Here is a 57249-nt window from a genome sequence, read left to right as displayed (position 1 = left end):
CTCGGTCTTCGTGTCGGATTCCTCGAAATACGGGGTGATCGCGGCAATCAACATCCTGCCGATGGAGGTCTTCGACACGGTCGTGACCGACCGGCTGATCGATCCCGGCGTGGCCGAGGCCATCCGGAACATGGGTTTGGACGTCATCCTCGCCGACGCGCCGCAGGCCGTGCCGCGGATGGACGCTCCTGTGAACAAGGGAAAAGTGACATGAAGATCGTCGTGACCGGCGGCGCCGGCTTCCTCGGCAGCCGCCTGATCTCGAAACTGCTGGAGCAGGGCTTCGGCGAAGGCCGGGCGGTGACTTCCATCGTCTCGCTCGACCGCGTGGCCTGCCCGGTGGCCGATGCCCGCGTCTCCAGCGTCGCGGGCTCGATCGACGACGCCGCCGACGTGGCCGAGGCGCTGTCGCAGGGGCCGGACGTGATCTACCACCTCGCCGCCGTGCTTTCCGGCCAGTCCGAGGCGGAGTTCGACACCGGGCTGCACATCAACGTGGACGCGACGCGCCTGATCCTCGAGGAATGCCGCAAGCTGTCGACGCCGCCGCGCTTCATCTTCACCTCGTCGCTGGCGGTGTTCGGCGGCGAGATGCCCGAGGTGGTCCCGGAAACCATGGCGACCATGCCGCAATCCTCCTATGGCTGCGGCAAGGCGATCGGCGAGCTGCTGGTCAGCGAATACAGCCGCAAGGGCTTCGTCGACGGCATCACCTGCCGTCTGCCGACCATTTCGGTGCGCCCGGGCAAGCCGAACTCGGCTGCGTCTTCCTTCGTCTCCGGCATCCTGCGCGAGCCGCTGAACGGCGAGGCGTCCGAATGCCCGGTGCCGCTCGACACGCGGCTGTGGATTTCCTCGCCGGACCTCGCCATCCAGAACCTCGTGCTGGCAGGCGGCATCGACGGCGCGGCTCTCGGCCTGAACCGCGTGCTGAACCTGCCGGGCATCACGGTGACGCCTGCGGAGATGCTCGACAGCCTCGAACGGCTGGGCGGCAGCGACGCCCGCGCCCGCGTCGCGCTGACCTCCGAGCAGCGGATCATCGACATCGTCTGCAGCTGGCCCGGCGCCTTCGACGTCAGCCGCCCGCTGGCGCTCGGCTTCGCCGCGGACAGCGATTTCGACGGCGTGCTGAAACAGTACATTGCGGAGCTGGCCCCGGCAGACGCCACCGCCTGATCCGCCTTCCCGACCTGCAGCCTCGCAGTCAGCCGCCCCGGCCGGGGGCGGGGGCTGGCCCTTTGGCTCTGCACAACCCGCGCGGGCGTTCCGCGCGGTCCCGGCCAGCGTAATCAGGGACGCCCGCACGGGCGCAAACGGAGGAACACTCATGGCAGAACCCGGAATGGAGTTCCAGCTGATCGCAGGTCTGGTCTTCGCCATCGTCCTGCTCATCTTCCTGGTGGTGAAGACCAAGGTCCACGCGGTCGTGGCGCTGATCATCGCCGCCTCGATCGCGGGCCTGATCGGCGGCATGCTGCCCGCCGACGTCATCAAGGCGATCACCACCGGCTTCGGCAGCACGCTGTCGACCATCGGCCTCGTCATCGGCTTCGGCGTGATGATGGGCCGCGTGCTGGAAATCTCCGGCGCGGCCGAGCAGATGGCCTACACGCTGATCCGCTGGGTCGGCAAGAAGCGCGAGGACTGGGCGATGGTCCTGACGGGCTATGTCGTGTCGATCCCGATCTTTTGCGACTCTGCCTTCGTCATCCTGACGCCGCTGATCAAGGCACTGGCGCGTTCTACCGGCCTGTCGCTGCTGACGCTGGGCATTTCGCTGGCGGGCGGCCTGATGCTGACCCACCATGCCGTGCCGCCGACCCCCGGCCCGCTGGGCGTTGCCGGCATCTATGACGTCGATATCGGCCTGATGATCTTCTGGGGCGTGATCTTCACCATCCCGGGCATGGCCGTGCTGGTCTTCTACGGCCGCTTCATGGGGCCGAAGCTGGAGAAGATGATCCTCGACGACACCGGCGAGGACATCGGCGCCGCCTACCGCGAATTCGAGCATGCCGCCGAGGAACGCCAGAAGGAGCTGCCCTCGCTGTTCCTGTCGATCCTGCCGCTGGTCCTGCCGATCGTGCTGATCTTCCTCAACACCCTGGCCACCTTCGCGGTCAAGATGTCGGGCGATCCCGAGATGGCGAATGCCTTCCTCGTCCAGTTCTTCTCCTTCATCGGCAACCCGGTCATCGCCGTGGGCCTGGGCCTGCTGGTCGCCGTCTACACGCTGATCCCGGACGTGCCGCGCAGCGACGCGATCTCCTACATGGAGCAGGGCGTCGAAAGCGCGGGCATCATCCTGCTGGTGACCGGTGCGGGCGGCGCGCTCGGCGCGGTGCTCAGGGCCTCGGGCGCGGGCGACGTGATCGGCGCCTCGGTGGCGGAACTGCCGATCCCGGCGATCCTGATCCCCTTCGTCATCTCCTCCCTGGTGCGGCTGATCCAGGGCTCGGGCACGGTGGCGATGATCACCGGCGCCTCGATCTCTGCGCCGATCCTGATGGCGATGCCCGACGTGAACATGGTCTTCGCGGCGCAGGCGGCGGCGATCGGTTCGATGGTCTTCGGCTATTTCAACGACAGCTACTTCTGGGTGATCAACCGCATGCTCGGCGTGAAGAACGCCAAGCACCAGATGCTGCTGTGGTCGGTGCCGACCACGCTGGCCTGGGCGTCGGCGCTGGTGATGCTGCTGATCTGCAACGCGCTCTTCGGCTGATCCAGCCGGAAACGGCGGACAGGAGCCGGGCCATCCCACGGATGGCCCGGCTTTTTCCTTGCGCGGGCCGGGTCGGCGTTTCGGCCCCGAGGCCCGTCGAGGGCGGCTGGCCCGCCGGCCATCGCGCCGACGCAGGAGAGTGCCGGGCTGCGACGCCGGCTATCTGTCCTGCCGGCCCGAGGAGCAGGAGCTGAGGCATGGAGGGCTTTGCCAGCCCGTTGGCGACCATGGCTGCGTCAGGAGATCAGCCGGGAAGGCGGGTTCCCGGCCGGTTGCAAGGCGTCGCTCAAGGCGTTCCATGGGCGGTTCCAGCGGATCGCGGCAGAGGGCCCGACATGTCGACGGGAACGGCGCACCTTCATGGTCGCGCGCGGACAGTGCGGTTTCGGCGGCAAGGCTGCGGCGGGCACCGCCCGGAGGCGGAGCCACGGAAACGGTCCTGGACTTGCGGCGGAGCGCTGCGCCGATTTGGTCGGGAACCCGGCGGGAAAAGGCTGCCGCCCATCGGGCGGGCCATGCCGACGCAGACGTCCCGGCAGGATGCGGGCCCCAGTGCTGCCGGGCACCGTTCAAGCCGACGAGCCAGGCCAAGCTGATCCGGGCGGTTGCGGGGCGCCGGAAACGCCAGCGGTCCCGCTCCGGCCGGAACGGGACCGCTTGTCCTGCTGGTGCAGGAGGATCAATAGGGCAGGCCGATATAGTTCTCGGCAAGTTCCCTGCGCGCGGTCTCGGACGAGGCCAGATGCTCCAGCGTGGAGCGCCGCATCGCGCCCGCGAACTCGTCCTCGCCGTCGAAGCGGTGCATCATCGTCGTCATCGACCAGGAGAAGCGCATCGCCTTCCAGATCCGCTTCAGCGCGACCTCGGAATAGGTGTCGATGCCGGTCATGTCGCCCTTGGTCAGCGCGTCCACCAGCGCCTCGTGCAGGTAGTGCACGTCGGAGGCAGCGAGGTTCAGCCCCTTGGCGCCGGTCGGCGGCACGATATGCGCGGCATCGCCGACGAGGAACAGGCGGCCCCAGCGCAGCGGCTCGCTGACGAAGCTCCGCAGCGGCGCGATGGATTTCTCGATCGACGGGCCGGTCTGCATCTTGGCGGCCGTTTCCGAGGGCAGGCGGCTCTTGAGTTCCTCCCAGAAGGCCTCGTCGCTCCAGTCCTCGACCTTGTCGGTCAGCGGCACCTGGATGTAGTAGCGCGAGAGCTTCGCGTTGCGCATCGACGCCAGCGCGAAGCCGCGCGGCGAATTGCAGTAGATCAGCTCGTCATTGCAGGGCGGGGTCTCGCTGAGGATGCCGAGCCAGCCGAAGGGATAGACACGCTCGAATTCGCGGCGCTTCTCCTCCGGGATGGTCTTTCGGCTGACGCCGTGGAAGCCGTCGCAGCCTGCCACGTAGGCGCAGGTGATCCGCTTGCGTTCGCCCTTCAGCGTGTATTCGACCGCGGCTTCCTCCTGGTCGAGATCGAGGATCTTCACGTCCTCCACCTCGTGGATGATCTGCGTGCCCATCGCGTCCTGCGCGGCATAGAGGTCGGCGGTGACCTCGGTCTGGCCATAGACCATGACCTGCTTGCCGGTCAGTTCCTTGAAGTCGATATGGACCATCAGGTCCTCGTCGGTCATGTAGCAGCCGTCATGCGGGAAGCCTTCGCTTTCCATCCGCAGGTTGACGCCCGCCTTGCGCAGCATTTCCACGGTGCCCCATTCGAGGATGCCCGCGCGGATGCGCGACAGCACGTGCTCGCGGGTCGAGCGTTCGAGAACGATCGTCGAAATGCCGGCCTTGTTCAGAAGCTGCGACAGCAGCAGGCCCGACGGCCCGCCTCCGATGATGGCGACTTGGGTATCCATGGTGGTCTCCTCCTGTTCGGATGTATGGATACGCCCGCGCAGGCGCCGCGGGAATGGACGGGCAGGGGGATCGCTGGTACGATCCGTGCATGACGGCGCAAAACCAGATACCTGAATTCGATCTTTTCGGGGAAACAGGCGGCTTTCCCGATGTCGTCCATTGCGAGGCGATCCGCGACCGTGCGCCCCGCTATGGCTGGTCGATTGCGCCGCACCGCCACGGCGGCATGGCGCAGGTCTTCCTGATCGAGGCGGGCGCGGCACGGGTCCTTCTGGACCGGGAGCACCGCAAGATGGCGGAAGGGCAGGCACTATTCGTGCCCGCGCAGGTGGTCCACGGCTTCGAATTCGTCGACGGCACGGCGGGACAGGTGCTGTCCTTCCCGCTGCCGGTGCTGAAGGCGGCGGCGCCGGGCCAGGGGGATCTGGCGCGGCAGCTGTCGCGGCCCTTCATCGTGGAGACCGAGCCGGAACTTTCCGGGCTGGTCGGCAGCTTCGTGCGCCGCTTCGGCGAAAGCGGCCTGTTCCGCGCGCCGATGCTGATCGCGCTGGCGCAGGCCGTGCTGGTGCGGATGGCGGAACTCGGCGGCGAGGGCGGCGCGCGCCCGGCCACGGCGGCGGAACGGCAGGTCGCCCGTTTCGAGGCGCTGATCGCGCGCCACATGTCCGAAGGCTGGAAGCTGGCCGACTATGCCTCCGCGCTGTCGGTCACGCCGGGACATCTCGGCCGGCTCTGCCGCGAGGCGGCGGGACGCGGGGCGGGGGCCCATCTGGATGCCGCGGTGATGACCGAGGCCTGCCGCCTCCTCGCCTTCACCCAGCTGCCGGTGGCCGATATCGGCTTCCGCCTCGGCTACCAGGACCCGCCCTATTTCTCGCGCCGCTTCCGCGCGGTAACGGGGGAGACGCCCACCGCCTACCGCGCGCGCTTCGTCTCCTGAGCCTCAGGCGGCCAGGGGCATCGGCACCGGGCGGCGCAGCACCGTTCCGGCGATCCGCCGCAGGTTATCGGCGTCCGGTCCCGCTGCGTCCGCGACCGCCGCGATCCGCGCCCAGACCGCCCGCCAGAACAGGTCGCCGGTCATCTGCGCGAAGTCATGTGCCAGCTCCGCCGGGGCGGGCGCGGCCACGACCTCGGCCCGCTTCGCCTGCCAGAGCGCTGCCAGCGCGGCGACCTCCGGCACGCCCGCGCCCAGATCCGCCACCAGCGCGGCGAAGGCCTCGGCCCCGGCCGGGGATTTCAGCCCGCGCGTGGCGGTGCTCAGGGCATGGATGCCGTTCGCGCCCTCGTAGATCGAGGTGATCCGCGCGTCGCGCCAGGTCTGGCTGACCCGGTATTCGGTCAGGTAGCCGTAGCCGCCCAGCACCTGGATGCCCAGATCGGCCGCGCGGATGCCCGCATCGGTGCAGAACATCTTGCAGACCGGGGTCAGGAAATCGACCAGCGGCCCTCTGTCCCCGCGCTCCATCGCCACGAAGGCGATCATCGCCATGGCCCGCGCGCCGAGCGCCAGCGCCCGCTGCTCGTCCAGCATCCGCCGCACGTCCGGGTGGTCCGACAGGGCCGCCGGGCTGCCGTCGGGCTTTCGACCCTGCATCCGCTCCGCCGCATAGGCATCGGCCACCTGGAAGGCGCGCGCCGCATGGGCGACGCCCTGCAGCGAGACGTCCAGACGCGCATGGTTCATCATGGTGAACATGGCCATCAGCCCGGCGCCTTCCTGGCCCACCAGTTCGGACCGCGCGCCGTCGAAGGCCATCTGGCAGGTCGGCGAGGCATGCAGCCCCAGCTTCTCCTCGATCCGCGTCACTGCGATGGCGTTGCGGCCCTCCGCGTCATCCGAGGGGCAGAGGAACAGCGACAGCCCCTTGATCCCGTCCTCCGGCGCGCCGGTCCGGGCCAGCACCAGGTGCAGGATGCCCTCCGACAGGTCCTGGTCGCCGCCGGAGATGAAGATCTTCTCGCCCTCGATCCGCCAGCTGTCGCCCTCGCGCCGCGCCTTGGTGCGGATGCGCGACAGGTCCGATCCGGCGCCGGGCTCGGTCAGGCACATCGTGCCCAGGAGCTCGCCCGCGGCCAGGCGCGGGATCCAGGCCTCCTGCTGTGCCGCCGAGCCATAGGCGAGCAGCGTCGAGATCGTGCCCGGCACGAGGTTGCAGATCATCTGCAGCGAATGGCACGCGCCCGAGAAGATCTCGGACACGCTCGCGGCAGTGAGGTGGTCGACCTCCATGCCGCCATGCGCCTCGGGCGCCGTCAGCCCCTGCCAGCCGCCCTCGACCAGCTGGGCATAGGCCTCGCGGAACCCGTCGGGCATCTTCACCCGCCCGTCCTCGAGCCGGCAGCCCTGGGCATCGCCCGGCTCGTCCAAGGGCGCGATCACGCCCTCGGCGAAGCTGGCGAAATGGGTGAGGATCCCCTCCGCCAGCTCCGCGTCCCAGCCGGGCAAGTCCGGCGCGCGGGCGACATGGCGCAGACAGAAGAGGATGTCGTCGACGGGGGCGGCGAAGGGGATCATGGTCTCACTCCTCGGTGCAGGCGAAGCTGCCGGCCCGGTCCGCCGCGCCGCCCTGGTAGCGGGCGACCTGCGGGGCGGGGCAGAGCAGGCGGGTGGCGCCGGGGGCAAGCCCCTCGGGCAGTTCGTCATTGGCCTCGCGGGCCACGGCTTCCACGGCCTCCGGCGCCGATCCTTCCTCGACCCAGGTTTCGAGCGCGGCGAAGAGGTCGAACCCCTCCGCTGCCGGTCCGCCGTCGCAATGGTTCATCCCCGGCACCGGGTAGAAGCGCGCGAACTCCGCCGCGCGGCCGCCATTGTTCGCGTCGAGCTTCACGTACCAGTCCGCGGTGTCGTTGACCGAGAAGACCGGGTCCGACACGCCGTGGAACAGGATCATCTTGGCGCCCGCATCGCGGAAGGCGGCCAGCTCGGGATCGTCCGATCCGGGCGGCGTCATCACCTGCATCGGGCTTTCCGGGAAGGCGTCCGACGTGGCAAAGATGCGGTCCGCCTCGCCGGCCAGGTCGAAGGACATCAGGAAGGACTCCAGCGCTTCGGGCGTGCCCTCGACCTCGGCCGGGGGCACGGTGAAGACCTGCGCCAGAGAGGCCGCGCCCATCGTCGCGATGATCGGCCGGTGGCCCCAGGGCGGGATCGGGCTTTCCAGCTTCCACATCCGCCAGTCCTTCGCCTCGATCCCGGCATCCCAGGACCACTGCGCATAGAGCGGCGTGCCGTCCGCGGCCCGCGGCCCGTCATGCACCGCCTTCAGCGCGGCGAGCTTTTCCGGGGCGAGGCAGGCGGTGCCGTCATCGCCGCAGGCCAGTGTGCCGGGATCGAAGGCGGCCTGGCAGGCGGCGGTGTCGGACACCAGTCCGTCCTCCAGCCCGTCAAGCCCGTCGCAGGCCCTGCGGACCGCGGCGCCGATTGTGGCCTGGTCCTCGACAGTCAGGGCGGTGGCGAGCGACCCGCTGACCGGCATGAATTGCTGCACGTCCCAGGCATGCTGCAGCGCCGCCTTGGGCAGGTTGAAGCCCGGCGCGCCGATCAGGAGTCCGTCGAAGGCGCCGGGCATCCTCGCGGCCGCGACCATCGCGTGCCGCCCGCCGTTGGAGCAGCCGATGCCGTAGGCATGGTCGATCCCGCGCCCGTAGAAGGCCTCGACTGCCTTGCGCGCCACCGGGTCGAGCAGCGCGACGGCCTTGTAGCCGTACATCTGCCGCGCCTCGAAGTCGAAGCCGAAGGCGGCCCCGCCTGCCAGCCCGAATGCGCCGAAGGCCTTGCCGTCATGGCCGGCATCCGACGACACGACCGCATAGCCATGGGCCAGCGGGCTGGTCTCGCCGGTGCCGGATTTCAGCGCGCCGGTGGCGGGCTTGACCGCCCCGTCATTGCCGCCGTTGAACTGGTGGACATAGTTGCCGTTCCAGTCCTCGGGCAGCGACAGCTCGAAATCCAGAGCATAGGCATGGCCGTCGGTGCCGGTGCGCTCCGCCATGGTGCCGCGGACCCGGCAGATGGCGACCGGGCTCTCCTCGCCGGGCGCGACAGGCTCGGCGGCGGTCACCCGCACGCCCTGGAGCCCCAGCGCTTCCGCGGTCAGCCCTCCGCAGTCCATGGCCATCGCCGAAACCGGCACGAGCGCGGTGGTCAGGCCCAGAATGATGCGCTTCATCGGATTATCCTCCCTCGTCATTTGCCCCCGCTCCGCTCCTCCGCGGCGGGGGAGGGTCCGGGAGGGGGGATCTGCCCCCTCCCGGACTTGTCCGTCAGATCACGCCGCCTGGCCGAGCAGGCGAATCGCGTTCTCCTTCAGGATCAGCGGCCGCACCTCGTCGCGGAATTCCGCCTTCTCGAAGGCTCCGAGCCAGCGCTCCGGCGCGATCATCGGCCAGTCGGAGCCGAACAGCATCTTCTCCTTCAGCAGCGTGTTCGCGTAGCGCACCAGGATCGGCGGGAAGTACTTCGGCGACCAGCCCGAGAGGTCGATATAGACGTTGGGCTTGTGGGTCGCGACCGACAGCGCCTCCTCCTGCCAGGGGAAGCTCGGATGTGCCAGGATGATCGGCATGTCCGGGAAATCCACCGCGACATCGTCGATGTACATCGGGTTCGAATACTTCAGCCGCATGCCGTTGCCGCCCCGCATCCCCGAGCCGACCCCGGTCTGCCCGGTATGGAACAGCGCCGGCTTGCCGCTCTCGGCGATCGCCTCGTAGAGCACGTAGGCATTGCGGTCGTTCGGATAGAAGCCCTGCATCGTGGGATGGAACTTGAAGCCCTGGATGCCGTGGTTCTCGACCAGATCCCGCGCCTCGCGCGCCCCGAGCTTGCCCTTGGCGGGATCGATCGAGGCGAAGGGGATGAGGATGTCGGAATGCTCGGCGCAGAGATCGGCGACCTCGTAGTTCGAGTAGCGGCGGTATCCGGTCTCGCGCTCGGCATCGACCGGGAAGATGACGGCGGCGATGTTCTGCTCTCGGTAATGGGCGGCGGTCTGCGGGATGGTCGGCGGATGCGCCCAGGGCGCGCCGAAGTATTTCGCCATGGTCGATTGCAGCTCGTCATAGCCGTCATCGTCATGGCAGCCGCAGGCTTCCTCGGCATGGGTGTGGAAGTCGATGGCGCGGATGGTGGAGAAATCGACCATGGTTCGTCCTCGTGGAATTTGGGCCTGCCCCGGGGGAGGACCGGGGCAGGGATGGGGATCAGACGCGGATGAGCGCCGGATCCTCATTGTCGTAGAGCCGTTCCAGCAGATCGGCGCGGCGCGTCATGATCTTGCGGATGTTGAGGCTGCCCTTGTCGGTCACCTCGCCGTCCTTCAGCGAGGGCGGCTCCGCCAGGATCAGGGCGCGGGTGATCTTCTTGGCGCTGCCGGTCGCCTTGCGCTCCATTTCGCGCATCACCGCCTCGATCTCCGCCTGCAGGTGTCCGTCGATCACTGCCCCTTCGGAGCTGTTGCCGTCATCGACGTGGTCGGCGCGCGGAAAGATGAAAAGCCCGATCTCGCCCCGGTCATGGCCGCAGATCACCACGTCCTGCACCAGCCCGCGCATCGCCTCCAGCGTGTCGAGCCGCAGCTTCCCGGCCTGCACCCAGGTGCCGGTGGTCAGCTTGAAATCCTCCGAGACGCGGCCGTCGAACACGAGCCCGCGGTCCGGGTCGGCGGCATCGACGAACTTCACCGCGTCGCCGGTCACCAGGAAGCCGTCCTCGTCGAAGGCCGCGGCGGTCTTCGTCGCGTCGTCCCAGTAGCCCTGCATGACGTTCGGGCCGCGGACGCGCAGCTCGCAGCGCATGTCCTCGTCGGGGCTGAGCTTGACCTCGGTGCCGGGCAGCGGCACGCCGATGATGCCGGACCGGCCGACATTCTCGTGCAGCATGATCGTGGCCGGCGCGGTTTCCGTCATCCCCCAGGAGGAGATCATCAGCGGCAGCCGCCCGCGGATCTCCATCGCCATTTCCTCCAGGCGGGTCCAGACCGGCTGCGGCAGCGAGGCGCCGGCATAGAAGATCAGGTCGAGATCGCCGAAGAAGGCCTCGCGCAGCGCGCGGTCCCCTTCCATCGCATGGACCAGCATCGAATAGCCGACCGGCACGTTGAAGCTCAGCGTGCCCGGATGCGAGCGGATGTTCTCCAGCGTGGTGCCGAAGCCGCGCTTGGTCGGCTTGCCGTGGTCGATCCGCATCGTGCCGCCATGGGCCAGCATCATGTTGGTGTTGTGCGAGCCGCCGAAGACGTGGTTCCAGGGCAGCCAGTCGGTGATCCGCGGCGGCCGGTCCTTCAGGAAGGGCAGGACCGAGGACATCTGCGCCTGGTTGGCGCACATCATCTTCTGCGTGGTCAGCACGCCCTTCGGATCCGAGCTGGAGCCCGAGGTGAACAGCACCTTGGCGACCGTGTCCGGCCCGACCTTCAGATGCGCCTCCTCCAGATCGGCGGAGGCACCGCCCGCCATCAGCTCTGCCAGCGGCGTCACCTTGCAGGGCGCGCCCGCGGTCTTCGCGGCGACGATCTCGACGCCCTCGAGCTGCGGCAGGGCCAGCGCCTTCGCATAGAGGCCGGCATCGTCGACGAAGGCCATGGCGGGGCGGATCTTGTCGAGCACGTAGACCAGCCGGCCATGCGCTTCCTCGATCAGCGAATACTGTTCGGCCAGCGGCACGGTCGGCACGCCGACATATTGCGCGGCGAAGCTCAGCAGCGCGTGGTCGACGCCGTTGCCCGACATGATGACGATCGGGGTATGCGGTCCCATCCCGCGGGCCAGAAGGCCGGAGGCGAGCGCGCGGACCATCTCCAGCACCTCGGCATAGCCGTGCTCGCGCCAGCCCTCTCCCGCCCGTTCGGCCAGGAAGACCCGGTCGGGCGTGTAGTTCGCCCAGCGGTGCAGCCAGACTCCGGTATGGGCGACCACCTCGTCCATCGGCACGCGGGTGGTCAGCACGATATCGTCCCCGCGATGCTCCATCGCGACGTCATGCGGGACCATGCTCAGTCCCGTAGCCATGTCCTTCATCATTTCCTCCCTCAGCCCTCGCGGTTGCTGTCGGTGATCCTCCGGAGCAGGTCTCCCAGCAGCGACTGCTCCTCTGCAGTCAGTGCCGAGAACAGCCGCGCCTCGTGGGCCCGGACAGCCTGTTCCGCCTCTTTCCATTTCTTGCGCCCCTGGATCGTGGCGCGCAGCGCGTAGGAGCGCCGGTCCCCCGGCACCCGCCCGCGCGAGATCAGCTCGGCCTCCTCGAGCTGGTCGACGATCACCACCACGCCCGAGCGGTCGATGCTCATCGCCTGGGACAGCTGGGTCTGGGTGATGTCGGGGTTCTCGGTGATGATGGCCAGCGCCGAGAAGGTCGCCGTGCGAAGCTCCAGCGGCTCCAGCGTCCGGTTCATGTCCTCGCGCACCAGAAGGTAGGCACGCTTCATGTTGTAGCCCGCGAACTGCCGGAGGTTCTCGTCCGCGGGGATGTCCGCGGCGCGGGGAAGGGGGGGCGGATCTGCCATGTCTCGCTCCTATCCTGCCACCAGGTCGACCAGCCAGAAGCTGAAGCCCGGCACCGCGACGAGAAGCGCAATGCGCACCGCCTCGGCCATGATGAAGGGTACGGTGCCGGCGAAGATCGCCTTCATCGGGATGTCCCGCGCCATCGACGAGATGACGAAGAGGTTCATCCCCACCGGCGGGGTGATCAGCCCGATCTCCACCACCACGAGGGTGATGATGCCGAACCACATTGCCTGCTGCTCGGGCAGCAGCCCGAAATCCAGCGCCATGACCGTCGGGAAGAACACCGGCACGGTCAAGAGGATCATCGACAGGCTGTCCATGACGCAGCCCATCACCAGGTAGAAGGCGATCATCGCCATCAGGATGACCATCGGCGCGATGTCGGCCGCCGAGAAATAGGCGGCGACCTCGGCGGGCATGCGGCTGAGCGCCAGCGCCACGTTGAAGATGTCCGCGCCGAAGACGATGGCGAAGATCATCGCGGTGGAGGCGGCGGTCTCGATCAGGCATTCCATCACGATCCGCGGCGTCAGCCCGCCCTTGAGGATGCCGAAGGCCAGCGTCAGCGTCACGCCGACCGAGGCGCCCTCGGCAGGGGTGAAGATGCCGCCGTAGATGCCGCCCAGCACGATCACGAAGATGGCGACGACATGCCAGATGTCCTTCAGCGCGCGCAGCCGCGTGGCCATGTCGGCCTTTTCATGGGTCGGGCCTTCCTCGGGGAAGAGCCGGACATAGATGGCGATGGCGGTGCAGAAGCCGATCACGGCCAGCGTGCCGGGGATGGTGGCGGCGAGGAACAGCTTGACGATGTTCTGCTCGGTCAGCAGCGCATAGATGATGAGGACGACCGACGGGGGGATCAGGATGCCCAGCGTGCCGCCCGCGGCCAGCGAGCCGGAAGAAAGCGCGCCGGAATAGCCGTGCTTCTTCATCTCTGGCAGCGCGACCTTGGCCATGGTCGAGGCGGTGGCCAGCGAGGAACCCGAGATCGAGCCGAACATCGCGCAGCCCATGACCGAGGCCATGGCGAGCCCGCCCTTCAGGTGGCCGATCCAGGCATTCGAGGCCGAGAAGATCGCGCCCGAGATGCCGGTGCGGGTGGCCAGGTGGCCCATCAGGATGAACAAGGGCACGATGGCGAGCTCGTAGGACATGAACTTGTCCACCCAGGCTGTGTTCATGTAGGCCATCAGCGCGTAGGGCGAGGCCAGGACCATGTAGCCTACCGCGCCCACGGCGCCCATCGCCAGCGCGATAGGCATCCTTAGGAAGATCAGCCCCAGCAGGACGACCACCATGATCAGGGCAATGGTGACGGGATCCATCAGCCGGACTCCAGGACGCGGAAAACCGAGGACAGGCGCGGCAGCGCCATGAGAAGCGCGACCAGCGAGGCCAGCGCGGTGCCGAAGACGGCCGGGACGTAGACCCACCAGACGGGAGCCTTCAGCAGCATGGTGCGGTCGCCGTAGTCATGCATTTCGCCGAGGCCGACGCTGAGACGCCAGCAGACCAGGCCCCAGCCGACGGCGAAGACCGCCATCCACAGTCCGTCCATCCGCCGCTGCAGCCGCGCGGGCAGCCAGGCAGTGAAGAGATCGACCATCACATGGCCCTGGGTCAGCTGGCACAAGGGCAGGAACAGCGAGGCGCAGGCGGCGCAGACCAGCTCCACCAGCTCGAAATCGCCGCGGATGCCGCCGATGCCCACCGAGCGCAGCACGACCGACAGGGTGACGAAGACCGCCGCCCCGAAGATCGCCACCCCGCCGAGCCCCGCCGAAAAGGTGCAGAGCGCGTGGAGGCCGCGGAACAGGGGGGAATGCCCCCCCTGCTCCAGCGGAGAGTGCAGGCTTTCTGCCATCGGATCAGGCCGCGTCCAGAAGTTCGTTGGCGCGCTTCAGCACGGCGGTGCCGTCGAGCCCGTCATCGTCGAGCTTCGACACCCAGGCGTCGTAGATCGGCTGGGCCATCTCCTGCCACTTGGCGATCTCCTCCGCCGGGATCTCGACGATCTCGTTGCCCTGTTCCTCGACCTTGGACTTGCCGAAGGCCTCGAACTTGTCGAACTGCGCGCCGATCCGCTGGCTGAGCTGCGGGCCGGAGGCGTCGTCCATCACCTTCTGCAGGTCGGGCGACATCCGGTCGTAGGTCCGCTCGCTCATCAGGAGCGCGAAGGTGTTGGTGTAGAGGCCGCGGGCGCCCGGGGCGGGGGCGGCGGAGAACTGGGTCAGCTCCTGCAGCTTGAAGGCCGGGACCACCTCGTAGGGCAGGCAGCAGCCGTCGATCAGCCCGTTCGACAGGCCCACGACCATTTCGGTGACCGGGAAGAACACGGTCTCGGCGCCCAGGCCCGACAGGAGGTCGCCGGTCGCCTGGTTCGGCGCGCGCAGGCGCATGCCCTGCATGTCGGCCTGGCTGGCGATCGCCTTGCCGCGGGTATGCAGCTTGCCGCCGTCATGGGTGTGGAAGGCGAGCGGCTTCATGCCCCTGTACTCGCCGCCGCCGAATTCCTGCATCAGCTGGTCCATCGCGATCGAGGTCTTCTCGGCATTGCGGACCATGAAGGGCAGGGACATGGTTTCCGCGACCGGGAAGCGGTCCGGCGTGTACACGGGAAGCGTCCAGGCGATGTCGCAGATGCCCTGGCGGACCTGGTCGGCGAGCTGCGGGGGCTTGCCGCCGAGCTGCATGGACGGGAACATCTGGATCTCGATCGCGCCGCCGGAGGCGTCGGAGATTTCCTGCGCCCAGGGCTCGAAGAACTGGCTCTGCATCGGCGCGACGCCGGGCAGGAAGTGGTGCAGCCTCAGCGTCACCTCGGCCGCCTGCGCGCGGCGCAGGAAGGCGGGTGTGGCAAGGGCGGCGCCCATCGCGGTCATCGCGGCACGGCGGGTCAGTCTGGTCATCATGGTTCCTCCCTGAAAATGACCGTCTTTTCCGTCTTTTGCCCTTCCGCCGCTCTCCCTCCGGCGGAAAGGCCTGGCAGGCCCTAGCGGAACACCGGGGCGCGCTTCTCGAGGAAGGCCTTCAGCCCTTCCTCGGCATCCGGGCTGGTCTGGCTGACCGCGGCGCAGAGGCTCTCCGCGAACAGGCCGTCCGACCGGCTCATGTCGTCGATCCGGCTGATCGCCTGGATCATCATGTAGTTCGACAGCGTGGCGTTCTTGGCGATCTTCGCCGCGAGCTTCCGCGCGAGCGGCAGCGCCTCGCCCTCGCCCACGATGTAATGGGCCAGCCCCAGCATGAAGCCGTCCTCGGGGCCGAACTTGCGCCCGGTCAGCATCATCTCGCACATCCGGTCGGCGCCGATGATGCGGCCGACATGGACCGTCGCGCCGCCGCCGACGAAGATGCCGCGCATCCCCTCGGGCAGCTGGAACACGGTGGAGGGCTCGGCGATGCGGACATGGGTTGCGCAGGCCATCTCCAGCCCGCCGCCGATCACCGCGCCGAACATCGCCGAGATCACCGGCAGGCCGGAATAGCGGATCGTCTCCATCACCCGGTGCCAGTTGCGGCTGTGGCGCATCGTGCCTTCGGCATCGCGCGAGACATGCTCGGAGAGGTCGAGCCCCGAGCAGTAGTGCCCTTCCGTCCCGGTCAGGATCGCCACGCGCACGCCTTCGGGCGGGGCGCGGAAGAACCCGTCGATCAGGTCCATCAGCTCGTCGCACATCGCGTTGCGCTTGGCGGGGCGGTTCATCGTCAGCGTGGCGACCGCGCCGTCGATTTCGACCTTCAGCATGTCATCGGCCATGGGGGTTTCCTTCTTCATTTCGGCGGCATCCTCGCTGCTCCGTCCAGGCGGATGACGGAGCCGTTCAGCATCTGGTTCTCGACGATCGACTGGACGAGATGGGCATATTCGTCCGGCAGGCCCATCCGCGCGGGGAAGGGCACGTTTTTCGTGATCTCGGCGCGCATCTCGTCGGTCAGTCCGGCGCTCATCGCGGTCTCGAAAAGCCCGGGCGCGATGGCCATGACGCGGATGCCGAAGCGGGCGAGTTCGCGCGCTGCCGGCAGTGTCATCGAGGCGACTCCGCCCTTGGAGGCGGAATAGGCGGCCTGGCCGATCTGGCCGTCCTCGAAGGCGACCGAGGCGGTGTTGACGATCACGCCGCGGGTGCCGTCGGCATCGAGCGGCTGGGCGGCCGCCATGGCGCGGGCGGCGATGTTCATGACGGCATAGGTGCCGATCAGGTTCACCTTGATTGTCTTTTCGAAGACGTCGAGGGTGAGGCTGCCGTCGCGCGGCAGGATCCGGCTGGCCGTGCCGATCCCGGCGCAGGATACGGCAATGCGGGGGGAGGACCACTTGGAGGACAGCTCGGCGAAGACCGCCTCGAGCGCGCCCGCGTCCGTCACGTCGGCGGCAAAGGCCAGCCCGCCGGTTTCCGCGGCAACGGCTTCCGCGGCCTCCCTGCTCCTGTCCAGAACGGCCACTTTCGCGCCGCATTCAGCAAGCCTCTTCGCGGTGGCCGCGCCGAGCCCGCTGCCGGCGCCTGTCACCAGCGCCACAGCTCCGTCGATCTGCATCGAGTCTCCTCCCTCTTGAACAAAACAATTCCCCATCATGATTGTTCTGTCAATCAACAAGTGGCGCCAAGAACAGAAATGGGCGGGCGGAGCCATGTGCGGGTTCCGGCCCGCGGCAGACGGGCGGGTGACGGAGGGGCATGCGACTCGACTTGTGCCCGCGTCCGCGGGATCAACCGCGAGGGGAAGGCAGCCTTGCGCTGAGCGGAAATCCGCCATGCGCCCATGGGATGGCTTTGCGGCCTTTCAATCCGGCGGCCCCGTCCTCACGGAAAATGTGATCCGGAAAATTCCGTCCGCGGCATCAAGCCAGCTTGGCCGACTTGTGCATTGTTAATCTTGGAAACTTTCAGCACCCTATGCCGGGATCATGCTGCAGTGCAGGATCCTTCCCGGGAAAGTGAATTTGCATCAACCGGATAGAATGTGTTTTGCGGTTGCAGCAAATGCGACGCCGTGACACCTACGGCCACCCGCGGGCCACGCGTATCGCCGCGCCCATTACCGGCTCGTCCTTCGGGACGTGCCTGTGTTTCCTTGCGAGAGGATCACCCAGCGATGACCTCTCGACCCAAAACCGAGAGGTACGTGTGAAAACTCTCCTGCAAACCGTCCTGCTGGCCGTCGCGGCCGCCACCCTGTCCGGGTGCAAGTACGACGTGTTGCTCCCGGCCGGTTGGGTCGGGGCGCAACAACGCGATCTGCTGGTGATCTCCACCCTGCTGATGCTCGTCGTCATCGTTCCCGTCATCTTCATGGCCGTCTACTTCCCCCTGAAGTACAGTGCCGACCGCGAGGACAAGTCGGATTACGAACCCGAATTCTCCCATTCCAACAAGCTCGAGGCCATCGTCTGGGGCGGCCCGATCGTCATCATCGTCATTCTGGGCTGGCTGACCTGGGAATACACCCACAAGCTCGACCCGTACCGCCCGCTCGACGTTGCCGCGGAGCCGGTCGAGGTCGAAGCCGTGTCGCTCGACTGGAAATGGCTTTTCATCTATCCGGAATACGGCGTCGCCTCGGTCAACGAGCTGGCCGTTCCGGAGGGCCGCCCGATCAACCTGCGCCTGACCTCCTCCACCGTGATGAACACCTTCTCGGTGCCGGCGCTCGGCGGCATGATCTATTCGATGACCGGCATGGAGACCAAGCTCCACCTGATCGCCGACGAGACCGGCACCTTCGCCGGGCGCTCGGCGCACTATTCGGGTCCGGGCTTCTCCTGGATGACCTTCGACACTCTGTCGATGGAGCAGGGCGACTTCGACGCCTGGGTCGGGAAGGTCCGCGCCGAAGGCGGCGACCTGAGCCGCCAGTCCTACCTGGAACTCGAGAAACCCACGATCGACGAGCCGGTGCATTACTATGCCTCCGTTGCCGACGGCCTGTTCGACCGCATCCGCGGCATGTGCGTCGAGGACGGCAAGGCCTGCATCGACCAGATGATGATGATCGACGAACAGGGCGGCGGCGGCCTCGACGGCATCGCTCTGGAACCGCTCTTCGAATACGACCACCAGCGCGCCATCGACGGCTTCGGCAACCTCATCTCCTCCGATGACCTGAGCGCGCGCAATATGTCGGACGTCGACGACGCTTACCTCCTGGCCATGCTGGTGTCCGATCCGGACGCGCTGTGCCGCACGACCCCGGAGCAAAACTAATGGCAACCGAAGCCCTTCACCAATCTCCCCCGGAAACCTGGACGCCGCTCTTCGGGCGGCTGACCTGGGACTGGATCCCCTATCACGAGCCGATCCTGGTCGGCACCTTCGCGGCGGTCGCGCTCGGCGGCCTCGCCGTCCTGATCCTGATGACCTACTTCCGTCTCTGGGGTCCGTTCTGGCGTGACTGGGTCACCACGATCGACCACAAGAAGATCGGCATCATGTACATGGCGCTCGGCTTCATCATGTTCGTGCGCGGCTTCGCCGACGCGATCATGATGCGCGCCCAGCAGGCCATGGCGGCCGGCGGCGCCGAAGGCTACCTGCCGCCGCACCATTTCGACCAGGTCTTCACGGCGCACGGCGTGATCATGATCTTCTTCGTGGCGATGGCCTTCATCACCGGGATCATGAACTACGTCATGCCGCTGCAGATCGGCGCGCGCGACGTGGCCTTCCCGTTCCTCAACAACTTCTCCTTCTGGATGACCGTTGCGGGCGCGATCCTCGTCAACCTGTCGCTCTTCGTCGGCGAATTCGCCCGCGTGGGCTGGCTGGCCTTCCCGCCATTGTCGGGGGCGAGCTTCTCGACCGGGCCGGGGATGGACTACTACCTGTGGTCGCTGCAGATCGCGGGCATCGGCACGACGTTGTCGGGCATCAACATGGTCGCCACGATCCTGAAGATGCGCGCGCCGGGCATGCGCCTGTTCGACATGCCGATCTTCGCCTGGACCACGCTCTGCACCAACTTCCTGATCGTCGCGGCCTTCCCGGTGCTGACCGCCACGCTCACCATGCTGACCCTCGACCGCTACATCGGCACGCATTTCTTCACCAATGACATGGGCGGGAATGCGATGATGTACGTCAACCTGATCTGGATCTGGGGCCACCCCGAGGTCTACATCCTGATCCTGCCGATCTTCGGCGTGTTCTCGGAAATCGTCGCGACCTTCTCGGGCAAGCCGATCTTCGGCTACAAGACCATGGTCTGGGCCACCGCCTGCATCATGGTGCTGAGCTTCGTCGTGTGGCTGCACCACTTCTTCACGATGGGTTCGGGCGCGAACGTGAATGCCTTCTTCGGCATCACCACGATGATCATCGCGGTGCCGACGGGGGTGAAGGTCTTCAACTGGATCTTCACGATGTACAAGGGCTCGGTCCGCCTGGAGACCCCGATGCTCTGGACCATCGGCTTCATCGTCACCTTCACCATCGGCGGCATGACCGGCGTCCTGCTGGCCGTTCCCCCGGTCGACTTCCAGCTGCACAACACGCTGTTCCTGATTGCGCACTTCCATAACGTAATCATCGGCGGCGTCGTCTTCGGCGTCTATGCCGCAGTCAGCTACTGGTGGCCGAAGGCCTTCGGCTTCAAGCTGGACGACACCTGGATGCGCCGCAGCTTCTGGCTCTGGTTCGTCGGCTTCTACTTCGCCTTCATGCCGCTCTACGCGCTCGGGCTGATGGGCGTGACCCGCCGGATGAACGCCTACATGGACACCGCCTGGCAGATCTACTTCATCGTCGCCGTCTTCGGCGCGGTGCTGATCCTCGGCGGCATCGCCTGCGGCTTCATCGGCGGCTTCGTTTCTGTGAAGAACCGCAAGGCCCTGGCCTGCGGCCCGGATCCGTGGAACGCGCGCACGCTGGACTGGGCAACCCAGTCGCCGGTGGCTCCGTACAACTTCCCCGAGGATGTCCAGGTCACCGGCCGCGACATGTTCTGGAAGATGAAGCAGGACGGCTTCAAGTGGTCCGGCCACTACCACGACATCCACATGCCGAAGAGCACGTCGTCGGGCTTCGTCCTGGCCGTCATGGCCACGATCTTCGGCTTCGCGATGATCTGGTACATCTGGTGGCTGGCCATCGTCAGCTTCCTCGGCTGCGTCGCCTACGGCATCGCCCACACCTTCAACTATGACCGCGACTTCTACATCCCCGCGAAGGATGTCGAGGCAACCGAAGCCAAGGACGCGCTCGCATGACCATGATCGACACGCCAATGACCGGACCCATCAAGGGTCCGGAAGGCCCCGAGCACCATCCGGACCACCACCCCGACCACGCCCATCACGCCAGCCCGACCCCCATCGGGTTCTGGATCTACCTGATGAGCGACTGCATCATCTTCGGGACCCTCTTCGCCACCTACGCGGTGCTGGGCAACAGCTTCGCGGGCGGACCGGGACCGAAGGACCTGTTCGAGCCGGGCTTCGTCTTCCTCGAGACCGCGTTCCTGCTGTTCTCCTCGATCACCTTCGGCATGGGCATGCTCCGCGCCGACAAGGGCGACGTGGACGGGCTGCTGAAATGGCTGGGCATCACCGCCGTCTTCGGCCTGCTCTTCATCGGGATGGAACTCTATGAATTCCGCCACCTGATCCATATCGGCGCCGGTCCCGACCGGTCGGCCTTCCTGTCGTCGTTCTTCCTGCTGGTCGGCACCCACGGCCTGCACGTGACCTTCGGCCTCGTCTGGATGGCCACGCTCGCGGCCCAGCTCAAGTGGAAGGGCGGCCTCAACGAGTCCAACACCCGCCGCCTGGGCACGCTCAGCATGTTCTGGCACTTCCTCGACCTGATCTGGATCGGGGTGTTCTCCTTCGTCTATCTCGTGAGGCTCGTCTGATGTCCGAACACCACGAAAACAGCCACGGCACCTTCAACAGCCTGATGACCGGCTTCGCGCTGGCAGGCATCCTGACGCTGATCCCCTTCGGCATCGTGATGATGGAGCCTTCCTGGGATCCGTCGGTCACGATCGGGATCATCATGGGGCTCGGCGCGGTGCAGATCATCGTGCACCTAGTGTACTTCCTGCACCTGAAGCGCTCCACCGAAGAGGGCTGGACCTTCTCGGCGACCATCTTCGCCGTCGTCATCCTGGCCATCGTGCTGGCAGGCTCGCTCTGGGTCATGCACAACATGAACGCCAACATGATGCCGATGACGCAGGACAACATGGGCGCCCTGCCTGCGCTGCCCGCGGGGGCCGAGCACGGCGCCCACGGCGCGTCGCACGAGTGAGGCGGCCATGAACGCAAGCGCTGCCGCATCGCGCCCGCCCCGCCGCTGGGGCAGGATCCTGGCGGTGACGCTTGCCGCAGCGATCGGCCTGGGCGGGTTCTCCGCCCTGGCCGTCTGGCAAGTGAAGCGGCTCCACTGGAAGCTCGGCCTGATCGAGCGGGTGGATGCCCGCGTCCACGCCCCGCCGGTTCCGGCGCCGGGACAGGCCGACTGGCCCGGCATCACCCGCGAGGGCGACGAATACCGGCATGTCTCGCTGGCCGGCGAGTACCTGCAGGATGCCGACATCCCGGTCTACGTTCCCTCCGACTGGGGTCCGGCCTACTGGATCCTGACGCCCTTCAAGCGCGACGACGGCAGCATCGTCATGGTCAACCGCGGCATGGTCCCCGAGACCGAGCTGGGCACCATGGACGCGCCGCCGATGGACGCAACCACCGTCACCGGGCTGCTGCGCATCAGCGAGGACAAGGGCTGGCTCTTCTCGCAGGACAACCGTCCCGAGGACCGCAAGTGGTACCGCCGGGACATCGGCTCGATCACGGCGACGCTGGGCTACGAGCCTGCGGCGCCGTATTTCGTCGATGCCGACCTGACCGATCCGGAGGCCTGGCCGCGCGCCGGAATGACGGTGGTCAAGTTCCGCAACGCCCATCTCAGCTATGCGCTGACCTGGGGTGCGCTCGCGCTGCTGGTCGCGGGGGGATACGGCCTGTTCCTGCGCCAGGAATTCCGCGGCCGCGACGGGGAGTGAACCTCCGGTCGCGACGCATCGGGCCCCGCCTTCCATCTGGAGGGCGGGGCTTTTTCGTTACCGGCTGCCGGCGCCGGGCCTCAGTGCCCGGGCAGGTCCGGGGCCGGCACGTATTCGCCGCCGGTCAGTTCCGCGGTGTCGAAGGCCTCCAGCCGCGCGAACTGGTCCTCCACATCTTCGGCAAAGAATTGCGCGACGATGGCGCGGGCCAGCCGCTTGGCGCCGGTGCTGACCGCCGGAATGTCGCCCGAGACCTTGCCCTGGCTCAGCATCGCCGCGTCGTTGAAGCAGTGGATGCGGGCCAGCGCCGGACAGCTGCCCGGCACTTTCTCGCGGAAGGTGAAATCCGCGTTCAGGTAGGGCGAGGCGCCGAGCGCGCCGTCCTTTGGCAGGTCCTCCGGGAAATCCTCCCGGTCGCCCCAGCTCAGCACATGCGGCGCGATCTCGGCCAGCTCCGCCCGGTCGGCGAAGTCGTTCCGGAAGCCGGTGGCGGCAATGACGAAATCTGTCGCGAAGCTGCCGCGCGAGGTGTCGAGCTGCAGACGGTCGCCCTCCATCGCGGCGCCCTCCAATGCGCAGCCCATGTGGAAGTGGGCGTTCCCGTGCGACGAGACGCGCCGCACCGAATGGCTGGGCGGCGGCACCTGCTCTCGGGCGCAGTAGTCGTGGATCTTCAGCTTCCAGGCATCCGGCACCACGGCAAGGCCCTCGACCGTGCCCGGACTGCCGATGCCGGTCAGCTTGTTCACCGCCGGGATGGTCCCGCGGCGGATCAGCAGGTCGACCCGCGAGGCCCCGGCCTCCAGCGCGGTGGCGGCGTTGTCCATCGCCGAGGCGCCCGCGCCGATCACCGCCACGTCGCGGCCCGCGAGCGCGGCGAAGTCGATGTCGTCGGCGCTATGCGCCCAGAAGCGGCGGTCGATCCCCTGCAGCGCCCCGGGCACCGCGCCGCCGCCGAGGCCGGAGCGCCCGGTGGCCAGCACCACGCGCCGCGCCAGCAGGCTTTCCGGGCCGTCCGGCGCGTCCAGGTCCACCCGCAGCAATTCGCCCTCTCCGCGCAGCCCGGCCAGGCGGGTGCGGTTGCGGACCGGCAGCGCCAGCACCTTGCGGTACCAGCGCAGGTAGTCCATCCACTGGCCCTTCGGGATCTTGCCGAGCGCGTCCCAAGCCGCCTGGCCCCATTGCGCGGTGAACCAGGCGCGGAAGGTCAGGGCGGGCAGGTCGAGCGCCGGGCCGGTCAGCGTCTTCGGCGAGCGCAGCGTGCGCATCCGCGCGAAGGTGTCCCAGGGGCCTTCGAGGCCTTCAGGGGCGGCATCGACCGCGACGCAGCGCTCCACGCCCCAGAGCCGCAGCTGCGCCAGCGCGGCCAGCCCGCACATGCCCGCGCCCACGACCAGCACGTCGGTCACGCCCTCGCGCCCGGTCACCCAGGGCTTGGCGGGCAGGTCGAGGAAGGCCAGGTCCTCGGCGAGGCGGGCTTCCAGCGCGGCGAGGCTCATGCGATCGCCCTCGCCTCCGAGGCATGGCGGAACCGGGCGGTGCCGGGGTCGCAGGTGTAGTCGGCGGCGCGGGTCCCGGCCTCTCGGGCCAGCGAGGCGACGCCGCCGAGGATGCGGGCCACCTCGTCCGCGGAATGCAGCCAGGACAGGTTCAGCCGGACCCAGCCGGGCTTCTCCATCTCGTGGCCCTCGCTCAGCCGGCCGAAGAGCTTGTCGGAGCCCTCCTCGTCGATGCCCAGCAGCTGGTGCGCATAGGGCCCGGCGCAGGCGCAGCCGCCCCGGGCCTGGATGCCGTGGATGTCGGAAAGCATGCGGGTGAAGAGCTGGTGGTGGACATAGCCCTGCGCGCCGCGGATGCGGAAGGACAGGATCGGCAGGGCCGGGGCCTCCGCCGGGCCCAGCAGCTCGATTTCCGGCAGGCCGGACCAGGCCTCCAGGGCGCGGGCCCGCAGCCCGTCATCGATGTCCTGGATCCGGGCGGCGCCGGTGGCGTCCTTGACCAGCATGACCAGCGCGGCGCGGATGTCGCCGACGACATTGGGCGTGCCGCCTTCCTCGCGCGCCTCGACGCGGGCCGAGTAGTTGTGCCGCCAGGGCGAGACGAAGGTCACCGTGCCGCCGCCCGGGGCGGTCGGCGTGCCGCGGCCCGCCAAACTGTCGCGGATCACCGCCACGCCCGATGCGCCGGGACCGCCGGGAAACTTGTGCGCCGAAAAGACGATCGCGTCCTTGGCGGTCCCGCCTTGCCCCATCTCCATAGGCAGGTAGGGCGCCCCGCCGGCATAGTCCCAGATCGCCAGCGCGCCGTGGCGCTTGAGGATGCGGGTCACCGGATCGGGATCGGTCAGCACGCCGGTCACGTTGGAGGCGGCCGAGAAGCTGCCGATCACCAGACCGTTGGGCACGCCCTCGAGGATCTGCTCCAGGTGCTCCAGATCGACCCCGCCGCCACGGCCGGGCCGCACGGTGCGGATCGCGGCGCCGCTTTCGCGCCAGGGCAGGATGTTGGAATGGTGCTCGTAGGGGCCGTGGATCACGGTGACGCGCTCGCCCGCGCGGACGCGTTCCTCGATCTGCAGGAGCCGCGCGATGCGGTTCAGCCCGGCAGTCGCGCCCGAGCCCGCGAAAATCACGTGGCAGTCCGGACCGGCGCCCATGAGCCGGCCGATGGCCGCGCGGGCCTCCTCGCGCATCCGGGTAATGGTCTCGCCGCAGAGGCTCGCCTCGGTATGGCTGTTGGCGTACCAGGGCAGCACCTCGGCAGCGACGAATTCCTCGATCTGGCGCAGCGCGCGGCCGGAGGCGACGTAATCGGCATAGAGCAGCCGCTGCGTGCCATAGGGCGAGGCGAAGGGCATGTCGCGGCCGATCAGGCCGCCGCGCAGGTGGTCGAGGATATCGGCACGGTCCAGTCCGGACCGGAAACGCATCAGGGCAGTCATTTCAGAGGCTCCGGGGTCAGGTGGCGACGGTCATCTTCTCGATCCCGTAGAGCCGGTCCGCCACGACGAGCGCGACCACCGCCAGCGCCAGCTGGAGCGTGGAGAGCGCGGCGATCGAGGGATCGAACTGGTGCTCCATGTAGGCCAGCATCACCACGGGGAGCGTGTTGGTCTGGGCCGAACCGAAGAAGTAGCTGACCGGCAGGTTGTCGAAGGAGGTCAGGAAGGAGAACAGGCAGCCCGCGGCGATGCCGGGGCGGATCAGCGGCAGCGTCACCTCGCGGAAGGTGGTCAGGCGCGATGCGCCGAGGATCATCGCGGCCTCTTCATAGGCCGGGGAAATGCCGCGGTAGACCGCCGTGACTGTGCGGATCACGTAGGGCAGGCAGATCACCGTGTGGACGATGGCAAGCGCGAGGAAGGACACGCCGAAGCCCAGGGCTGACAGGAAGAACAGCGAGGCGAAGCCGATCACGATCATCGGCATCGACAGCGGCGACAGCAGGAACGTGGTGATCGCCGTGGCCCAGCCCGAGCGCGACCGCGCGAGATAGAGCGCCGCCGGGATGCCGAGGACGCAGCTTGCCACGGTGGCGACGACCGCCAGTTCCAGCGAGACCCAGAGCGAGTCGATGAAGGGCTGGTACTCGAAGATCCTTGCGAACCATTTCAGCGACCAGCCCGGGATCGGGAAGGCGGCGTAGCCTGCCGAGGTGAAGGAGATCACCACCACGACGAGGATCGGCAGCAGCATGAAAACGAAGAAGGCGGCGGTGAAGAGCCACAGCAGGATGTCGGTCAGGCGCATCTCACACCCCCTGGCGGCGGACCAGCCGCAGTTGCAGCCACAGGCAGGCGACGGCGATGACGAGGAGGATCGTGCTCATGGTCGCGGCCAGCGGGAAGTCGCGGGTCGTGTTGAACTGCTGGTAGATCAGCAGGGGCAGCGTCTGGAACCCGCCGCCGAGCAGGACCAGCGTCACGAAGGAGCCGTTGGCGATCATGAAGACGAGGATCGCGCCGGTGCCGATCCCGTCCATGGTCAGCGGCAGCGTGACTTCCCAGAAGGCGCGGAAGCGCGAGGCGCCCAGCATCAGCGCGCCTTCCTCCAGCCGCCGGTCGACGCCCTGCAGGACGGAGGCGATGGACAGGACGGCGAAAGGCACCAGCACATGGACCAGCGCGGCGATGGCCAGCCCCGGCGTGTTCAGCCAGCGCAGCGGCGCGTCGAGCAGGCCCAGATCCTGTACCAGCCACTGGTTGACGAGGCCGCGGCGCGCGAACAGCACCTGCCAGCCGAAGGTGCGCATGATGATCGAGGTCAGGAGCGGCGCGATCAGCATGAAGATGATCATGCCCGAGAAACGCCCCGATTTCCGCACCAGCACGTAGGCGACCGGATAGGCGGCAACCACGGAGATGAGGGCGACCGCGGCCGAAAGCACGACGGTTTCCGCGATCACGCCCAGATAGAAGCGGTCGGTCAGGAAATCGGCGTAGCGGGCGAGGGTGAAGCCGCCCTCTTCGGTCACGAAGGAGCGCATCGAATTGTCGAAGAGCGGCATCACGAAGAACACCGCGAGGAAGATCAGCGCGGGCGCCAGAAGCAGGCTCCGGCGATGGCGGGCGGCGAGGGATTGCAGGCTCATGGGCGGCTCTTCAGGTCAGGGGCCCTTCCGGAGGCGCAGGGAGAGAGGCTGGTGGCGGCCTCCGGAAGGGCAAGGCGCGGGACCGGCTTACATGCCGATCTCGCGGTTCCAGCGGTCGACCCACTCGTTGCGGACGCGGGCGATCTCGGCGTAGGGGGGCAGCAGGGCGTCGCTCATCGAGGGCACGCGGGCAGCGAGCTTCTCGCTGTACTGCACCTTCTTGTTGGTCACGCCGTAATTCAGGATGTCGGCGAATTTCGCCTGGTTCACCGGGTCGAGCATCTCGTTGATGTAGTCCCAGGCGAGCGGCGAGGCGTTCTTCGGCTTCTGCACCGCGACCGTGGTCATGGCGCCGCCCTCTTCGGGGTTGATGAAGTCGATCCAGTCGACGCCCTCGTCGACATGGTTCCAGGTGCGGCCGTCGAAATAGATGCCCAGATCCGCCTCGCCCGAGGCGAGGTGGTTGAAGAAGTCGTTCGGCCCGGCCCAGAAGACCAGGTTGTCCTTCATCTTCGCCATCGCCTCGAAGAACGGATCCACGTTGTCGACCGTGCCGCCGAGCGCGTTGTTCAGCGCCCAGAGGAAGAAGACCGGGGTCGGCCCGTAGGAGATCGACGGCACCGAGGCGATGTACTTGCCCGAGGACACGCCCTCGACGAATTCGGCGAAGCCTTTCGGCGGTTCGGAGACATACTGCTTGTTGTAGGTGATGCCGCCGACGCCGTAGTCGAAATAGGTGCCCTTGCCGAGGCAGGCATCGGTGAATTCCTGCGGGATGTCGGCGAGGTTCGGCAGGTTCTCGACGGTGAAATCGTCCATCAGGTCGCCCTCGGCCGCGATCACGGCCAGATCCGGCGTCATGATCAGCACGTCGAGCGGCGGGTTCTCGGGGTTGGCCTCGACCTGGGCCAGCCACTGCGCCGGACCGCCGAGCGACACGGTGCCGGTGGCGCCGGTCTTGGCTTCGAAGGGCGCGACGAAGCAGTCGCGGATCGCCTGTTCCCAGACCCCGCCATAGGCGGTGACGTTCAGCACGTTCTCCTGCGCCCTGAGCGGCAGGCCGGACAGGCCCACGAGGCCGGTGGCGGCGCCTGCGCCCAGGAAATGTCGTCTGTTCAGTTTCATGCGTCTCTCCATTGGGGATGCGGCACGGCGGGTCCGCGCTCTTGGTCAGCTTGTTTCGGCCAGGCAGGTTTCCAGCCGCCGCTGCGCGGCCTCGGCCTGCGCGGCATTGGCGGGGCTTTTCGGGAAGGCCGAGGGCAGGTCGGCCAGCACGGTCTCGAAGATCTCGCGGCGGCGCGCCTGGCGGCGCGACAGCGGCAGCGCAAGGAGCGCGGCATTCAGCCGGTCCATCGCCTCGGGGGCGAAGATGCTGTCCCAGGCGTCGCGCTCCGGGCCGAAGACGGTGCCTTCGCTGCCGGTCTGCGCGGCGCGGAGCCTTGCCGTGGTTTCCGCGTCGATCCGGCCGTCGATCAGCGCGACGCCATAGGCGGCTTTCGCGTGGTCCGGCGTGACGAAGCCGGCCTCGACATCGACCAGAACGGCCTCTGCCTCGCGGTCGAGCGGATTGCCCCAGCCGCCGGCGCCGGGCGTGCGGAAGGTGACGATGTCGCCCGCCTCGACCTCGAGCACGTCGATCTTGCCGAGGCGGCGTTCCCGCGGCTGGCCCTCGTTGACGACCAGCGATCCGGGCAGGCCGGGCTGGCCGCCTGCCTGGCCCCAGGGCCGGAACAGCAGCCGCTCCATGCCGCGGCCCAGAACGTGGCTGCCGGGGGAGAGGATGCGGAAGCTCAGTTCCATGCCGCAGCCGCCGCGCCATTGCCCGGCGCCGCCCGAGTCCGGCCGCAGCCCGTAGCGCAGCACCTCGACGCCCAGCTCCGCTTCGACGGTCTCGACCGGGTTGTTGGCGAGGTTGGAAATCCCGCTGTCGCGCCCGTCGACGCCGTCATGGCCCTGCCGCGCGCCGGTGCCGCCGATCAGCGGCTCGATCACCTGCACCATGCGTCCGCCCGAGGCCAGCGGCTCGCTCATCACGATCGGGATCACCGTGCCGGAGGCGGCGGCGGGCAGGACGGAGGGCAGGGCGAGGCCGAAGGCGCCGTTGAGGATGTCGTTGACCCGGATCGCGGCGGCATGGCGCACGCCGGTCGCGGCCGGTTCCTCGGGGTTCACCAGGCTGCCCGGAGGCGTGTAGATGCTGAGCGGCCGCAGCAGGCCCGCGTTCAACGGGGCCGAGCGGTCGAGCGTCTGCACCAGCGCCAGCATCCTGAGCGTCAGCCAGGCATGCGGCCGCCCGCAGGAGGGGATGTTCATCGCCGTGGCGACCTGGGGATCGGATCCGGTGAAGTCGAGATGCACCTTGCCGCCGCCGATGGTCACTGTCACCGCCAGCCGCACCGGCAGGCGCGAGGCGGCGTCATCGTCGAGATAGTCGGCGAAGCGGTAGCTGCCCTCGGGGACCGTCCGCAGCACGGCCTCGGCCTTGCCGGCCGCGTAATCCATCAGCGCGCCCTGTGCCGCGCCCAGTTCCGCCGCGCCGTGCTGGCTCAGCATCTGCGCCACGCGCCTCCGGCCGGTCGCCAAGGAGGCCAGCATCGCGCGGATGTCGCCCATGTTGGCCTCGGGCGTGCGGGAATTGGCATCGAGGAAGAGCTTCACCTCGGGGCTCATCTCGCCCCGGCGCATCAGCTTGACCGGCGGGATGCGCAGGCCTTCCTGGAAGATCTCGGTATTCACCGGCGAGATCGACGAGGCCACGCGCCCGCCGACGTCCGAGCAATGCACGAAGCACCAGCCATAGGCCACGATCTCGCCGCCGTCGAAATAGGGCTCGATCATGTGCAGGTCGGGCAGGTGGGTGGCGAGCCCCGTGGAGCGGTAGGGGTCGTTGGTCAGGATGACATCGCCCGGTTCCAGCGCGCCGCAGGCCGCGACCGCCGCCTCGATGGCGGGCAGGCATTCGAGGCCGACGAAACCCGAAACGCCGATGGAGCGCGGATAGGCGAAGAACCGGCCGTCCCTGCCCGCGAGCGCGCAGGCGAAATCGGCGGTTTCCTTGACATAGAGCGTGCGCCCGGTGCGCTGCAGCGTCAGGCACATTTCTTCGGTCACCGAGGCGAACTTGTTGCCGAGGATTTCCAGCAGGACCGGATCGAAGCTGTCGGTGCTCATGCCTGGGCCCTTTCGATGATCAGGTTGCCTTGCGCATCCACGGTGCCGGTCCAGCCGGGCAGGATGACGGTGGTGGTCTCGGGCTGCTCGACGACGGCCGGTCCCGGCAGGACCGCGCCTTCGCCGAGGGTGTCGCGGTCGTGGATGGCCGCCTGGTGCCAGCCGCCCCGGTGGAACAGGGGGCGGCTGGCGCGGCGCGGCGCGGCGCCCGCTTCCCCGGCGGCAGCCGAGGGGGCGAGCGGCTCTCCGGCGCCGATCATGGCGAGGCGCAGCGTGCCGATCTCGATCGGGGCGGCGGCGTCGCGGAACCCGTAGATGCGTTCGTGTTCGCGGTGGAACGCCTCGGCCATCGCCGCCGCGTCGTCGCCGTCGGCGAAGGAGACGCGCAGCTCGTAGGCCTGTCCGGCATAGCGCATGTCGGCGGAACGCTCGGCCCGGCGCTCGGCCAGGCCCGGCAGCTCGTCATCGAGCCAGGCATTGCCCTCGGCGGCAAGCTGGGCGAAGGTGTCTTCCGCCTGCGCGGCGGTGGCCGCGTCGAGGGTCACGCGCAGCGAGCGGACGAAGTCGCGGCGCAGGTCGGCCGCCGCGGCGCCCATGGCGCAATAGGCCCCGGCGGCGATCGGCACGAGGATGCGGGCGATGCCGATCTCCTCGGCCAGCAGGTTCGCATGGGTCGGCCCGGCGCCGCCGAAGGGCAGCAGCACGAAATCGCGCGGATCGAGCCCGCGTTCCGCCATGGTGCGGAAGAGCGACCCGGCCATGCCTGCCGACGCGACCGCCAGCGCGCCTTCGGCCAGCCGCGCCGGGCGGTCCCCGCCCTCCATGCCGATCCGGTCCGCTACCGCGTCGAGCGCGGCGATGGCGGCGGGTCCGTCGAGCGGCATCCGCCCGCCGCCGAAGCGCGCCGGGTCGATGAAGCCGGTGGCGATGAAGCAGTCGGTGACCGCCGGTTCCGTGCCGCCCTGGCCGTAGGAGACCGGCCCGGGATGGGCACCGGCGCTCTGCGGGCCGACCTTGAGAACGCCCTGTGCATCGGCCCAGATGATGGATCCGCCGCCCGCGCCGATGGCGGTGACGTCCACGACCGGCAGGACCAGCGGCAGGCCGCCGATATCGGTGCGGGTCGCGATCCCGGCCTCGCCGCCGGTGGCAACGGCCATGTCCGAGGAGGTGCCGCCCATGTCGAAGGTGATGATGTTCTCCATCCCCGACTGCCCGGCTTGCCGCACGGCGGCCATGACGCCCGAGGCGGGGCCCGACAGTATTGTCTCGACGGGCCGCGCGACGGCGGAGGCGACCGACAGGCTGCCGCCGTTCGAGGCGGTGACGAGGAGCGGCGCGGTGACGCCGATCCGCGAGAGGCCCTCGGTCAGGCGCGCGAAATAGGCGTCCATAAGCGGCTGGATATAGGCGTTGAGGCAGGCAACCAGCGTGCGCTCGTATTCGCGGATCTCCGGCCAGATCGTGGCGGCGGAGGTGATCGGCAGGCCTTCGAGCCGCCCGGCCAGCTGCGCGGCGATCTCGCCCTCGGTCTCCGGATCGGCATAGCCGTTGATCAGCATCAGCGCGGCGGCATCCAGCCCTTGCGCCTTCAGCGCCTCGGCGACGCGGTCCAGCTCCGCCGCGGACGGCATCGCGGCCAGCTTGCCGTCGCGCGAGAAGCGCGCGTCGATCTCGATTACGCGGGCGCGGGGGACCAGCGGGACTTCCTTCTCGGCATGCAGGTCGAAGGACGACGGCATCCGGCAGCGCGCGATTTCAAGGATGTCGCGGTAGCCCTTCGACACGATCAGCCCGATCCGCGCGCCGCGGCGCTGGATGATCGCGTTCAGCCCGATCGTGGTGCCGTGCATCAGCCCCCCGACATCGGACGGCTGCATGCCTTCGCGGGCGAGGAACTTTTCCAGCCCCTCGATCAGCGCGCGGGAGGGGTCGTCCGGGGTCGAGGGCTCCTTGTAGAGCGCGACGCTGCCCGTGCGGCTGTCGGCCATCACGAAATCGGTGAATGTGCCGCCCACGTCGATGCCGATGCGGAGCCGTCCCGTGCTGCCCTGTGCGAAGTCTTTCATCTCGGTCTTTCCTTGCGGGCCGCTCATTCGGCGCCCGCGGTCACGATGACGCCGGCCTCGGCAGGCCAGCCAAGCGCCAGCCGGTCGCCGATGGCGAGCCCGCCCGCGCCGGTCGCGGCGTCGGCTTGGCGGTAGGCGGTGATTTCGGCGGAACTGCCCTCCAGCGCAATGCGGAAGGCGGCATAGGAGCCGCGGAAGGAAGCGGCGATGACGCGCCCCTCCATCCGGACCGGCAGGCTGTCCGCCGCGCCGCCGAGCACGATCCGCTCGGGGCGCACCGACAGGGTCGCGCGGCTGCCCGGGGCGGCCGGACGCGGCAGCGCGATCACCCCGGCCTCAGCCTGTATGGCCTGGCCGTCCGGGGTCACGTCGCCCGCGAACAGGTTCGAGGTGCCGAGGAAGGTCGCGACGAAATCGGTCTCCGGCCGGTCGTAGATCTCGTCCGGGGCGCCGAGCTGAAGGATGCGGCCGCCCTGCATCACGGCGATGCTGTCGGACATCGACATCGCCTCTTCCTGGTCATGGGTGACCAGGAGCGTGGTGATGCCCAACCGCTGCTGCATCTCGCGGATCTCGAACTGCATCGACTCGCGCAGCGCCTTGTCGAGCGCGCCGAGCGGCTCGTCGAGCAGCAGCACGCGGGGATTGACCACCAGCGCGCGGGCCAGCGCGACGCGCTGCTGCTGCCCGCCGGAAAGCTGCGCGGGAAACATGTCCTCGCGCCCCGCCAGATGCACCATGTCGAGCATGCGGCGGACCTCGGTCTCCTGCTGCGCCTTCGAGGCCTTGGCCATGCGCAGCCCGAAGGCGACGTTCTCGGCGACGGTGCGGTGGGGAAACAGGCTGTAGTTCTGGAAGACCATGCCGAGGCCGCGCTTGTTCGGCGGCAGCCGGGTCATGTCCTGGCCGCCGATCTCGATCCGCCCGGCATCCGGCGTCTCGAAGCCCGCCACCATGCGCAGCGTCGTGGTCTTGCCGCAGCCGGAGGGGCCCAGCAGCGACACCAGCGTGCCCGGCGCCACCGCCAAGTCGAGATCGCGCACGGCCTGCACGCCGGCAAATTCCTTGCGGATGCCGGACAGGGCGAGGGCGGAAGAAGCGTCGGTCATCTTGGCTCCGTTCGAGTCGGATTGTGGGCGTCGGAGGCTGGCCTTCCTAAAATTGTAGCGCTACAACGAAAAGTAAAGCCCAAAATTGGCGCGGCGGCACGTACCCTTGCGAATTTCGCTGCGCTGCCGCATTTTCCGGGCCACCGAGGAGGAGCCATGCCCGACGCCACCGATTCCCGTCAGCCGCGCAAGCTGACCATGCAGGATGTCGCGCGCGCGGCGGGCGTGTCGCCGATGACCGTCTCCAACTGTTTCCGGTATCCCGAGCGCGTCCAGGAAAAGACCCGGACGCAGGTGCTGAAGGTTGCGGCCGAGCTGGGCTATGTGCCGAATCTCTCGGCCGGGCTGCTGGCTGCCGGGACGAGCCGGGTGATCGGCGCGGTGCTGCCCTCGATGCGCAACTCGTCCTTCTACCGCTACACGGCGGGCCTGCGCGAGGCGGCGGCGGAGCGGGGCTATGCCGTGATCACCATGATCGCGGAAACGCCCGCCGAGGAGCTGTCGGCGGTGCAGACGCTGCTGGGTCTGCGCGTGGCAGGACTGGCGCTGATCGCCGGGCCGCATGCGCGCGAGCTGAAGCGGATGGTGGAGCTGTCCTCGACGCCCGTGGTCGAAGCCTGGGCGGGTGAGGACGCGATCGGGCGGGGCGTCGGCTACGATGTCGGCGCGGCCAGCGCGGAGCTGACCCGCCACCTGATCGCCCAGGGCCGCCGCCGGATCGGCTTCGTCGACGTCGCGGGCGGCGGCGGCATGCGCTATTCGATGCGGCTCCCGGCCTTCCGCCGCGAGATGTTCTCTGCCGGCCTGTCCGACGATCTGGTGATGACGGTGCGCGCCGCGGACGGATTCGGCGCGGGGGCGCAGATCATCGACGGCTTCCTCGCCCGCGACCGGCGGATCGACGCGGTGCTCTGCCCGACCGACGTCGTGGCGGCCGGGGCGATCTTCGAATGCAACCGCCGCGGGCTGGCGGTGCCGGGGGAAATCGCGGTGGCGGGCTGGGGCGATTACGACATCGGGCGCCAGATCACGCCGACCCTGACCACCGTCGCCCCGTTTTCCGACGCGATCGGCCGCGGCGCGGTCTCGATGCTGCTCGACGGCGGGTCCGGGCGCGGCGCAGAGCCGCTGCGCACCGCCTTCAACGTGCTGCCGCGCGAAAGCACCTGATGCCGGGGACATGCCTGCCGCCTGACAGGCGGAGCGGAATTTCGGGCAAAAAAAAGCGGCGACCCTGGCAAGTGTAGGGCCGCCGCTGGCTTCCGCGGCTCAGGGAGGAGGAGGAGCCGTTCGAAACCGGAGATACTCGTGATAGTCGATGGCGCTAACATGCCATCCGCGCCGCAGCGCGGCAACCGACAATCATGCAAACCGGATCTGCCTTTTTGTCATGGCGGCCCGGCTGGGGCTATTCCGGCAGCCGCGGCCGCGGCATGCGGAACACCGTCTCGATCGCGCCGAAATCGGAATAGCCGAGCCGTGTCAGCGGCTTGAACCGGGTCACGTCGAAGCGGCCGTCGCCGTCGATGCAGTCGTCGCGCAGGTGGATCGCCTCGATCCGGGCGATCATCAGCCGGTTGGCCTCGCCTTCCAGATCGACGACCTGGGTCAGGCGGCATTCCAGCGAGGCTGCGGCATTGGCGAGGCGCGGGCAGTCGATGGTCTCGCATTCGGCGAGTTCCAGCCCCAGATGCTCCGCCTCGTTCACGTCGGCCGGGAACGGTGCGGAGGAGGCATTCAGCGCCTCGCGGTCCTCGTAGCCTGCGATGTTGATGCACAGCACGCCCGAGGCATGGGCCTGGGCGAAGCTGTCCTTGCCCGCGGCGCGGTCGGCCTTGTTGCCGATGGAGGAGACGATCACCTGCGGCGGCGCGTAGGCCACGGCATTGAAGAAGGAATAGGGCGACAGGTTCACCTGCCCGTCGCTGCCGCGGGTGGTGATCCAGGCGATCGGGCGCGGCGAGACGATGGCGGTCAGCGGATCGCGCGGCAGCGGCCTTTCGCCGTCGGTGCGGTAGAACATGGCAGTCTCCCTGTCGGTGGGGGCGGGCGGGGCGCCCGCCCGGGGGTCAGAGGCTTTCCAGCCAGGCGGCGATGTCGTCCGCATCGGTGACATCGGCGTATTTCTGGCCCATGTCGTAAAGGTTTGCGTCATGCGGCGCCTGCGCCCGATCGGCGCAGCAATCCGCCGGGACCAGCACGTTGAAGCCGGTCTGGACGGCATCCACCACGGTTGCGCGCACGCAGCCCGAGGTGGTGGCGCCGCAGACAACGGCCGTGTCGGTGCCCGCGCCGGTCAGCAGCGCGGCCAGCGTCGAGCCGAAGAACGACGACGCGCCTTTCTTGGTGACGACCGCGTCCTGCGGCTGGATGCCGGTGGCGGCGTCGATCTCGACGAGCCGCGTGCCCTCGATCAGCGCGCGCATGCCGGTGGCGACCTTCAGCCAGGGCAGCTTGTCCACTTCGCCGGGATGGTAGGCGATGGTGGTGAAGACGACCGGGAAGCCCTTGGCGCGGGCGATGTCGCAGAGCCGCTTGGTCGCGGCCATCTGGGCGGCGGCATCCGAGGCGGTCGGATATTGCAGGTCGGTGAAGCCGTAGGAGAAATCGACGACGACGATGGCGGGGCGGGTGCCGCGCGGCACGGACGCGCCGAAGCCCGCTGCCTTGTAGGTCTGTTCCTGGGACATGGGATCCTCGAGAGAAGTGGCCCGCGCCGGGGGGACATCCGGCGCGGGGGCGGGCGGCCTGTCAGGCGCGCGCCATCGCGATTTCCTTCACGACGATGTCGCCGTCGATGACGACCGGCTTGTCATCGAGGAAGAGCGAGCAGCCGCGCATCGGGATGTCGAGATGGCAGGCAGTGTCGTTCGGGCCGCCCAACTCGTTGTTCGGGCCGGTGGAGAACATCACGTTGCCGTAGAAGGCGCGCGGCTCCATGCCCATGCCGCCCGGGAAGGCGCCCGGCACCATGTTGTGCCACTTGGCATGCGGGTTCATGCCCCAGCCGACATGGCTCATGCCCATGCCGCGCGGGTCGTTGAACGCCGCCATGTAGGATTTCACCAGCTCGGCATCGAGCCCGCCGCGGATGTCGGTGATCCAGCCCTTTTCGATCGTGTAGGTGATCGGGTCGCGGACATACATGTTCTGCGGCAGCAGGATGTCGCCCGGCGCCACCACGATGGTGCCGTCGACGCCGTCATCGTCGCCGCCGGTGAAGACGAAGCCCGAGGGCCAGTGGTCCCAGCGGCCCGGCTCGTCGGTGCAGGCATATTCGGTGACCGCCGGATAGGTGTTCAGCTTGTAGGTCACGTCGGTGCCGTGCGGCGAGGTGATGCGCATCACCTTGGCGGCGTCGACCATGGCGCCGGCGATGGTGACCTTCTCGCGGATCTCCTGGGTCGGCAGCATCCGCGCCAGCAGCTCCGGCGGCTCGACCGCGGTCAGGATGCGGGTGCCCGCGGCCTGGATGGCGAATTGCTCGGGGCTGAACAGCAGGAAGATGCAGTCGATCAGCATGTCGCAGTTCTTCAGCGCCTCGACCGCCTCGGGCATCGCCGCCAGGCCGGTCTGGCCCACCGCCCAGGCGCCGACGACCGGCGGGGCGGGCAGGCGCATGTGGTACATGTTGGCGCCCAGGCGCATGCCTGCCGCCATGAAGGCGTCGGCATAGTCCAGACGCTCGTTGCCCTGCGTCAGGACGATCAGCCGCTCGTCCTTCTGCACGCCTGACATCTTCAGCTGATGCAGGCAGATCTCGGTGAAGCTCGCGTGATCCATGTTCCGTTTCCCTGTCGGTTATGCGTTGAAGTCCATGACGGCTTCGAGGAAGCCTTCGAGATCGTCCCAGGGGATCATGTGCCCGGCCTCCTCGACGATGCATTGCTGCATCTTCGGCGCAAGCGCGGCGATCTCCTCCTGGTCGGCCTGCTCGACCACGGTGGCGCCGCCGGCGATCACCAGCCGCGCCGGCTTTTCGATCTTCGGCAGGTCCTGGTGGATGTCGTCGGTGTGGAAGCCGTCGAAGGCGATGCGGATCGCGCCCCAGTCGCAGGTATGCAGCCATTCGGCGCGCAGCGCGACCTGCTCGTCGGTCCAGGTCGGGCAGAAGCCCTTCATCTCGTCGAAGCTGATGGCGCGCTTCGACATCATGATGCTGTCGCCGTACCACGGCCATTTCGACGGATAGGCACGGCGGTTGGGGCCGGAGACCGGCGGATCGACCAGGATGTAGCCTGCGAAGGGCGCGGCATTGCGGGCATTGGCGCGGATCGCGATGCGGGCGCCCATCGAATGGCCCATCAGGATCGGGCTGTCCATCTGCTCTGCGATGGCGATTGCGTCATCGGCCATGGCGTCGAGCGTGTAGTCGATGTCGCCCGCCTCGGACAGGCCGCGGCCGCGCACGTCGAGCACATGCACCTCGAATTTCTCCGCCAGCCGTTCGGCGACGAAGCCCCAGGTGATCGCAGGCGAGGTGATGCCCGGGACCAGCAGCATCTGCGGCGCGCCCTCGGGCCCGTCGTGGCGGATCAGGTGCTGGCGGATGCCGTTCGCGCGGATGTTGTAGCCAAAGCCCATGTCGGCTCCTCTTTCGTCTTGGCGGCCGGGCAGCGATGCCCGGCCCGGGTTATGTGTTCGCGGCCGCTCAGTAGGCGCCCGACAGAAGCGCGCCGCCGCCCGGCACGCGGGTCGGCAGGTCCAGCGCCTTGAGCATCGACCAGGTCGTGGCCACGGCGGCGGTCAGCACCGGCTTGCCGGACTGCGCCTCGACCGTGGTCACGGCAGGCAGCGACGGCATCTGCACGCAGGCGGACAGGACGATCACGTCGGCTTCGTCCGTGTCCATTCCTGCCACGATTCCCGGCAGGTTCATCGGGTCATGCGCAGCGACGTCCAGGTTGTTCTGGATTTCCAGCGCGCGGTAGTCGACGACCTCGAAGCCCTCGTTTCGGATGTAGTCGACGACCATCTCGGTCAGCGGCTTCATGTAGGGGGCGACGACGGCGATCTTCTTCGCGCCCATCGCCTGCAGTCCTTCGACCAGCGCGCCGGCAGAGGTGATGACCTCGGCGGGCATGTCGTTGCCGCGGGTCACCTGGCCCAGCCGCTCGGCCGACTTGCGGTGGTAGCCATGGCCCATCGACATGATCGCGACGAGGCAGGCATAGCCCATCACGTCAACGCCGGCATCGGACAGTTCCAGCGCGCAGCGGTCGCTGTCGGCATCCATCCTGGCCAGCTCTTCCTTGGTGACGTGCTTCATCCGCATCCGCGAGGAATGGAAGGTGAAGCGCTCGGGCGCCACCATCTCGCGGGCGCGCAGCAGCGCCGGGATCTCGGTCTCCATGGTGATGTTGGAGCTCGGCACGATCTGGCCGATGCGATAGGTCTTCATCTGGTCACCTTCCTCTGGGATACCTAACTTTATTATTCATTCGATGAATAATGAAAAAATTGGGTGTGTACAAACAATATTGGCGAAAAGATGAATTTTGGAGGCTTCTTGAGGCGGATGCCTAAATTGCGGGCGCCAGAAGGCCGGCAGACAGGAAGCGGACCAGCTGTTCCAGCATGTCGTCCGGGGGAATCTCGCGGATCTGGCCCTCGCTGAGATCGGCGAGTCGGCCCAGATCGTTCAGCATGAAAAGGTAGGCGCCGACCAGGAAGGCCATGCGCGTCGCCACCAGGTCGCGCGGGATCGCGGGCAATAGGCCGGACAGCGCGTCGATGTAGCGTTTCAGCGAGGGATCGTAGACTTCGCGGCGCAGGTCCAGCGCATGGGCCTCGGGCTCTGCATGGACGCGGGCCTGCAGCGCGATGAAGGCGGCACCGCCCGGTCCGGACTGCTTCATTTCCCATTGCGGGCGCAGGTAGGCGCGGACCAGCGTTTCCACCGTGGGCTCCGCTTCGGCCAGGGCGCGGTCCAGCAGCACGTGGCGCCGCCCCGAGATCATCCCGCCGCGGCGGCGGAAGACCGCGTCGAACAGGTCCTGCTTGGAGCCGAAGTAGTAGCGCAGAAGCGCCTGGTTCACCCCGGCGCGGGTGGCGATGTCGCGCAGCGAGGCACCGGCGAAACCGGCGGCGGCAAAGCAGAACTCGGCCTGGTCCAGGATCGCGTCCCGCGCGTCGGGCTGGTCCGTCCCGGCTTTCGGGCGGCCGGGCTTGCGGCGGGGCTCCTGCTTCTGGCTCATGGCGGTCCTTTCCGTCGGGATCGCCTCTTCAACCATGCCCGCCCGGCGCGGGGCAAGGTCCCGGCCGGATTATTTCGTCAGGTGATGAATAAAATTCACCGCCCCGGGGGGGCGGCGCTCAGCTGATCCGGCGCAGCAGGGCCAGCAGCGTCGCGGCATCCTCCGCCGAAAGCGGCGCCAGCGTATCCGCGGTGATCTGCTTCATCGTCGGCAGGGTCTCGGCCAGCAGCTTGCGGCCTTCCGGCGTGGTGCGCAGCATGTAGCGGCGCTTGTCGACCAGGTCGCGCTCGGTCTCGACCAGGCCGCGCGCCTGCAGCCGGGAAATCACCCCCTTGGTGGTCGCGGCGTCCATCGCCACGAGCCGCCCCAGCGCGTTCTGCGAGATCGGCCCGGGTTCCGTCGCCAGCCGGTAGAGCGTGGAGAACTGCATTGAAGTCAGCCCGCCGGGATTGTGCTCGGAAAAGATCGTCATGTGCCGCTGATAGGCCTTTCGCAGGGCGAACCCCACCTGCTCGTCGAGCTTGTAGTCGGAGTCTTCTTCCAGCGGCGCCATTGGCTGTCTTCCTTCTTCGCGGACCCGGCCATTCCAGTCTTGCGCGGGATTCGGAGCTTCGGGATGGCATCCTTTCGCGCCATGCGGCAACAGGAAATCGCGGGGCAGGCCATAATGCCCAATTGCGTTGCAAAATGCACATTTAATAAGCACAATTTGCGGCATTCCATCCCGGAAACCGGATTTGAGGCGGTCTGGCCTGCAAGAATGTTTGTGTACATCCAAAATGCCGGGCAAGAAATCCGGACAGACCCGAAAGGAGCGCATGTGTCCCCGCTTTCCCTCTCATTCACGCTGAACGGCCGCCCGGTCACGGCCGGCATCGACCGCCACCGGCTGTTTCTCGACCTTCTGCGCGGCGAGCTGGGGCTCAAGGGGCCGAAATACGGCTGCGGGATGGCGCAGTGCGGCGCCTGCTCGGTGCTGGTCGACGGCCTGCCCGCGCGGGCCTGCGTGCTGCGCGCGGCGCGGCTCGAGGGGCGCGAGGTGGTGACGCTGGAGGGGCTGGCGCAGGGCGGCAATCTGCACCCGGTGCAGCAGGCCTTCGTCGATAAGCAGGCGGCGCAATGCGGCTACTGCCTGAACGGCATGGTGATTTCGGCAGTGGCGCTCCTGCGCGCCAATCCGCGGCCCAGCCGCGACGAGATCCGCGAGGGAATGCGCGACAACCTGTGCCGCTGCGGCACGCACCAGGAAATTATCGAGGCGGTCGAACATGCTGCCGGGCTGCTGGCCGCGGCGGGGGAGCAAGCGCATGTCTGAGACCGGCCTGATTTCCGTCTTCGAGGACCGTCCCGAAGGCCGCTTCACCCATGTGCAGATCGATGCCGGCGGGAATGCCACCGGCTTCAACGGCCATGTCGATCTGGGCACCGGGGTCGAGACCGCGCTGGCCCAGATCGTCGCCGAGGAGCTGGACCTGCCGATGGCGCGGGTCTCCATGGTGCTCGGCGACACGGCGCGCACCCCGGACCAGGGCGCGACCATCGCGTCCGAGACCATCCAGATCGCGGCGATCCCGCTGCGCAAGGCGGCGGCGCAGCTGCGCCACTACCTGGCGGGCGAGGGCGCGCGGCGCCTCAACGCGCCGATGGACGGGGTCGAAAGCCGCGACGGCGAGATCTTCTGGAAGGACACGCAGGTCACCTATGCCGCGCTGGCCGCGGGCAAGGACGTGGCGATGCGGCTCGACGAAGACATGCCGGTCAAGGATCCGAAGGACTACCGGATCGTCGGCACGCCCGCGGGCCGGGTCGACCTGCCGTCGAAGGTCACCGGCGATTTCTCCTACATCCAGGATCTGGAAGTCGCGGACATGGTCCACGGCCATGTCGTCCGCCCGCCCTATGCCGGGCGCGACAGCGGCGATTTCATCGGCCGGTCGCTGATTTCCTTCGACGAGGCCGCCGTCTCGTGCATGCCCGGCTTCCTCGCCGTGGTGCGCGAGGGCGATTTCCTCGCCGTGGTGGCCGAGACCGCGCACCAGGCGCAGCGCATTGCCGAGGCGCTCCCTGCGAACTGGCGGATGCCGCCGCCCGCGCCGGACCTGTCGGATCTGAAGCACGCGATCAAGGCGGCCCCCTCGACGCCGCGCGCGCTGGACCGCTCGGGCGATTTCGGCCGCGCGATCGGCGAATGCGGCATCCGGCTCGACCGCACCTATGTCTGGCCCTACCACCTGCACGGCTCGATCGGCCCGTCCTGCGCCATCGCCGACTGGAACGGCGGCCAGCCGGTCGTCTGGTGCGGCACGCAGAACCCGCACATGCTGCGCGGCGACCTTGCCACCCTCGCCGGGCTGGAGCCGGAGGCGATCGAGATCCGCCGCCTGCAGGCGGCGGGCTGCTACGGCCGCAACTGCGCCGACGATGTCTGCGGCGACGCGCTGATCCTGGCCCGCGCCATGGGCCGCCCGGTCCGGGTGCAGCTGACCCGCGCCCAGGAAACGCTGTGGGAGCCCAAGGGTGCCGCGCAGCTGATGGAGGTCTCGGGCGGGATCGCCGGGGCAGGGGATCTGCATGCCTATGCGCTCGACACCTGGTACCCGTCGAACCGCGGCCCGAACCTGTCGCTCCTGCTCACCGGGCGGATCTCGCCCGAGCCGCGCGACTCCGACATGGGCGACCGCACCACGGTGCCGCCCTACCGCGTGCCCAACAAGAAGATCACCGTCCACGACATGGCGCCGATGGTGCGCGCCGCCTGGATGCGCGGCGTCTCGGCCCTGCCCAACACCTTCGCGCATGAGAGCTTCATGGACGAGCTGGCGCACGAGGCGGGCGAGGATCCGGTCTCCTTCCGGCTGCGACATCTCGACGATCCCCGCGCCGCCGACTTGGTGCGCCGCACCGCCGCAGAGGCGGGCTGGGAAGAGCGCACCGGCCCGCGCTTCCGCCGCGAGGGCCGGATGGCCTATGGCCAGGGCTTCGCCTACGCGACCTATGTCCACGGCACCTTCCCCGGCAAGGCGGCGGCCGCCGCCGCCTGGGTCTGCGACGTGACGGTGGACACGGTGACCGGCGAGGTGACGCTGACCCGCGTCTTCGTCGGCCAGGACCAGGGGCTGGTGATCAATCCCGACGGCGTGCGCGCGCAGATCCACGGCAACGTGATGCAGACCGCCAGCCGCACCCTGCACGAGGAGGTCAGCTTCGAGGCGATAGCCCCCGCGCCGCAGAGCTGGGCCAACTACCCGATCCAGACCTTCGACAAGCTGCCCGAGATCCGCACCATGCTGGTCGAGCGCCCCGACGAGCCCGCGCTCGGCGTCGGCGAAAGCGCGGCGGTTCCGGCGGCGGCGGCGATTGCCAACGCGATCTTCGACGCGACCGGCGTGCGGCTGCGCGAGGCGCCCTTCACCCCCGGCAAGGTCCGCGCCGCACTGGCCGAGGCCGCAGGCACGCCTGCCGCGCTGGCGCCTCCGGCCGCCGCGCCGAAAAAGCGCAAGCGGCTTCTCGGCGTCGCGGGCGGGCTGGCCGGCATGCTGACGCTCGGCGCCGTCGGGATCCCGATGGCCCGCTCGATCCCGCCGCAGCCTGCGCCCGCCGCCTCGACCTTCTCGGCCGAGACGATCGAGCGCGGCCGCCAGGTATTCGCCGCAGGCGATTGCGCGGTCTGCCACACGGCGGAAGGGGGCATCGCGAATGCCGGCGGGCGGGCGATGGAGACGCCCTTTGGCACGGTCTACACGACCAACCTGACGCCGGACCCCGAGACCGGGCTGGGCCTGTGGTCCTTCGCGGCCTTCGACCGGGCGATGCGCAAGGGGATCTCGCGCGAGGGCCACAACCTCTACCCGGCCTTCCCCTACACCGCCTTCGCCAAGATCGACGGCCAGGACATGCAGGCGCTCTATGCCTACCTGCAGACGCTGGAGCCGGTGACGGCGGCGACCCCGAAATCCGAGATGCTGGCCCCGGTGAACCTGCGCCCGGTCAACGCCGTCTGGAACACGCTCTTCCACGACTCCGCCCCCTTCGCGCCCGACCCGGCGCAATCGGCGGAATGGAACCGCGGCAAGTACCTGGTCGAGGGGGCGGGGCACTGCTCCGCCTGCCACAGCCCGAGAAACCTGCTGGGCGCCGAGGCGACCGGGGCGAAGGCGCTGTCCGGGGCGGTCATCGACGGCTGGTACGCCCCGGCGCTGGCCGGAACCGCGATGGCGGCGCGCGGCTGGGACGAGGACGGGCTCTACGCCTATCTGCGCGAGGGCCATGCGCCCGGCATGGCCAGCGCCGCCGGCCCGATGGGCGAGGTGGTCGACAGCCTGACCGCGCTGCCCGATGCGGATATCCGCGCGATGGCAGTCTATCTGGCCGGGCTCGCTGCGCCGGACGTGGCGCCCGCGGCGGTGCCCGGGCAGGCGGAGCTGCTGCCTGATGCCTCCTCGCGGCTCTTCCGGTCGGCCTGTTCGAGCTGCCACGAGCCGGGCCTGGCCGATGCGTTCACGGCGGCGCAGGTCTCCCTGTCGCGCTCCGCCGCGATCCGCGCGCCTTCGGCCGAGGGGCTGAAAACCGTGATCCGCGACGGAATCGAGGCGCCGCTCTCGCTGCCGCTGCGCGACATGCCGGGCTTCGGCGGCGAGCTGTCCGAGGCGCAGATCGACGAGCTGGCCCATTACCTGCGCGCCCGCTACGCGCCGGATCTGCCGGCATGGCAGGGCGCTCCGGCTCGCCCCTGACGCCCGGCGATTCCCGTCGGCCCGACGCCCCGGACGGCCTGGCTGTCCGGGGCGCGGCCTTTCCGGGTCTCCCTCAAAATCATTAGTATAAAAACGATTATTTTGCGGGCAGACTTGCCCGGTTTTTCTCCGGCTCCGGAGAAAACGCCGGAAAAACGGCAAAACGGCCTCAAAAATGATGCAGGTCAAATGTTGTTAGTGTACAAACAAAAAGTCAGAGGACTTCAGGAAGGACTGTAAACATGGCATCGGTGGAAGAAATCGACATCGCGGTCGTCGGGGCTGGCCTTGGCGGGGCGGCGGCTGCTGCGCTGCTGGCGGAGGCTGGGTTCTCGGTGCACAGCTTCGAGCAGGCGCCGGAATTCACCCGGCTGGGGGCGGGCATCCATATCGGCCCCAACGTCATGAAGATCTTCCGCAAGCTCGGCCTGGAAGACACCCTGGCCAGGATCGGCTCGCACCCCTCGCACTGGTTCTCGCGCGACGGCAACACCGGCGAATACCTGTCGGAAATCCCGCTCGGCGACTATGCGCTGAAGGAATACGGCGCGCCCTACATCACCATCCACCGCGGCGACATGCATGCGGTGCAGATCGGCGCGCTGGACAGCCGCCGGGTGCATTTCGGCCACCGGCTGAGCGACATCGAGGAACGCGGCAGCGACGTGCTGCTGAGCTTCGGCAACGGCAGACAGGTCTCGGCGAAGCTGGTGATCGGCGCCGACGGCATCAATTCGATGATCCGCGAGAAGCTCCTTGGGGCGGAGCGCCCGCGCTTCTCCGGCTGGGTCGGGCACCGTGCGCTGGTCAACATGGACAAGCTGCGCGCCACCGGGCTGGAGCACGAGCGCTGCGTGAAATGGTGGTGGGAGCAGTCGCGCCACATCATGGCCTACGCGACCAAGAACGACGGGTCGGAATACTACTACGTCACCGGCGTGCCAGTCGACAGCTGGGAGCACGAGGCCGGCTTCGTCGACAGTTCGCGCGAGGAGATGGAGGCGATCTTCGGCGGCTCGCATCCGATGGTGCAGGCGCTGATCGACGCGACGGAGGAGGTCACGAAATGGCCGTTCTGGAACCGCGACCCGATGGGGCTGTGGTCGCGCGGGCGGCTGGTGATGATCGGCGACGCCTGCCATCCGATGCGGCCGCACATGGCGCAGGGCGCCTGCATGGCGATCGAGGATGCGGCGGTTCTGGCGCGCTGCCTGTCGGAGACCGGCATGGCGGACTACGCCGCGGCCTTCGGCATGTACGAGCGCACCCGCAAGGAGCGCGCGACGAAGGTGCAGTCGATCTCCAACGCCAACACCTGGCTCAAGGAGCCCGAGGACCCGGCATGGGTCTATGCCTACAACCCGGTGACGGCAGACCTCGCCTGATGCATCGGCCGGGCCCGGCGGGAGGTTCAGCCCGCCGGACCCGGCTCCAACCAACAAGACGACAGGGAAACGCAATGACCCGCAAGACAGCCCTGGTGCTGATGGCACTGCTCATCTTGGCATGCTACGCCGTGCCCTATCTTCTCATCGGACAGGTGGCCGCCTGGTACGGCAGCTTCCTCTTCTGGACGCTCGCCGGCGTCGCCGTGATCATTCTCAACGCAGTGGCCATGGCCGGCTACGGAAAGGACGGGGAATGACCGCCTCGCTCGTGATCTGGGGGATCGTCATCTACATCCTCCTCTCCTGCATCGTTGCCTACCTGTCGCGCGGCGGCTCGGACAAGGCGACCTCGTCGATGTCCGAATACTTCCTTGGCGGCCGCGGCATGGGCGGCATCCTTTCGGCGCTGTCCTATTCCGCCACCACCTATTCGGCCTTCATGATGGTCGGGCTCGCGGGCCTCACCTACAAGGGCGGCGTCGGCGCGCTCGGCTTCGAGATCGTCTATTTCGCCGGCGTCTCGCTGGTCGCGATCTTCGGGCCGCGCTTCTGGAAGGCGGGCAAGCGCTACGGCTATGTCACCCCCTCCGAGATGCTGGGCCACCGCTACGGCTCGCGCTGGGTCGCGGTCGCGGCCGGGATCACCAGCCTGGTGTTCCTGATCCCCTATTCCGCCGTGCAGCTCTCGGGCGTCGGCTACCTGCTGTCGGGCATGACCGGCGGGGCGATCTCCTTCTCCGCGGGCATCATCGTGGCGACCGTGCTGGCGATCTTCTTCTCCTACGTGGCGGGCATCCGCTCGGTCATGTGGACCGACAGCCTGCAGGCGCTGGTGATGATCGTGGCCTCCGTGCTGGTCGGCGTGCTGGTCGTGTCGGAACTGGGCGGCTTCACCGGAATGTTCGGCACCATCGCCGAGACCCGTCCCGAGATGCTGCAGGTCCCCGGACCGGGGCTGTTCAGCTTCACCACCTTCCTGGGCCTGACCCTGCCCTGGTTCTTCTTCTCGATCTCCAACCCGCAGGTCAGCCAGCGGCTGTTCATGCCGGCCTCGCTCGGCGCGCTGAAGCGCATGCTGCTGATCTTCCTGTGCTTCGGCCTGGTCTACACGGTGGTGTCCGTCACCTGGGGCTTCTCGGCGCTGGTCGCCTTCCCCGAGCTGGAACGCCCGGATCTCGCCACCGCGACGCTGCTGTCCTCGGACTACGTGCCGCCGGTTCTGGGCGTGATCGTGATGGTCGGCATCCTGGCCGCCGCGGTCTCCACCATCGACTCGATCCTGCTGACGCTCAGCTCGATCTTTGCCCGCGACGTCTACGGCAACCTGGCCCAGGGCACCGATGACGCGCACCAGCTGAAGATCGGCAAGCTCGTGATCCCGGTGATCTCGCTCCTGGCGCTGGTCTTCGCGGCGATGGAGTTCTCGATGATCGCCATCCTCTCGGTCGCCGCCTCCGCGGGCCTGATCGTCGCCGTCCCCGCCACCATCGGCGCCTTCTTCTGGAAGCGCGGCACGGCGGCAGGCGCGCTGGTCTCGATCGTCGGCGGCGTGGCCTTCGTGCTGTGGATGTACATCACCGGCAACAAGCCCTTCGGCCTGAGCGCCGGGATCCTGGGCCTGCCGGTCTCGGCCATCCTCTTCGTCGCCGTCAGCCTGGTGACCCGTCCGGCCTCCGCCGCGGTGACCGACGGCTTCCTCGACGGCGAGGAAGCGCCCTCCGGCGCGGTCCCGGCCCCGGCCGAGTGATCCCCGCGGCCCGGGTGCCGCTCCCGCGCCCGTGGCCCGGCAAGCCCCGCCATCGCAGGATGGCGGGGCTTTTGCGTTCCGCGCCATCCTGCGCCGGAGATGCAGGAAATGGCGGCGAAACATGCGGTGCCGCTCCGGCTTGCGCGAAAACCGGGCAGCGCGGCAAAATTCACTTCCGCAACCCGGTTTGCGGAAAGAAGCCGACAATTTTCCGAAAATTGTTGTTGTACACCCAAACAAGCCCGCCGCGCCAAGACGGCGGCATCCAGCCAACAGCGGAGCGAACATGAGCAAAGAGTTTTTCGGCGGCAGGGGCGTCACGCGCCGCCGCCTGCTGCAGGGGATCACGTCCGGTGGCGCGGTGCTTGCTGCGCCGGGGCTGATCCGCGGGGCGCAGGCCCAGGCGGGCGACGCGATCCGTCTCGGCGCGCCCTTCCACCGCACCGGCATCGGCGCCTCCTACGGCCGCTGGTACGAGCGCACCGCCATGGCGGCGCTGAAGGTGATCAACGACCAGGGCGGCATCAACGGCCTGCCGGTCGAGATCATCGTCGAGGATGACGGCACCGATCCCAAGCGCGGCGTCGAGGTGATGGAGAAATTCGCGGCCGAGTACAAGGTCGACGCGGTGTTCGGCCATCTCTTCTCCCATGTCGTCGCCGCCACCGCGCCGCGCGCGGGCGAGCTGAAGATGCCCTACTTCCTCTGCTCGGAGGCGCATACCCTCGCCTCGGGCGCGTTCAACCGCTACTGCTTCCAGCCCTCGATCACCGACGTGAAATCCCAGGTCAGCTCGATGGCGCCGTGGATTGCCTCCAATCTCGGCAAGAAGGTCACGCTGATCTATCCGGATTTCAACTTCGGCTACGACCACCGGGACAACATGACGGCGGCGATCCAGGCCCAGGGCGGGCAGGTCGTGGCGGATATCGCCATCCCGCCGACCGAAACCTCCTTCACCCGCTACATGCCGCGCATCCCGTTCAACACCGACGTGATCTACCATGTCATGGTCGGGCCGGCCGTGCTGACCTTCGTCAAGGAACTGGGCGAGCATCTCGGCTCGAAGCGGCCCGAGATCTTCGGCTTCATCGACAGCCTCGAAGCCGTCGACATGGACATCCCGCAGCTCGAATTCCTCGAAGGCACCTATTTCTGGGAGGCCATGCCGCGCTATGCGCAGGCCGACCAGAGCGCGGCCGACAGGGATTTCCGCGCGGCCGTCGGCGTGGACGGAAACGGCGCCTCGCTGAGCGATCCCAAGGACGTGGCGACCTATGCGCACATGTTCTCGGTCTGGGAAACCCTCTTTGCCATCAAGCAGGCGATGGAAATGGCCGATTACCGCGGCCCCGGCCAGAAGATCGCGATGATGGAGGCGATGGAGTCGATCGCAGGCTTCCGGGAAGGCACCGAGTTCCCGCAGGGCGACAAGCTCTTCAACGGCAAGACCCACCAGGCCTTCGGCCACCAGAACATCTCCCAGGTGACCGATGGCCGGCTGGAGGTCGTGCACCGGACCTCGATCGAGGACACGCTCTATCCCGACGAGTGCGACTACACGCAGATGTCCTTCTGACCCCGCTCCTGCGGACCCGCCGCCGGCGGGTCCGCACTTCCGGATACCCGAACCGTTCCCGGTGACAGGCGCCCTGCCTGATGCCGCCGGGAGGAGATTGCCCGATGGATCTCGCTCCATATCTGCTGCTTGCCGGGCTCGAGGGCCTGGTCCAGGCCTCGGTGCTGATGCTGACCGCGCTGGGGCTGAGCCTCGTCTTCGGCGTCATGCGCGTGGTCAATGTCGCCCATGGCGAATTCTACATGCTGGGCGCGCTGATCGCCTGGGCCTGCGGGGCCTATATCCCCGGCCCGCCGGTGCTGGGCTTCGTCGCCGGGCTCCTCGTCGCGCCGCTGGCCGTGGGCGCGCTGGCCTGGGCGGCGGACCGTGCCGTGCTCCAGAAGATCGGCTACAACCCCGAAGGCACGATCGTCTCGACCATCGGCATGCTCTACATCCTCCAGCAGGGGGCGCTGCTGACCTTCGGGCCGGATGCGCGCGCGGTGGATGCGCCGTTCTACTACACGATCCGCACGCCGTGGTTCGGCTATTCGAGCTACAAGCTCTTCACCGTCGCCGTCGCCATCCTGCTGGTGGCCGGGCTGTGGCTGCTGATGCGCAAGTCGAAGGTCGGGCTGCTGATGCGGGCGACCCAGTTCGACCGCGAGACCGCGCTGAATTTCGGCATCCCGGTCGGCAAGGTCTATTCCGCGGTCTTCGCCATCGGCGCGATGATGGCCGCCGTCGCGGGCGTGCTCGTGGTGCCGAACCAGCAGGCGCATTACCTGATGGGCACCGACCCGCTGCTGCTGAGCTTCGTCGTGGTGATCGTCGGCGGGCTGGGCTCGATCCCGGGCACCATCGCCGCTGCCGTGCTGATCGGGCTCTCCGACGGGCTGCTGTCGGTGTTCTTCTCGCCGACCCTGGCCAAGATCGTCTCGACGCTGCTGGTGGCGCTGGTCCTCATCTTCAGGCCCGAGGGGCTCTTCACCGTGAAAGGCAGGCGCGCATGACCCCCGTTCCTCCCCGTGCCCGGCCCGGACCCGGCCGCATGATCCATAACGGACGGCTCTTCGCGCTGATCCTCGCCACGATCGCGGTGCTCTTCGCGCTCCAGTTCGCGCTCTCGGACTATCTGGTGCTCGCCGCGACGCGGATCCTGATCATGGCGGTCTTCGCCATGGGCTACAACATGCTGATGGGCTATGCGGGCCTCCTGAGCCTCGGCCATGCGATGTTCTTCGGCGCCGGGCTCTATGCGGCGGGGCTGTCGAGCTACTACTGGGGCAGCTCGCTGCCGGTCTCCTTCCTGATCGGCATCCTCGCCTCGGCCGCCTTCTCCTTCGTCATCGGGCTGCTGGCGCTGCGCACCACCGGCGTGTCCTTCATGATCGTGACGCTGATGTTCGCCCAGGCGGCGTACCTCGCGACGCTCTACTTCTCGCGGATCACCGGCGGCGACCAGGGGCTGACCCTGCCCACCGATGCGCGGTCCTTCTCGCTCCTGGGCCACCAGATGGACATGACCTCCGATCCGGTGCGCTTCAACCTGGCGCTGGCGATCTTCGCGCTGGTGCTGGTCTTCATGTTCTTCGTCACCCAGGGGCCTCTGGGCCGGCTCTTCGCCGCGGTGCGCGAGAACGAGCCGCGGACCCGGATGCTGGGCTTCGACACCTACCGGGTGCGGCTTGCGGCCTTCACCATCTCCGGCACGGTCTCGGGATTGGCGGGGGCGCTCTACGGGCTGGTCTTCGGCTATATCGGCTCGGCCTTCGCGGGGTTCCACTATTCGATCGAGGCGCTCCTGTTCACGCTGGTCGGCGGGCCGGGCACGCTTCTGGGGCCGCTTCTGGGCACCACGGTGATGACCATGCTGATCGACCGGCTCTCGGGGCTGACCACCGCCTATCTGATGATCGTCGGCGTCATCCTGATCCTCGTCAACCGCTGGTTCCCGAAGGGCATTCTCGGCACGATCCGCGAAAGGGCGCTGCCATGGCTGAAGTGACGCTCCTGGAAACCCGCGGGCTCTGCCGCCAGTTCGACGCGCTCAAGGCGGTGGACGAGGTGGATTTCCGGCTCCGCGAAGGCGAGATCCGCGCCATCATCGGGCCGAACGGCGCGGGCAAGTCGACCTTCGTCAGCCTGCTGTCGGGGCGCATCCCGCCCTCCGCGGGCCAGGTGATCTTTGCCGGGCAGGACGTGTCGCGGCTCCCGGCGCACCGGCGGGTGCGGCTCGGCATCGCCTATACCTTCCAGATCACCAATATCTATCCCAGCCTCACCGTGCTGGAAAATATCGAGATCGCCGCCCAGAGCCGGCTGAAGCCGCATCTCTTCGGCGGCGCGGGCGAGGCGGAGATCCGCGCCGCGGCCACCGAGGCGGCGGAGGCGGTCGGGCTGGGCGCGCGGCTCGCATCGGTGGCGGGCGCGCTGGCCTACGGGCACCAGCGGCTGCTCGAAGTGGCGATGGGCCTGGCACTGAAGCCGCGGCTCCTGATCCTCGACGAGCCGACCCAGGGGCTGTCCGATGGCGAGATCGCCAATTTCATCGAGGTGGTGCGCCGGGTGAACCGCGAGGCGACCGTGCTGGTGATCGAGCACAACATGGACGTGGTCCTGGCGCTGGCCGACCGCATCACCGTGCTGGAGCGCGGCCGGCTCCTGGCCGAGGGCACGCCGGAGGAGATCACCGCCAATGCCGCGGTGCAGGCGGCCTATCTGGGAGAACCGGCATGACGAAGCTGCAGGTCGAAGGGCTCTCGGCCTTCTACGGCCAGAGCCAGGCGCTCCGCGGGCTCACGCTGGAGCTGTCGGGGGGCGAGGTGCTGTGCCTGCTGGGGCGCAACGGCGCGGGCAAGACCACGGCGCTCAAGGCGATCATGGGCACGGTCCCGCCCTCTTCGGGGCGGCTGGTGCTCGACGGGCGCGAGCTGACCGGGCTGCCGCCGCAGGAGATCCCGCGCGCGGGCATCGGCTACGTGCCGCAGGGCCGGCGGCTCTTCACCGAGCTGACGGTCTGGGAGAACCTGGAGATCGGGCTGATGACGCGGAAGACCGGCCGCGAGGCGCTCGAGCATGCGCTCGAGCTGTTCCCGGTGCTGCGCGAGCGGATGCAGCAGCGCTCCGGCACGCTCTCGGGGGGCGAGCAGACCATGCTCGCCATGGCGCGCGCGATGTGCCTCAACCCGTCGGTGATCATGCTCGACGAGCCGACCGAAGGGCTGATGCCCTCGGCCATCGCCGGCATCCGCGAAGCGGTGATCCGGCTGCGCAGCGAGGGCGTGGCGATCCTTCTCGTCGAGCAGCGCGTCGATGCCGTGCTGCCTGTGGCCGACCGCGTGGCCTTCATGGACCATGGCGAGATCAAGGCCGAACTGCCGATTGCCGAGGTGCGGGCCAATCCGGACCTTCTCCACCACTACGTGGGCATCGCCGCAAGGCCGGCCCGCCCCGCGACCTGCTGAACAGGAGACCCCCCATGACCAGCTACAGCCCCCTCGACCTCGCCCCCGACCGCGAGACCCCGGCCGAGACGATCCGCGAAAGCTACGACTTCATCGTCGTCGGCGGCGGCACCTCGGGCAGCGTCGTCGCCCGCCGCCTCGCCGAAGACCCCGCCGTCAGCGTCCTGCTGCTCGAGGCCGGCGGTTCGGACCGCGTGCCCCAGGTGATCGACAGCACGCAGTGGATGTGGAACATCGGCACCTCGCGCGACTGGGGCTACAAGGCGGCGCCCTCCGCGACGGTCAACGGCCGCACGCCGGTCCTGCCGATGGGCAAGGTGCTGGGCGGCGGCTCGTCGATCAACGGCTCGGTCTGGGCGCGCGGGCACAGGAACGATTTCGACAACTGGGCGGCGGCCTCGGGCGAAGAGGCCTGGAACTACGAGAACACGCTCGCCATCTACCGCATGATCGAGGACTGGCAGGGGGCGCCGGATCCGCATCGCCGCGGCAAGGGCGGGCTGCTGAACATCCTGCAGCCCGACGATCCGATCCCGCTTGTGGCAGGCCTGATCAAGGGCGCCGAGGCGATCGGCATCCCCTTCGTCGAGGATATCAACGGCGCGCCGATGGAAGGCGAGGGCGGCTGCGGCCTGCCCAACGTGCTGGTGCAGGACGGCAACCAGCGGGTCTCGATGTCGGCGACCTACCTGCATCCCTACATGGGCCGGGCGAACCTGCATATCCTGCTCTGCGCCGAGACCGCGCGGATCGAGATCGAGGGCGGCCGCGCCACCGGGGTGAGCTTCGTGCGCCGCGGGCGGCAGTACACCGTGCACGCGTCGTCGGAGGTCATCGTCTCGTCGGGGGCGATCAACACGCCGAAGCTGATGATGCTGTCAGGGATCGGCGATGCGGCGCAGCTTGCCGCCCATGGCATCGCCGTCAAGCAGCACCTGCCGGGCGTCGGCAGGAACTTCCAGGACCATATCCTGCTGGCGGGCTGCTGCTGGGAATATATCGTGCCCGAGGCGCCGCGGAACAACGCCGCGGAATTCGTCTTCTACGCCAAGAGCCGCGCCGACCTGCCGACGCCGGATCTGATGCCGGTGCTGGAGGAATGCCCCTTCGGCTCGGAGGTGACGGGGCCGCAATACGGGCTGCCGTCCTCGCCCGACAGCGCCTGGACGCTGGCGCCCGGACTGGCGCGCCCCGACAGCCGCGGCGAGGTGCGGCTCGGGTCCGCCGACTGGCGCGATGCGCCGGTGATCGAGGCGAATTTCCTGTCCGCCCAGACCGATATCGACGCGATGCTGACATGCATCGAGATGTGCCGCGACATCGGCAATTCGGAATTCTGCGCCCCCTACCGGAAGCGCGAGATCATGCCCGGGCCGCTGCCCAAGGCGGAGATGGCGGACTTCCTGCGCAATGCCGCGGGCACCTATTTCCACGAGACCTGCACCTGCAAGATGGGACAGGACGAGATGTCGGTCGTGGACGGGCGCCTCAAGGTCTATGGCATCGAGGGGCTCAGGATCGCCGACGGCTCGATCATGCCCGAAATCACCACCGGCAACACCATGGCGCCCTGCGCGGTGATCGGCGAGCGCGCCTCAGCCTTCCTGCGCGAAGCCCACGGCCTCGCGGCGGAGACCGCGCCGTGACCGGGCCACAATCACATCCCGTCCCGGCACCGGAATCCGGCAGCGCGTGCCGGGGCTGGGGGCGCGAGGAGGGCGCGGCGGCGATCTGCTGCTCCGCTGCCCTCTGACGCGCGGCCGGGGGCGCGGGACAGGCGCCGCGCCCCCGGCAGTTTTCCGCCCGCGTTCCGGGCGTTCCGTAGCAAGTTCCCATGTATCGAAGGACCGACATGACTTTCCGCAGATCCCTCTTCCTTTCCGGCCTCGCCGTCCCGCTTCTCGCTGCCGGGACGGCCTCGGCGCTCGAATGCACGGTGGAGGCGGCCGCCGCTCTCGGCGTGCCCGGCGTGGCCGTGACCGATGCCGTCCCGGCGGAGGACGGCGCCCCGGCCTGCCTCGTGTCGGGAACGGTCGCCACCAGCGGCGGAGATGCGCCCGGCGGGTCCGCCCGGTTCCAGATCCGCCTGCCGCATGACTGGAACGGCCGCTTCGCGATGATCGGCAATGGCGGGCTTGCCGGGAAGGTCGCGGCCTCGGCCAACAAGGCCGACATCGCCTATGCCGGCGAGACCGGCTATGTCACCGCAATGACCGATCTCGGCCATGAGGCCGACAGCGTTCTCGACGCCCGCTTCGCGCTGGCGGAGGACGGCACGCCCGACGAAGCGGCGATCGCCGACTATTACTACCGCGCCAGCCATGTCGTGACGGAAACGGCGAAGGCGATGGCAGAGGCCGCCTATGGCCGCGCGCCGGACCATGCATACCTGACCGGCTGCTCCACCGGCGGGCGGATGGCGCAGGTCGCGGCAACGCGCTACCCGGACGATTTCGACGGGGTGATCTCGGGCGCGCCCTTCATGGACATCTCCTCGATGCTGAAGATCCAGCATTTCCAGATCAACCAGCTGCTGACCGCCGACGCCCAGCTTCTGCCCGCCAAGCTGCCGGCCATCCAGGCCGCGGTCATGGAGGCCTGCGACGCGGCGGACGGCACCGCTGACGGGCTGATCCAGAACCCGGCGGCCTGCTCCTTCGAGCCCGAGGCGCTGATCTGCACCGGAGCCGAAGAGGACAGTTGCCTGACCGCGCCGCAGGCGAGGGCGCTGCGCGCCTACTACACCGCGCTGCATACCGACGACGGCCAGCTGGTCTATCCCGGCTATGCGCCGGTGCTGTTCGACGGCGGCTTCTCGCTGTTCCAGGGCGGGAAGGAAGCGGCGGCGGACATCGCGGCGGCCGAGCCCTGGGGCAATGACGGCTTCGCGCCCGCGCCGCTGGAATGGGCCTTCTCCGACCACATCATCCAGTATCTCGCGAAGCAGGACGCATCGTACGATGTCCGCGATTTCGGCATCTCGCCCGGCGGCACCGTGCCGCGCAGCGCGGTGGAGGAGTTCGTCGCCATGACGGAGGCCGGGAACGGTTCGGATCTCGCCGCCACGCAGGCCTTCCTCGACGCGGGCAAGAAGATGATCCTCTATCACGGCTGGGGCGATCACGCGCTGTCGCCCTTCCGCACCACGCGCTTCGTCGACGACCTGTCGCGGCGCGAGGGCGGCTACGGCGCGCTTGCCGGGAAGGCGCGGCTCTTCATGGTGCCGGGCATGGGCCATTGCAGCGGCGGAGCCGGGCCGGACGTGTTCAACACGCTGGCCGCGCTTGAATCCTGGGTCGAGGACGGCATCGCGCCGGACGCGCTGGCGGCGAAGAAGCTGGATGGCGACGGAGCCGTGACCCGCTCCATGCCGCTCTGCCCCTATCCGGCGCAGGCGGTGCATTCCGGGTCCGGCGATGTCGCGGATGCGGCGAACTGGAGCTGCACTGCCAACCAGGCGCTGCTGAAGATGGGCAGCGTCGGCATCGCCGCCGGGCTGCTGACGGGCGGAGAACCGACGCAGTGAGCGGCGCCGCGGGAGGAGTCCGGCCATGAGGCTCCGTCCCGCGGCCATTGCCGTGCTCGCGGCCGCATGTGCGGCCCGTCCGGCCCCGGCGCACGAGGCCGGAGGCGGCTTCATCCTGCTGATGCCGACCGGGGTCTGGATCACCGGCGCTGCGCTGGCGGTCGCGGCGACCTTCCTGGCGCTGGCGCTGGTGCCCGACCGGGTCTTTGCCCCGCCTGCCCCGGCCCCGCCCGCATCCGCCCGGATCCGCGCGCTGCAGGACGCCAGCTCGCTCCTGTCCTGCGGCGCCGCTGTCTTCCTGCTCTTCGCCGCACTGGCGGGCAAGGATGACCCGCTGGCCAATCCCGCGCCGCTCGCCGTCTGGACGCTCGGCTGGATCCTGATGACCCCGGCCGTGGCCGTCTTCGGCAACCTCTGGCTCTGGGCCAATCCCTGGACCGGGCTCCTGCGGCTGTTCGGGCTCGGCGCGCGTCCGCTGCTGCGGCTGCCGGCATGGCCCGGCATCCTGCCTGCGGTCCTGCAGCTCTGCCATCTGATCTGGATCGACCTGATCTCGCTCCATGCCACCGATCCCGAGCGGCTGTTCCGCCATCTCCTGGCCTATCTGGCGGTGAACGGCGCGGCGATGGCGCTGTTCGGCATCGATGTCTGGAGCCGCCGCGGCGAACCGCTCTCGGTGCTTTTCCGCCTGCTCTCGGCGCTCTCGCCGCTGCGCCCCGGCTCGGGCCGGTGGCTGGTGCTGCCCGGAGCAGAGGCGCTGGTCCGCCCGCCGCTGGGCCGCAGCGAGACCGCCTTCATCGTCATCCTGCTTGCCGCGGGCACTTTCGACGGCATTGCCGCCACCTTCCGCTGGCTGGCGGCGACCGGCATCAACCCGCTGGAATTCCCCGGCCGCTCGGCGGTCATCTGGACGAACACGGCCGGGCTTGCCGCCACGGCGGGGCTGCTCGCGGCGGGCTTTCTCGGCGCGCTGGCGCTCGGGCGCAGGCTTGCCGGGCAGACCGTGCCGCTGGCCGCAATGGCTGCCGCCTCGGCCTGGTCGCTCCTGCCGATCTATGTCGCCTATCTGGTGTCGCATTTCGCGATGCGGATCGTGATGGACCTGCAGTATCTGTGGAAGACCGCCTCCGATCCTCTGGGCCGCGGCTGGGACCTCTTCGGCACGGCCGCCTATTTCCCCAGCCAGTCGCTGTTCGGCACCGAGGCCGGGGTGCATCTGATCTGGAGCTGCCAGGTGGCAGCGATCACCCTGGGGCATGGCGTGGCGGTTCTGATGGCCCATGGCGCGGCGGTGCGGCTGTTCGGCGGCGGGCGCGCGGCGCTCCGCGCGGGGCTGCCGCTGGCGGTGCTGATGGTCGGCTATACCTGGCTCGGCCTCGCGCTTCTGGCAATGCCGCGGATCTGAGCAGCACAACAAACACAGCCCGGATGGCGGGCGGAACGGCAGGAACGGAGAAGGACATGGAGCAGATCGATCAGGTGGAGATCGCGGTCGTCGGGGCGGGGCTCGGCGGGGCGGCGGCGGCGGCGCTCATGACGGAGGCGGGCTTCTCCGTCCATAGCTTCGAGCAGGCCCCCGAATTCACCCGGCTCGGCGCGGGC

The 57249-nt window shown here is 68.5% G+C and carries 50 protein-coding genes (1 of these 50 only partly in view); 24 read left to right on the top strand and 26 right to left on the bottom strand.

Features of this window, described 5'->3' with window-relative positions; all coding sequences use genetic code 11:
* The 3 genes from HCC78_RS12405 to HCC78_RS12395 form a co-directional block, all read left to right on the top strand.
* Positions 1 to 214, top strand: partial view of a DeoR/GlpR family DNA-binding transcription regulator gene (locus HCC78_RS12405; RefSeq protein WP_172329092.1) — the final stretch only. Its footprint begins 602 nt before the window's first position; only the last 214 of its 816 coding nucleotides appear in the window; the start codon falls outside the window, past its left edge; its stop codon occupies positions 212 to 214.
* Positions 211 to 1179 (top strand): D-erythronate dehydrogenase, encoded by a 969-nt coding sequence (gene denD, locus HCC78_RS12400; protein WP_172329091.1) that lies wholly within the window; start codon positions 211 to 213, stop codon positions 1177 to 1179. Before HCC78_RS12405 ends, denD begins: the two co-directional genes overlap by 4 nt.
* A gap of 151 nt (positions 1180 to 1330) precedes the next feature.
* The gene (locus HCC78_RS12395) at positions 1331 to 2728 is read left to right on the top strand and encodes a GntP family permease (protein WP_216671133.1); all 1398 of its coding nucleotides are present in this window, start codon (positions 1331 to 1333) and stop codon (positions 2726 to 2728) included.
* Between the two features lie 679 nt (positions 2729 to 3407).
* Here HCC78_RS12395 and pobA read toward each other — a convergent pair.
* Complete coding sequence (pobA, locus tag HCC78_RS12390; protein WP_172329090.1) at positions 3408 to 4577, bottom strand: 4-hydroxybenzoate 3-monooxygenase; 1170 nt, start codon at positions 4575 to 4577, stop codon at positions 3408 to 3410.
* A gap of 89 nt (positions 4578 to 4666) precedes the next feature.
* Here pobA and HCC78_RS12385 point away from each other — a divergent pair, with 89 nt between their 5' ends.
* Positions 4667 to 5518, top strand: coding sequence for a helix-turn-helix domain-containing protein (locus tag HCC78_RS12385; RefSeq protein WP_172329089.1), 852 nt, complete (start codon positions 4667 to 4669; stop codon positions 5516 to 5518).
* Between the two features lie 3 nt (positions 5519 to 5521).
* On the opposite strand, the gene HCC78_RS12380 is transcribed toward HCC78_RS12385, so the two are convergent.
* The 10 genes from HCC78_RS12380 to HCC78_RS12335 all read right to left on the bottom strand — a co-directional run bounded on the left by HCC78_RS12380 (position 5522) and on the right by HCC78_RS12335 (position 16629).
* Entirely contained in the window at positions 5522 to 7096 is a 1575-nt protein-coding gene (locus tag HCC78_RS12380) for an acyl-CoA dehydrogenase family protein (protein WP_172329088.1), read from the bottom strand.
* A gap of 4 nt (positions 7097 to 7100) precedes the next feature.
* A complete protein-coding gene (locus tag HCC78_RS12375; RefSeq protein WP_172329087.1) occupies positions 7101 to 8750 on the bottom strand; it encodes a tannase/feruloyl esterase family alpha/beta hydrolase in 1650 nt (549 codons plus the stop codon).
* A gap of 99 nt (positions 8751 to 8849) precedes the next feature.
* On the bottom strand, positions 8850 to 9725 hold the full coding sequence (locus HCC78_RS12370; protein ID WP_172329086.1) for an amidohydrolase family protein: 876 nt from the start codon (positions 9723 to 9725) through the stop codon (positions 8850 to 8852).
* A 58-nt stretch (positions 9726 to 9783) separates the two neighbouring features.
* Entirely contained in the window at positions 9784 to 11598 is a 1815-nt protein-coding gene (locus tag HCC78_RS12365; RefSeq protein WP_172329085.1) for a feruloyl-CoA synthase, read from the bottom strand.
* Between the two features lie 11 nt (positions 11599 to 11609).
* Positions 11610 to 12083, bottom strand: coding sequence for a MarR family winged helix-turn-helix transcriptional regulator (locus tag HCC78_RS12360; RefSeq protein WP_172329084.1), 474 nt, complete (start codon positions 12081 to 12083; stop codon positions 11610 to 11612).
* 9 nt (positions 12084 to 12092) lie between these two features.
* A complete protein-coding gene (locus tag HCC78_RS12355) occupies positions 12093 to 13415 on the bottom strand; it encodes a TRAP transporter large permease (protein ID WP_172329083.1) in 1323 nt (440 codons plus the stop codon).
* Entirely contained in the window at positions 13415 to 13954 is a 540-nt protein-coding gene (locus tag HCC78_RS12350) for a TRAP transporter small permease (protein ID WP_172329082.1), read from the bottom strand. Before HCC78_RS12350 ends, HCC78_RS12355 begins: the two co-directional genes overlap by 1 nt.
* A gap of 4 nt (positions 13955 to 13958) precedes the next feature.
* Entirely contained in the window at positions 13959 to 14999 is a 1041-nt protein-coding gene (locus HCC78_RS12345; protein ID WP_253949150.1) for a TRAP transporter substrate-binding protein, read from the bottom strand.
* Positions 15000 to 15082: 83 nt separating this feature from the next.
* A complete protein-coding gene (locus HCC78_RS12340) occupies positions 15083 to 15850 on the bottom strand; it encodes a crotonase/enoyl-CoA hydratase family protein (RefSeq protein WP_172329147.1) in 768 nt (255 codons plus the stop codon).
* A gap of 14 nt (positions 15851 to 15864) precedes the next feature.
* Positions 15865 to 16629, bottom strand: a complete 765-nt coding sequence (locus tag HCC78_RS12335) for an SDR family NAD(P)-dependent oxidoreductase (RefSeq protein WP_172329080.1) — start codon at positions 16627 to 16629, stop codon at positions 15865 to 15867.
* 590 nt (positions 16630 to 17219) lie between these two features.
* Between HCC78_RS12335 and cyoA the strand changes: the two genes are divergently transcribed.
* The 5 genes from cyoA to HCC78_RS12310 all read left to right on the top strand — a co-directional run bounded on the left by cyoA (position 17220) and on the right by HCC78_RS12310 (position 22092).
* On the top strand, positions 17220 to 18296 hold the full coding sequence (gene cyoA / locus HCC78_RS12330; protein WP_371743821.1) for a ubiquinol oxidase subunit II: 1077 nt from the start codon (positions 17220 to 17222) through the stop codon (positions 18294 to 18296).
* Complete coding sequence (gene cyoB, locus HCC78_RS12325) at positions 18296 to 20296, top strand: cytochrome o ubiquinol oxidase subunit I (RefSeq protein ID WP_172329078.1); 2001 nt, start codon at positions 18296 to 18298, stop codon at positions 20294 to 20296. Before cyoA ends, cyoB begins: the two co-directional genes overlap by 1 nt.
* The gene (cyoC, locus tag HCC78_RS12320) at positions 20293 to 20940 is read left to right on the top strand and encodes a cytochrome o ubiquinol oxidase subunit III (RefSeq protein ID WP_371743820.1); all 648 of its coding nucleotides are present in this window, start codon (positions 20293 to 20295) and stop codon (positions 20938 to 20940) included. The genes cyoB and cyoC overlap by 4 nt, the downstream gene beginning before the upstream one ends.
* Entirely contained in the window at positions 20940 to 21338 is a 399-nt protein-coding gene (gene cyoD / locus HCC78_RS12315) for a cytochrome o ubiquinol oxidase subunit IV (protein ID WP_172329077.1), read from the top strand. Before cyoC ends, cyoD begins: the two co-directional genes overlap by 1 nt.
* Before the next feature lie 64 nt (positions 21339 to 21402).
* Complete coding sequence (locus HCC78_RS12310; protein ID WP_371743819.1) at positions 21403 to 22092, top strand: SURF1 family protein; 690 nt, start codon at positions 21403 to 21405, stop codon at positions 22090 to 22092.
* Between the two features lie 80 nt (positions 22093 to 22172).
* On the opposite strand, the gene HCC78_RS12305 is transcribed toward HCC78_RS12310, so the two are convergent.
* From HCC78_RS12305 to HCC78_RS12270, 8 genes are all read right to left on the bottom strand, one after another.
* Positions 22173 to 23591 carry an NAD(P)-binding domain-containing protein gene (locus tag HCC78_RS12305; protein ID WP_172329075.1) on the bottom strand — a complete coding sequence of 473 codons (1419 nt, stop codon included), beginning with the start codon at positions 23589 to 23591 and terminating at the stop codon, positions 22173 to 22175.
* Positions 23588 to 25033: an aminotransferase class V-fold PLP-dependent enzyme gene (locus HCC78_RS12300; protein ID WP_172329074.1), complete on the bottom strand. Its 1446-nt coding sequence runs from the start codon at positions 25031 to 25033 to the stop codon at positions 23588 to 23590. The genes HCC78_RS12305 and HCC78_RS12300 overlap by 4 nt, the downstream gene beginning before the upstream one ends.
* A 16-nt stretch (positions 25034 to 25049) precedes the next feature.
* Entirely contained in the window at positions 25050 to 25841 is a 792-nt protein-coding gene (locus tag HCC78_RS12295; RefSeq protein WP_172329073.1) for an ABC transporter permease, read from the bottom strand.
* 1 nt (position 25842) lies between these two features.
* Entirely contained in the window at positions 25843 to 26682 is an 840-nt protein-coding gene (locus tag HCC78_RS12290) for an ABC transporter permease (RefSeq protein ID WP_172329072.1), read from the bottom strand.
* Between the two features lie 87 nt (positions 26683 to 26769).
* Complete coding sequence (locus HCC78_RS12285) at positions 26770 to 27807, bottom strand: PotD/PotF family extracellular solute-binding protein (protein WP_216671132.1); 1038 nt, start codon at positions 27805 to 27807, stop codon at positions 26770 to 26772.
* Positions 27808 to 27852: 45 nt separating this feature from the next.
* Positions 27853 to 29853, bottom strand: coding sequence for a hydantoinase B/oxoprolinase family protein (locus HCC78_RS12280; RefSeq protein WP_172329071.1), 2001 nt, complete (start codon positions 29851 to 29853; stop codon positions 27853 to 27855).
* On the bottom strand, positions 29850 to 31922 hold the full coding sequence (locus HCC78_RS12275) for a hydantoinase/oxoprolinase family protein (protein ID WP_172329070.1): 2073 nt from the start codon (positions 31920 to 31922) through the stop codon (positions 29850 to 29852). The genes HCC78_RS12280 and HCC78_RS12275 overlap by 4 nt, the downstream gene beginning before the upstream one ends.
* A gap of 23 nt (positions 31923 to 31945) precedes the next feature.
* Entirely contained in the window at positions 31946 to 33031 is a 1086-nt protein-coding gene (locus HCC78_RS12270; protein WP_172329069.1) for an ABC transporter ATP-binding protein, read from the bottom strand.
* Positions 33032 to 33187: 156 nt separating this feature from the next.
* Between HCC78_RS12270 and HCC78_RS12265 the strand changes: the two genes are divergently transcribed.
* The gene (locus HCC78_RS12265) at positions 33188 to 34201 is read left to right on the top strand and encodes a LacI family DNA-binding transcriptional regulator (RefSeq protein ID WP_216671131.1); all 1014 of its coding nucleotides are present in this window, start codon (positions 33188 to 33190) and stop codon (positions 34199 to 34201) included.
* 238 nt (positions 34202 to 34439) lie between these two features.
* Here the strand turns inward: HCC78_RS12265 and HCC78_RS12260 are convergent, their stop codons facing one another.
* From HCC78_RS12260 to HCC78_RS12230, 7 genes are all read right to left on the bottom strand, one after another.
* Positions 34440 to 35054, bottom strand: a complete 615-nt coding sequence (locus tag HCC78_RS12260) for a flavin reductase family protein (protein ID WP_172329068.1) — start codon at positions 35052 to 35054, stop codon at positions 34440 to 34442.
* Positions 35055 to 35100: 46 nt separating this feature from the next.
* Entirely contained in the window at positions 35101 to 35721 is a 621-nt protein-coding gene (locus HCC78_RS12255; RefSeq protein WP_172329067.1) for an isochorismatase family protein, read from the bottom strand.
* Between the two features lie 61 nt (positions 35722 to 35782).
* Positions 35783 to 36814 (bottom strand): leucyl aminopeptidase, encoded by a 1032-nt coding sequence (locus HCC78_RS12250; RefSeq protein ID WP_172329066.1) that lies wholly within the window; start codon positions 36812 to 36814, stop codon positions 35783 to 35785.
* 18 nt (positions 36815 to 36832) lie between these two features.
* On the bottom strand, positions 36833 to 37615 hold the full coding sequence (locus tag HCC78_RS12245) for an alpha/beta fold hydrolase (protein WP_172329065.1): 783 nt from the start codon (positions 37613 to 37615) through the stop codon (positions 36833 to 36835).
* A 67-nt stretch (positions 37616 to 37682) separates the two neighbouring features.
* The gene (locus HCC78_RS12240; protein WP_172329143.1) at positions 37683 to 38384 is read right to left on the bottom strand and encodes an Asp/Glu racemase; all 702 of its coding nucleotides are present in this window, start codon (positions 38382 to 38384) and stop codon (positions 37683 to 37685) included.
* A gap of 169 nt (positions 38385 to 38553) precedes the next feature.
* On the bottom strand, positions 38554 to 39228 hold the full coding sequence (locus HCC78_RS12235; RefSeq protein WP_216671130.1) for a TetR/AcrR family transcriptional regulator: 675 nt from the start codon (positions 39226 to 39228) through the stop codon (positions 38554 to 38556).
* Between the two features lie 118 nt (positions 39229 to 39346).
* The gene (locus tag HCC78_RS12230) at positions 39347 to 39781 is read right to left on the bottom strand and encodes a MarR family winged helix-turn-helix transcriptional regulator (RefSeq protein ID WP_172329063.1); all 435 of its coding nucleotides are present in this window, start codon (positions 39779 to 39781) and stop codon (positions 39347 to 39349) included.
* Between the two features lie 267 nt (positions 39782 to 40048).
* Here HCC78_RS12230 and HCC78_RS12225 point away from each other — a divergent pair, with 267 nt between their 5' ends.
* From HCC78_RS12225 to HCC78_RS12160, 14 genes are all read left to right on the top strand, one after another.
* Complete coding sequence (locus tag HCC78_RS12225; RefSeq protein WP_371743818.1) at positions 40049 to 40543, top strand: (2Fe-2S)-binding protein; 495 nt, start codon at positions 40049 to 40051, stop codon at positions 40541 to 40543.
* On the top strand, positions 40536 to 43961 hold the full coding sequence (locus HCC78_RS12220; protein WP_371743817.1) for a molybdopterin cofactor-binding domain-containing protein: 3426 nt from the start codon (positions 40536 to 40538) through the stop codon (positions 43959 to 43961). The genes HCC78_RS12225 and HCC78_RS12220 overlap by 8 nt, the downstream gene beginning before the upstream one ends.
* A gap of 242 nt (positions 43962 to 44203) precedes the next feature.
* On the top strand, positions 44204 to 45346 hold the full coding sequence (locus HCC78_RS12215; RefSeq protein ID WP_172329062.1) for an FAD-dependent monooxygenase: 1143 nt from the start codon (positions 44204 to 44206) through the stop codon (positions 45344 to 45346).
* Between the two features lie 74 nt (positions 45347 to 45420).
* Positions 45421 to 45606, top strand: a complete 186-nt coding sequence (locus tag HCC78_RS12210; protein WP_172329061.1) for a hypothetical protein — start codon at positions 45421 to 45423, stop codon at positions 45604 to 45606.
* Positions 45603 to 47096, top strand: coding sequence for a sodium:solute symporter (locus HCC78_RS12205; protein WP_172329060.1), 1494 nt, complete (start codon positions 45603 to 45605; stop codon positions 47094 to 47096). The genes HCC78_RS12210 and HCC78_RS12205 overlap by 4 nt, the downstream gene beginning before the upstream one ends.
* Before the next feature lie 286 nt (positions 47097 to 47382).
* Positions 47383 to 48675, top strand: coding sequence for an ABC transporter substrate-binding protein (locus tag HCC78_RS12200; RefSeq protein ID WP_172329059.1), 1293 nt, complete (start codon positions 47383 to 47385; stop codon positions 48673 to 48675).
* 104 nt (positions 48676 to 48779) lie between these two features.
* Complete coding sequence (locus HCC78_RS12195) at positions 48780 to 49667, top strand: branched-chain amino acid ABC transporter permease (RefSeq protein ID WP_172329058.1); 888 nt, start codon at positions 48780 to 48782, stop codon at positions 49665 to 49667.
* Positions 49668 to 49705: 38 nt separating this feature from the next.
* The gene (locus HCC78_RS12190) at positions 49706 to 50662 is read left to right on the top strand and encodes a branched-chain amino acid ABC transporter permease (protein ID WP_172329057.1); all 957 of its coding nucleotides are present in this window, start codon (positions 49706 to 49708) and stop codon (positions 50660 to 50662) included.
* Entirely contained in the window at positions 50659 to 51393 is a 735-nt protein-coding gene (locus HCC78_RS12185; protein WP_371743827.1) for an ABC transporter ATP-binding protein, read from the top strand. Before HCC78_RS12190 ends, HCC78_RS12185 begins: the two co-directional genes overlap by 4 nt.
* Positions 51390 to 52121: an ABC transporter ATP-binding protein gene (locus HCC78_RS12180; protein WP_172329055.1), complete on the top strand. Its 732-nt coding sequence runs from the start codon at positions 51390 to 51392 to the stop codon at positions 52119 to 52121. The genes HCC78_RS12185 and HCC78_RS12180 overlap by 4 nt, the downstream gene beginning before the upstream one ends.
* A 14-nt stretch (positions 52122 to 52135) precedes the next feature.
* Positions 52136 to 53767, top strand: a complete 1632-nt coding sequence (locus HCC78_RS12175) for a GMC family oxidoreductase (RefSeq protein WP_172329054.1) — start codon at positions 52136 to 52138, stop codon at positions 53765 to 53767.
* A 206-nt stretch (positions 53768 to 53973) separates the two neighbouring features.
* Positions 53974 to 55647 (top strand): tannase/feruloyl esterase family alpha/beta hydrolase, encoded by a 1674-nt coding sequence (locus tag HCC78_RS12170; protein WP_172329053.1) that lies wholly within the window; start codon positions 53974 to 53976, stop codon positions 55645 to 55647.
* A 25-nt stretch (positions 55648 to 55672) separates the two neighbouring features.
* Positions 55673 to 57052: a hypothetical protein gene (locus HCC78_RS12165; RefSeq protein WP_172329052.1), complete on the top strand. Its 1380-nt coding sequence runs from the start codon at positions 55673 to 55675 to the stop codon at positions 57050 to 57052.
* A 23-nt stretch (positions 57053 to 57075) separates the two neighbouring features.
* A partial coding sequence (locus tag HCC78_RS12160; protein ID WP_371743826.1) for an NAD(P)-binding protein occupies positions 57076 to 57249 on the top strand: 174 nt, incomplete at its 3' end.

This window comes from Mangrovicoccus sp. HB161399 (genome assembly GCF_013184745.1).
GTDB lineage: Bacteria > Pseudomonadota > Alphaproteobacteria > Rhodobacterales > Rhodobacteraceae > Mangrovicoccus.
Note: the sequence above shows the minus strand (reverse complement) of the source record. Positions and strands in the feature narration are given on the sequence as shown.

What these genes read in the sequence shown, in the direction of transcription:
- denD (WP_172329091.1), top strand. Translation starts at nt 211, where the DNA reads ATGAAGATCGTCGTGACCGGCGGCGCCGGCTTCCTCGGCAGCCGCCTG.
- HCC78_RS12395 (WP_216671133.1), top strand. Translation starts at nt 1,331, where the DNA reads ATGGCAGAACCCGGAATGGAGTTCCAGCTGATCGCAGGTCTGGTCTTC.
- pobA (WP_172329090.1), bottom strand. Translation starts at nt 4,577, where the DNA reads ATGGATACCCAAGTCGCCATCATCGGAGGCGGGCCGTCGGGCCTGCTG.
- HCC78_RS12385 (WP_172329089.1), top strand. Translation starts at nt 4,667, where the DNA reads ATGACGGCGCAAAACCAGATACCTGAATTCGATCTTTTCGGGGAAACA.
- HCC78_RS12380 (WP_172329088.1), bottom strand. Translation starts at nt 7,096, where the DNA reads ATGATCCCCTTCGCCGCCCCCGTCGACGACATCCTCTTCTGTCTGCGC.
- HCC78_RS12375 (WP_172329087.1), bottom strand. Translation starts at nt 8,750, where the DNA reads ATGAAGCGCATCATTCTGGGCCTGACCACCGCGCTCGTGCCGGTTTCG.
- HCC78_RS12370 (WP_172329086.1), bottom strand. Translation starts at nt 9,725, where the DNA reads ATGGTCGATTTCTCCACCATCCGCGCCATCGACTTCCACACCCATGCC.
- HCC78_RS12365 (WP_172329085.1), bottom strand. Translation starts at nt 11,598, where the DNA reads ATGAAGGACATGGCTACGGGACTGAGCATGGTCCCGCATGACGTCGCG.
- HCC78_RS12360 (WP_172329084.1), bottom strand. Translation starts at nt 12,083, where the DNA reads ATGGCAGATCCGCCCCCCCTTCCCCGCGCCGCGGACATCCCCGCGGAC.
- HCC78_RS12355 (WP_172329083.1), bottom strand. Translation starts at nt 13,415, where the DNA reads ATGGATCCCGTCACCATTGCCCTGATCATGGTGGTCGTCCTGCTGGGG.
- HCC78_RS12350 (WP_172329082.1), bottom strand. Translation starts at nt 13,954, where the DNA reads ATGGCAGAAAGCCTGCACTCTCCGCTGGAGCAGGGGGGGCATTCCCCC.
- HCC78_RS12345 (WP_253949150.1), bottom strand. Translation starts at nt 14,999, where the DNA reads ATGACCAGACTGACCCGCCGTGCCGCGATGACCGCGATGGGCGCCGCC.
- HCC78_RS12340 (WP_172329147.1), bottom strand. Translation starts at nt 15,850, where the DNA reads ATGGCCGATGACATGCTGAAGGTCGAAATCGACGGCGCGGTCGCCACG.
- HCC78_RS12335 (WP_172329080.1), bottom strand. Translation starts at nt 16,629, where the DNA reads ATGCAGATCGACGGAGCTGTGGCGCTGGTGACAGGCGCCGGCAGCGGG.
- cyoB (WP_172329078.1), top strand. Translation starts at nt 18,296, where the DNA reads ATGGCAACCGAAGCCCTTCACCAATCTCCCCCGGAAACCTGGACGCCG.
- cyoC (WP_371743820.1), top strand. Translation starts at nt 20,293, where the DNA reads ATGACCATGATCGACACGCCAATGACCGGACCCATCAAGGGTCCGGAA.
- cyoD (WP_172329077.1), top strand. Translation starts at nt 20,940, where the DNA reads ATGTCCGAACACCACGAAAACAGCCACGGCACCTTCAACAGCCTGATG.
- HCC78_RS12305 (WP_172329075.1), bottom strand. Translation starts at nt 23,591, where the DNA reads ATGAGCCTCGCCGCGCTGGAAGCCCGCCTCGCCGAGGACCTGGCCTTC.
- HCC78_RS12300 (WP_172329074.1), bottom strand. Translation starts at nt 25,033, where the DNA reads ATGACTGCCCTGATGCGTTTCCGGTCCGGACTGGACCGTGCCGATATC.
- HCC78_RS12295 (WP_172329073.1), bottom strand. Translation starts at nt 25,841, where the DNA reads ATGCGCCTGACCGACATCCTGCTGTGGCTCTTCACCGCCGCCTTCTTC.
- HCC78_RS12290 (WP_172329072.1), bottom strand. Translation starts at nt 26,682, where the DNA reads ATGAGCCTGCAATCCCTCGCCGCCCGCCATCGCCGGAGCCTGCTTCTG.
- HCC78_RS12285 (WP_216671132.1), bottom strand. Translation starts at nt 27,807, where the DNA reads ATGAAACTGAACAGACGACATTTCCTGGGCGCAGGCGCCGCCACCGGC.
- HCC78_RS12280 (WP_172329071.1), bottom strand. Translation starts at nt 29,853, where the DNA reads ATGAGCACCGACAGCTTCGATCCGGTCCTGCTGGAAATCCTCGGCAAC.
- HCC78_RS12275 (WP_172329070.1), bottom strand. Translation starts at nt 31,922, where the DNA reads ATGAAAGACTTCGCACAGGGCAGCACGGGACGGCTCCGCATCGGCATC.
- HCC78_RS12270 (WP_172329069.1), bottom strand. Translation starts at nt 33,031, where the DNA reads ATGACCGACGCTTCTTCCGCCCTCGCCCTGTCCGGCATCCGCAAGGAA.
- HCC78_RS12265 (WP_216671131.1), top strand. Translation starts at nt 33,188, where the DNA reads ATGCCCGACGCCACCGATTCCCGTCAGCCGCGCAAGCTGACCATGCAG.
- HCC78_RS12260 (WP_172329068.1), bottom strand. Translation starts at nt 35,054, where the DNA reads ATGTTCTACCGCACCGACGGCGAAAGGCCGCTGCCGCGCGATCCGCTG.
- HCC78_RS12255 (WP_172329067.1), bottom strand. Translation starts at nt 35,721, where the DNA reads ATGTCCCAGGAACAGACCTACAAGGCAGCGGGCTTCGGCGCGTCCGTG.
- HCC78_RS12250 (WP_172329066.1), bottom strand. Translation starts at nt 36,814, where the DNA reads ATGGATCACGCGAGCTTCACCGAGATCTGCCTGCATCAGCTGAAGATG.
- HCC78_RS12245 (WP_172329065.1), bottom strand. Translation starts at nt 37,615, where the DNA reads ATGGGCTTTGGCTACAACATCCGCGCGAACGGCATCCGCCAGCACCTG.
- HCC78_RS12240 (WP_172329143.1), bottom strand. Translation starts at nt 38,384, where the DNA reads ATGGAGACCGAGATCCCGGCGCTGCTGCGCGCCCGCGAGATGGTGGCG.
- HCC78_RS12235 (WP_216671130.1), bottom strand. Translation starts at nt 39,228, where the DNA reads ATGAGCCAGAAGCAGGAGCCCCGCCGCAAGCCCGGCCGCCCGAAAGCC.
- HCC78_RS12230 (WP_172329063.1), bottom strand. Translation starts at nt 39,781, where the DNA reads ATGGCGCCGCTGGAAGAAGACTCCGACTACAAGCTCGACGAGCAGGTG.
- HCC78_RS12220 (WP_371743817.1), top strand. Translation starts at nt 40,536, where the DNA reads ATGTCTGAGACCGGCCTGATTTCCGTCTTCGAGGACCGTCCCGAAGGC.
- HCC78_RS12215 (WP_172329062.1), top strand. Translation starts at nt 44,204, where the DNA reads ATGGCATCGGTGGAAGAAATCGACATCGCGGTCGTCGGGGCTGGCCTT.
- HCC78_RS12210 (WP_172329061.1), top strand. Translation starts at nt 45,421, where the DNA reads ATGACCCGCAAGACAGCCCTGGTGCTGATGGCACTGCTCATCTTGGCA.
- HCC78_RS12205 (WP_172329060.1), top strand. Translation starts at nt 45,603, where the DNA reads ATGACCGCCTCGCTCGTGATCTGGGGGATCGTCATCTACATCCTCCTC.
- HCC78_RS12200 (WP_172329059.1), top strand. Translation starts at nt 47,383, where the DNA reads ATGAGCAAAGAGTTTTTCGGCGGCAGGGGCGTCACGCGCCGCCGCCTG.
- HCC78_RS12195 (WP_172329058.1), top strand. Translation starts at nt 48,780, where the DNA reads ATGGATCTCGCTCCATATCTGCTGCTTGCCGGGCTCGAGGGCCTGGTC.
- HCC78_RS12190 (WP_172329057.1), top strand. Translation starts at nt 49,706, where the DNA reads ATGATCCATAACGGACGGCTCTTCGCGCTGATCCTCGCCACGATCGCG.
- HCC78_RS12180 (WP_172329055.1), top strand. Translation starts at nt 51,390, where the DNA reads ATGACGAAGCTGCAGGTCGAAGGGCTCTCGGCCTTCTACGGCCAGAGC.
- HCC78_RS12175 (WP_172329054.1), top strand. Translation starts at nt 52,136, where the DNA reads ATGACCAGCTACAGCCCCCTCGACCTCGCCCCCGACCGCGAGACCCCG.
- HCC78_RS12170 (WP_172329053.1), top strand. Translation starts at nt 53,974, where the DNA reads ATGACTTTCCGCAGATCCCTCTTCCTTTCCGGCCTCGCCGTCCCGCTT.
- HCC78_RS12165 (WP_172329052.1), top strand. Translation starts at nt 55,673, where the DNA reads ATGAGGCTCCGTCCCGCGGCCATTGCCGTGCTCGCGGCCGCATGTGCG.